The 55500-nt window shown below is 68.7% G+C and carries 51 protein-coding genes, 2 tRNA genes and 1 pseudogene (2 of these 54 running past the window's edge); 31 read left to right on the top strand and 23 right to left on the bottom strand.

Going from position 1 to position 55500, the window contains the following annotated elements; genetic code table 11:
- A protein-coding gene (locus tag PY257_RS08880) for a GGDEF domain-containing protein (protein ID WP_275741010.1) crosses the window boundary here: on the top strand, positions 1-150 show its 3' portion. Its footprint begins 1002 nt before the window's first position; 150 of the gene's 1152 nt are visible here — the last part of the coding sequence; its start codon lies beyond the left edge, outside the window; its stop codon occupies positions 148-150.
- Between the two features lie 20 nt (positions 151-170).
- Here PY257_RS08880 and cobT read toward each other — a convergent pair whose 3' ends face one another.
- Together cobT and PY257_RS08870 are read right to left on the bottom strand one after the other, a co-directional pair.
- On the bottom strand, positions 171-1202 hold the full coding sequence (cobT, locus tag PY257_RS08875; protein ID WP_275741009.1) for a nicotinate-nucleotide--dimethylbenzimidazole phosphoribosyltransferase: 1032 nt from the start codon (positions 1200-1202) through the stop codon (positions 171-173).
- Between the two features lie 130 nt (positions 1203-1332).
- Positions 1333-2808, bottom strand: a complete 1476-nt coding sequence (locus PY257_RS08870; RefSeq protein ID WP_275741008.1) for a cobyric acid synthase — start codon at positions 2806-2808, stop codon at positions 1333-1335.
- 328 nt (positions 2809-3136) lie between these two features.
- Between PY257_RS08870 and gshA the strand changes: the two genes are divergently transcribed.
- A complete protein-coding gene (gshA, locus tag PY257_RS08865; RefSeq protein ID WP_275741007.1) occupies positions 3137-4684 on the top strand; it encodes a glutamate--cysteine ligase in 1548 nt (515 codons plus the stop codon).
- A 110-nt stretch (positions 4685-4794) separates the two neighbouring features.
- On the opposite strand, the gene PY257_RS08860 is transcribed toward gshA, so the two are convergent.
- Positions 4795-5043, bottom strand: a complete 249-nt coding sequence (locus PY257_RS08860; RefSeq protein WP_275741006.1) for a hypothetical protein — start codon at positions 5041-5043, stop codon at positions 4795-4797.
- Positions 5044-5393: 350 nt separating this feature from the next.
- On the opposite strand from PY257_RS08860, the gene ylqF reads away from it, so the two are divergent.
- From ylqF to PY257_RS08840, 4 genes are read left to right on the top strand one after another with little or no spacing between them, the layout of a single operon-like run.
- Positions 5394-6359: a ribosome biogenesis GTPase YlqF gene (gene ylqF / locus PY257_RS08855; protein WP_275741005.1), complete on the top strand. Its 966-nt coding sequence runs from the start codon at positions 5394-5396 to the stop codon at positions 6357-6359.
- On the top strand, positions 6356-6730 hold the full coding sequence (locus PY257_RS08850) for a hypothetical protein (protein WP_275741004.1): 375 nt from the start codon (positions 6356-6358) through the stop codon (positions 6728-6730). Before ylqF ends, PY257_RS08850 begins: the two co-directional genes overlap by 4 nt.
- Positions 6731-6772: 42 nt before the next feature.
- On the top strand, positions 6773-6967 hold the full coding sequence (locus tag PY257_RS08845; RefSeq protein WP_275741003.1) for a hypothetical protein: 195 nt from the start codon (positions 6773-6775) through the stop codon (positions 6965-6967).
- Between the two features lie 32 nt (positions 6968-6999).
- Positions 7000-7401 carry a carboxymuconolactone decarboxylase family protein gene (locus PY257_RS08840; protein WP_275741002.1) on the top strand — a complete coding sequence of 134 codons (402 nt, stop codon included), beginning with the start codon at positions 7000-7002 and terminating at the stop codon, positions 7399-7401.
- Positions 7402-7662: 261 nt separating this feature from the next.
- Here PY257_RS08840 and PY257_RS08835 read toward each other — a convergent pair whose 3' ends face one another.
- Positions 7663-9480, bottom strand: a complete 1818-nt coding sequence (locus tag PY257_RS08835) for a glutamine--tRNA ligase/YqeY domain fusion protein (protein ID WP_275741001.1) — start codon at positions 9478-9480, stop codon at positions 7663-7665.
- Between the two features lie 137 nt (positions 9481-9617).
- Here PY257_RS08835 and PY257_RS08830 point away from each other — a divergent pair, with 137 nt between their 5' ends.
- Both PY257_RS08830 and aroQ read left to right on the top strand, forming a co-directional pair.
- Positions 9618-9965 (top strand): hypothetical protein, encoded by a 348-nt coding sequence (locus PY257_RS08830; protein ID WP_275741000.1) that lies wholly within the window; start codon positions 9618-9620, stop codon positions 9963-9965.
- Between the two features lie 138 nt (positions 9966-10103).
- Positions 10104-10547 carry a type II 3-dehydroquinate dehydratase gene (gene aroQ, locus PY257_RS08825; protein ID WP_419095678.1) on the top strand — a complete coding sequence of 148 codons (444 nt, stop codon included), beginning with the start codon at positions 10104-10106 and terminating at the stop codon, positions 10545-10547.
- Between the two features lie 265 nt (positions 10548-10812).
- Here the strand turns inward: aroQ and PY257_RS08820 are convergent, their stop codons facing one another.
- The 6 genes from PY257_RS08820 to PY257_RS08795 all read right to left on the bottom strand — a co-directional run bounded on the left by PY257_RS08820 (position 10813) and on the right by PY257_RS08795 (position 15990).
- Entirely contained in the window at positions 10813-11625 is an 813-nt protein-coding gene (locus PY257_RS08820; RefSeq protein ID WP_275740998.1) for a M90 family metallopeptidase, read from the bottom strand.
- Between the two features lie 5 nt (positions 11626-11630).
- Positions 11631-12410, bottom strand: a complete 780-nt coding sequence (locus PY257_RS08815; protein ID WP_275740997.1) for a UDP-2,3-diacylglucosamine diphosphatase — start codon at positions 12408-12410, stop codon at positions 11631-11633.
- An 11-nt stretch (positions 12411-12421) separates the two neighbouring features.
- Entirely contained in the window at positions 12422-12931 is a 510-nt protein-coding gene (locus PY257_RS08810; protein ID WP_275740996.1) for a peptidylprolyl isomerase, read from the bottom strand.
- A gap of 20 nt (positions 12932-12951) precedes the next feature.
- A complete protein-coding gene (locus tag PY257_RS08805) occupies positions 12952-13536 on the bottom strand; it encodes a peptidylprolyl isomerase (RefSeq protein ID WP_275740995.1) in 585 nt (194 codons plus the stop codon).
- A complete protein-coding gene (locus tag PY257_RS08800; RefSeq protein ID WP_275740994.1) occupies positions 13533-14843 on the bottom strand; it encodes a L,D-transpeptidase family protein in 1311 nt (436 codons plus the stop codon). The genes PY257_RS08805 and PY257_RS08800 overlap by 4 nt, the downstream gene beginning before the upstream one ends.
- A gap of 67 nt (positions 14844-14910) precedes the next feature.
- On the bottom strand, positions 14911-15990 hold the full coding sequence (locus PY257_RS08795; protein WP_275740993.1) for a L,D-transpeptidase Cds6 family protein: 1080 nt from the start codon (positions 15988-15990) through the stop codon (positions 14911-14913).
- 192 nt (positions 15991-16182) lie between these two features.
- Between PY257_RS08795 and cysS the strand changes: the two genes are divergently transcribed.
- The 7 genes from cysS to PY257_RS08760 all read left to right on the top strand — a co-directional run bounded on the left by cysS (position 16183) and on the right by PY257_RS08760 (position 22468).
- Complete coding sequence (gene cysS, locus PY257_RS08790) at positions 16183-17556, top strand: cysteine--tRNA ligase (protein ID WP_275740992.1); 1374 nt, start codon at positions 16183-16185, stop codon at positions 17554-17556.
- The gene (locus PY257_RS08785; protein WP_419095683.1) at positions 17541-18203 is read left to right on the top strand and encodes a DNA-3-methyladenine glycosylase family protein; all 663 of its coding nucleotides are present in this window, start codon (positions 17541-17543) and stop codon (positions 18201-18203) included. The genes cysS and PY257_RS08785 overlap by 16 nt, the downstream gene beginning before the upstream one ends.
- 64 nt (positions 18204-18267) lie before the next feature.
- Positions 18268-19248 carry an acetyl-CoA carboxylase carboxyltransferase subunit alpha gene (locus tag PY257_RS08780; RefSeq protein WP_275740990.1) on the top strand — a complete coding sequence of 327 codons (981 nt, stop codon included), beginning with the start codon at positions 18268-18270 and terminating at the stop codon, positions 19246-19248.
- Between the two features lie 4 nt (positions 19249-19252).
- Entirely contained in the window at positions 19253-19444 is a 192-nt protein-coding gene (locus PY257_RS08775; RefSeq protein ID WP_275740989.1) for a hypothetical protein, read from the top strand.
- Positions 19445-19742: 298 nt separating this feature from the next.
- Entirely contained in the window at positions 19743-20693 is a 951-nt protein-coding gene (gene tilS, locus PY257_RS08770; protein WP_275740988.1) for a tRNA lysidine(34) synthetase TilS, read from the top strand.
- Between the two features lie 376 nt (positions 20694-21069).
- Complete coding sequence (locus PY257_RS08765; RefSeq protein ID WP_275740987.1) at positions 21070-22338, top strand: aspartate kinase; 1269 nt, start codon at positions 21070-21072, stop codon at positions 22336-22338.
- 37 nt (positions 22339-22375) lie between these two features.
- A tRNA-Ser gene (locus tag PY257_RS08760) sits at positions 22376-22468 on the top strand.
- 482 nt (positions 22469-22950) lie between these two features.
- Here PY257_RS08760 and PY257_RS08755 read toward each other — a convergent pair.
- On the bottom strand, positions 22951-24261 hold the full coding sequence (locus PY257_RS08755) for a lytic murein transglycosylase (protein ID WP_275740986.1): 1311 nt from the start codon (positions 24259-24261) through the stop codon (positions 22951-22953).
- Positions 24262-24330: 69 nt separating this feature from the next.
- Here PY257_RS08755 and sbcB point away from each other — a divergent pair, with 69 nt between their 5' ends.
- The 3 genes from sbcB (at position 24331) to PY257_RS08740 (ending at position 28697) form a co-directional block, all read left to right on the top strand.
- Positions 24331-25767, top strand: a complete 1437-nt coding sequence (gene sbcB / locus PY257_RS08750) for an exodeoxyribonuclease I (protein WP_275740985.1) — start codon at positions 24331-24333, stop codon at positions 25765-25767.
- A 118-nt stretch (positions 25768-25885) separates the two neighbouring features.
- Positions 25886-27811: a sigma-54-dependent Fis family transcriptional regulator gene (locus PY257_RS08745; RefSeq protein ID WP_275740984.1), complete on the top strand. Its 1926-nt coding sequence runs from the start codon at positions 25886-25888 to the stop codon at positions 27809-27811.
- A gap of 31 nt (positions 27812-27842) precedes the next feature.
- Positions 27843-28697 (top strand): NAD-dependent protein deacetylase, encoded by an 855-nt coding sequence (locus tag PY257_RS08740; protein WP_275740983.1) that lies wholly within the window; start codon positions 27843-27845, stop codon positions 28695-28697.
- 344 nt (positions 28698-29041) lie between these two features.
- Here the strand turns inward: PY257_RS08740 and PY257_RS08735 are convergent.
- Both PY257_RS08735 and adh read right to left on the bottom strand, forming a co-directional pair.
- Positions 29042-29407, bottom strand: a pseudogene (locus PY257_RS08735) (DUF779 domain-containing protein); the annotation flags it as partial.
- Positions 29407-30927, bottom strand: coding sequence for an aldehyde dehydrogenase (gene adh, locus PY257_RS08730; RefSeq protein WP_275740982.1), 1521 nt, complete (start codon positions 30925-30927; stop codon positions 29407-29409). The pseudogene PY257_RS08735 and the gene adh, both read right to left, overlap by 1 nt.
- A 302-nt stretch (positions 30928-31229) precedes the next feature.
- Between adh and cls the strand changes: the two genes are divergently transcribed.
- From cls to PY257_RS08710, 4 genes are all read left to right on the top strand, one after another.
- The gene (cls, locus tag PY257_RS08725; protein ID WP_275740981.1) at positions 31230-32693 is read left to right on the top strand and encodes a cardiolipin synthase; all 1464 of its coding nucleotides are present in this window, start codon (positions 31230-31232) and stop codon (positions 32691-32693) included.
- A gap of 259 nt (positions 32694-32952) precedes the next feature.
- A complete protein-coding gene (locus PY257_RS08720; RefSeq protein WP_275740979.1) occupies positions 32953-34881 on the top strand; it encodes a SurA N-terminal domain-containing protein in 1929 nt (642 codons plus the stop codon).
- Between the two features lie 51 nt (positions 34882-34932).
- Positions 34933-35008: transfer RNA gene (locus PY257_RS08715), tRNA-His, on the top strand.
- A 317-nt stretch (positions 35009-35325) separates the two neighbouring features.
- Positions 35326-35520 carry a hypothetical protein gene (locus PY257_RS08710; RefSeq protein ID WP_275740978.1) on the top strand — a complete coding sequence of 65 codons (195 nt, stop codon included), beginning with the start codon at positions 35326-35328 and terminating at the stop codon, positions 35518-35520.
- A 15-nt stretch (positions 35521-35535) separates the two neighbouring features.
- Here PY257_RS08710 and PY257_RS08705 read toward each other — a convergent pair whose 3' ends face one another.
- The 4 genes from PY257_RS08705 to prfB form a co-directional block, all read right to left on the bottom strand.
- Positions 35536-37362, bottom strand: a complete 1827-nt coding sequence (locus PY257_RS08705; protein ID WP_275740977.1) for a monovalent cation:proton antiporter-2 (CPA2) family protein — start codon at positions 37360-37362, stop codon at positions 35536-35538.
- A 42-nt stretch (positions 37363-37404) separates the two neighbouring features.
- A complete protein-coding gene (locus PY257_RS08700; RefSeq protein ID WP_275740976.1) occupies positions 37405-38418 on the bottom strand; it encodes a class 1 fructose-bisphosphatase in 1014 nt (337 codons plus the stop codon).
- 28 nt (positions 38419-38446) lie between these two features.
- Complete coding sequence (pepN, locus tag PY257_RS08695) at positions 38447-41158, bottom strand: aminopeptidase N (protein WP_275740974.1); 2712 nt, start codon at positions 41156-41158, stop codon at positions 38447-38449.
- Positions 41159-41197: 39 nt separating this feature from the next.
- Positions 41198-42302 (bottom strand): peptide chain release factor 2 gene (gene prfB / locus PY257_RS08690; protein ID WP_275740972.1). Its coding sequence is split into 2 segments (ribosomal slippage): positions 41198-42220 and positions 42222-42302, totalling 1104 coding nucleotides; the frame shifts between segments, so codons are not numbered across the junction.
- 189 nt (positions 42303-42491) lie between these two features.
- On the opposite strand from prfB, the gene PY257_RS08685 reads away from it, so the two are divergent.
- The 3 genes from PY257_RS08685 to plsY all read left to right on the top strand — a co-directional run bounded on the left by PY257_RS08685 (position 42492) and on the right by plsY (position 44786).
- On the top strand, positions 42492-43571 hold the full coding sequence (locus PY257_RS08685) for an aldo/keto reductase (protein ID WP_275740970.1): 1080 nt from the start codon (positions 42492-42494) through the stop codon (positions 43569-43571).
- A 4-nt stretch (positions 43572-43575) separates the two neighbouring features.
- Complete coding sequence (gene ybaK / locus PY257_RS08680) at positions 43576-44070, top strand: Cys-tRNA(Pro) deacylase (RefSeq protein ID WP_275740968.1); 495 nt, start codon at positions 43576-43578, stop codon at positions 44068-44070.
- Positions 44071-44159: 89 nt separating this feature from the next.
- Positions 44160-44786, top strand: a complete 627-nt coding sequence (plsY, locus tag PY257_RS08675; protein WP_275740965.1) for a glycerol-3-phosphate 1-O-acyltransferase PlsY — start codon at positions 44160-44162, stop codon at positions 44784-44786.
- A gap of 78 nt (positions 44787-44864) precedes the next feature.
- Here the strand turns inward: plsY and PY257_RS08670 are convergent, their stop codons facing one another.
- Genes PY257_RS08670 through PY257_RS08660 form a run of 3 tightly spaced genes read right to left on the bottom strand, consistent with a single transcriptional unit; the run spans position 44865 to position 47043 of the window.
- Positions 44865-45854 (bottom strand): HD-GYP domain-containing protein, encoded by a 990-nt coding sequence (locus tag PY257_RS08670; RefSeq protein WP_275740963.1) that lies wholly within the window; start codon positions 45852-45854, stop codon positions 44865-44867.
- Positions 45855-45860: 6 nt separating this feature from the next.
- Positions 45861-46514 carry a retropepsin-like aspartic protease family protein gene (locus PY257_RS08665; protein WP_275740961.1) on the bottom strand — a complete coding sequence of 218 codons (654 nt, stop codon included), beginning with the start codon at positions 46512-46514 and terminating at the stop codon, positions 45861-45863.
- 43 nt (positions 46515-46557) lie between these two features.
- Positions 46558-47043, bottom strand: a complete 486-nt coding sequence (locus tag PY257_RS08660; RefSeq protein WP_275740959.1) for a YajQ family cyclic di-GMP-binding protein — start codon at positions 47041-47043, stop codon at positions 46558-46560.
- Between the two features lie 43 nt (positions 47044-47086).
- Between PY257_RS08660 and PY257_RS08655 the strand changes: the two genes are divergently transcribed.
- Positions 47087-48223: a UDP-N-acetylmuramate dehydrogenase gene (locus PY257_RS08655; RefSeq protein WP_275740957.1), complete on the top strand. Its 1137-nt coding sequence runs from the start codon at positions 47087-47089 to the stop codon at positions 48221-48223.
- A gap of 143 nt (positions 48224-48366) precedes the next feature.
- Here the strand turns inward: PY257_RS08655 and ppnP are convergent, their stop codons facing one another.
- The 3 genes from ppnP to PY257_RS08640 all read right to left on the bottom strand — a co-directional run bounded on the left by ppnP (position 48367) and on the right by PY257_RS08640 (position 50152).
- Positions 48367-48687, bottom strand: coding sequence for a pyrimidine/purine nucleoside phosphorylase (gene ppnP / locus PY257_RS08650; protein WP_275740955.1), 321 nt, complete (start codon positions 48685-48687; stop codon positions 48367-48369).
- Positions 48688-48967: 280 nt separating this feature from the next.
- Positions 48968-49651, bottom strand: coding sequence for a glycine zipper 2TM domain-containing protein (locus PY257_RS08645; RefSeq protein WP_275740953.1), 684 nt, complete (start codon positions 49649-49651; stop codon positions 48968-48970).
- 90 nt (positions 49652-49741) lie between these two features.
- The gene (locus tag PY257_RS08640; RefSeq protein ID WP_275740951.1) at positions 49742-50152 is read right to left on the bottom strand and encodes an arsenate reductase; all 411 of its coding nucleotides are present in this window, start codon (positions 50150-50152) and stop codon (positions 49742-49744) included.
- 48 nt (positions 50153-50200) lie between these two features.
- Here PY257_RS08640 and folC point away from each other — a divergent pair, with 48 nt between their 5' ends.
- The 5 genes from folC to PY257_RS08615 all read left to right on the top strand — a co-directional run.
- Positions 50201-51535: a bifunctional tetrahydrofolate synthase/dihydrofolate synthase gene (folC, locus tag PY257_RS08635; protein ID WP_275741072.1), complete on the top strand. Its 1335-nt coding sequence runs from the start codon at positions 50201-50203 to the stop codon at positions 51533-51535.
- Positions 51536-51545: 10 nt separating this feature from the next.
- A complete protein-coding gene (locus tag PY257_RS08630) occupies positions 51546-52391 on the top strand; it encodes an SPOR domain-containing protein (RefSeq protein WP_275740949.1) in 846 nt (281 codons plus the stop codon).
- A 14-nt stretch (positions 52392-52405) separates the two neighbouring features.
- Positions 52406-52894: a CvpA family protein gene (locus PY257_RS08625; RefSeq protein ID WP_275741071.1), complete on the top strand. Its 489-nt coding sequence runs from the start codon at positions 52406-52408 to the stop codon at positions 52892-52894.
- 64 nt (positions 52895-52958) lie between these two features.
- Positions 52959-54467: an amidophosphoribosyltransferase gene (gene purF / locus PY257_RS08620; protein ID WP_275740947.1), complete on the top strand. Its 1509-nt coding sequence runs from the start codon at positions 52959-52961 to the stop codon at positions 54465-54467.
- A gap of 27 nt (positions 54468-54494) precedes the next feature.
- Positions 54495-55500, top strand: partial view of an O-succinylhomoserine sulfhydrylase gene (locus PY257_RS08615; RefSeq protein WP_275740945.1) — the 5' portion only. 215 nt of this gene lie beyond the right edge of the window; 1006 of the gene's 1221 nt are visible here — the first part of the coding sequence; the start codon lies at positions 54495-54497; its stop codon lies off the right edge, out of view.

Genomic DNA, 55500 nt, shown 5'->3' with positions numbered 1-55500 from the left:
CCCAGCCCCAGCCTGCCGCGCTGCACGGTGAGCATCGGCCTCGCCACTCTGCAGGGCCCCGGGGACGGCATCGACGCCATGCTGGCGCGCGCCGACCACGCGCTCTACCGGGCCAAGCACAGCGGGCGCAACCGGGTCGGTAGCCTGTAGGAAAGAGAACGCGCGCGCCACTACGCGCCGCGCTGCGACACGCCCGCGGACTCGAAGCTCGCCATCTCGCGCAGTACGGCGCAGGCCGACACCAGCAGCGGCCACGCGAGCGCCGCGCCCGAGCCCTCGCCGAGCCGCAGGTCCAGATCCAGCAGCGGCTGCGCGTCCAGCCGCTCCAGCATCAGCGCATGGCCGCGCTCGCCCGAGCGGTGGGCAAACACGCAGCGCTGCAGCACGGCGGGCGCAATACGCGCGGCCACCAGCACCGCAGCGCCGGTGATGAAGCCATCGACCACGATGACGCGCCGCTCGGCGGCGGCCTGCAGCACCGCGCCCACGAGGGTGGCGATCTCCAGCCCGCCAAGGGCGGCCAGCGCATCGAGCGGCGCTGCGGCTTGCGCGTGCAGGGCCAGCACCTCGCGCAGCACGGCGGTCTTGCGCGCCAGGCCGGCGGCATCCAGCCCCGTGCCCGCGCCGGTGCAATCGGCGATGTCCAGCCCTTCCAGCCGCGCCAGCAGCAGCGACGCGGCGGAGGTGTTGCCGATGCCCATCTCGCCCAGCAGCAGCGCGTTGCCGGGCAGCGCGCGCACCACCTCGCGCCCGTTGGCGATGGCGGCGTCGCGCTCGGCGGGCGTCATCGCCGGACCGGCGGATGCGTCCCGCGTGCCTGGCGCCACCTTGCGCACCACCAGGGCCGGGCGTGGCTGGAAGTCGTGCCGCACACCGCAATCGACCACCGTCAGCGCCAGCCCGTGCTGGCGCGCCAGCACGCTGACCGCCGCGCCGCCGGCGAGGAAGTTCTCCACCATCTGCCAGGTCACGTCGCTCGGGTAGGCCGACACGCCGCGCGCGGCCAGGCCGTGGTCGGCGGCGCACACCAGCATCTGAGGCGCCTGCAGCGCGGGCGCCTCGGTGCCCAGCACCAGGCCGATGCGCAGCGCCAGCGCCTCCAGCCGGCCCAGCGCGCCCACGGGCTTGGTCTTGTGGTCCAGCAGGTGCTGCAGGCGCGCGGCCAGCGCGGGGTCTTGGATGTCGTCGATCGTCGTCGTCATGGCAATGAAGGGGGGGAAAGGGTTGCCGAAACGCCGAGTACACCACGGCAGGATACAAAGCGGTCAACTGCCGTTTCTGGATTTTGATAGCTGCCAGCGCCCGTGGATCAAGCGCTGGAGCCCTTTTTTGCTATGAAAGCGCCAGCGCCCGTGGCGCGAACCAGCGGCCCACGCCGTCGGCCATGCGGTCGAACACGGCGTCGAGCGTGGGCGCGCTCGCGCCGAACAGCGCGCGTAGCACGGCGTCGCTCTCGAACATGCCGTGCAGGTACAGGCCCAGCACGTTGCCCACCGCGTTCTGCCAGCCCAGCCCACCGGGCAGCACCGCGCGCGCCGCGCCGCCGCCCGCCGCCATGCCGGGGTGCGGCAGGGTCTGGCCATGGTGGATCTCGTAGCCCTGCACCGCCACGCCCGCGAGCGCCGCCCACGGCCTCGCAACGGTGCCGAACACAGGCGCGGCGCGGCGCACCGTCTTGGCCGGCGCGAACATGGTCACGAGCGGCAGCAGGCCCAGGCCAGGCACGTGGCCCAGGGGGCCGCCTGCGGCGTCCGTGCCGTCGATGCCGTGCGGGTCGACCAGCGCCTCGCCCAGCATCTGCAGCCCGCCGCAGATGCCCAGCACGCGCCCGCCGCGCGCCGCATGGGCGGCTATTGATCCGCCCAGCCCCTGCGCGCGCAGCCAGGCCAGGTCCGCCGCCGTGGCCTTGGAGCCCGGCAGCACGATCCAGTCCGCCCCGTCCACGTCCGCCGGGCCGCGCGCCCATGACAGGCGCACGCCCGGCACGTTCTTGAGCGGCTGGAACTCGTCGAGGTTGCTGATGCGCGGGTAGGCCACCACGGCGATGCGCGTGTGCACTGCCGCGCCCGCCGCGCCCGCGCTGCGGTCATCGAACACACCGTCTTCTTCGGGCAGGCCGTGGTTCCACTGCATGGGGATCGTGGCCACCGTGGGCACGCCGGTCAGCTCCTGCAGCATCTGCGGCCCCGGGGCGAGCAGCGCGGCGTCGCCGCGGAATTTGTTGAGCACGAAGCCATGGATCAGCGCGCGCTCATCGGGAGGCAGCAGCGCCCAGGTGCCGTAGAGATGCGCGAACGCGCCGCCCCTGTCGATGTCGGTCACCAGCAGGCAGCGCGCCTGCGCATGGCGCGCCACGCGCATGTTCACGATGTCGCTCGCATGCAGGTTGATCTCGGCGGGCGAGCCCGCGCCCTCGATGACCACCACGTCGTTCTCGGCGCGGAGCCGGTCCAGCGCATCCGCCACGGCGGGCCATACGCGTTCGCTGCGCCCGCGCCAGGGCATGCGCGTGAGTTCGTCATCCACCTGGCCCAGCAGCACGACCTGGCTGCGCGTATCGGCCTCGGGCTTGAGCAGCACGGGGTTCATGCGCACGTCGGGCTGCGCGCGCGCGGCCAGCGACTGGAAGTACTGCGCGCTGCCGATCTCGCCACCATCCACCACGCGCGCGTTGTTGCTCATGTTCTGCGCCTTGAACGGCGCCACCTTCAGGCCCTGGTTGCTGTAGAAGCGGCACAGCGCCGTGGCGAGCCAACTCTTGCCGGCACCGCTGGTGGTGCCGAGGACCATGATGCAGGGGGCGGGCATGCGCTGGCGCGGTTCTTCATGCAAAACAGGTGGCGGGGCCGGTATCGTAGCGTGCGGGCGGCCCCGCCGACGCCAGACTCAGCCCGTCAGGTCAAGCGATCGCCGGCCCATGCGGCAGAATTCGAGGCCGATTCGTTTTGCCAACTGAGCGTTTCCTGAGCGTTTCCTGAGCGCTTCCATATTGGAGCTCAGGGAAGATGCGTGCGATGGGATGGGGCTGGCGGGACCAGAGCGGCCTGCTTGCCCAGGCGCAAAACCCCGCAACCCACCCCGCGCGCCCTCCCGTGCTACCGTTGCGCCCCCATGCAGACATTCCGCTTCTAACCATATGACGAACCTGACGCAAGGGCTGGAGGGACTCGGTACCGCGCGCCTGCAAGGCATGCGCCGCGGCGTCGAGAAGGAGAGCCTGCGCGCGCTGCCCGGCGGCAGCCTGGCGCTCACGCCGCACCCGGCGGCGCTGGGCTCGGCGCTCACGCACCCGCACATCACCACCGATTTCAGCGAGTCGCAGCTCGAATTCGTCACCGGCGTGCACGCCAGCGTGGACGACTGCCTGCAGGAGCTGCGCGAGATCCACCAGTTCACCTACCGCGTGCTGCGCGACGCGGGCGACGAGATGCTGTGGGTGTCGAGCATGCCCTGCGGCCTGCCCACCGACGAGACGATCCCCCTGGGCCGCTACGGCGGCTCCAACGTGGGCCGCGCCAAGAGCGTCTACCGCATGGGCCTGGGCCACCGCTACGGGCGGCGCATGCAGACGATTTCGGGCATCCACTACAACTGGTCGCTGCCGGGCCTCTCCAGCGAGGAATATTTTGCGCTGATACGCAACTTCCGCCGCCACGCCTTTTTGCTGCTGTACCTGTTCGGCGCATCGCCCGCCGTGTGCTCCAGCTTCGTGGCCGGGCGTCCGCACGATTTGCAGGCGATGGGCGCCAGCACGATGGGCATGCCGCACGGCACCTCGCTGCGCATGGGCCGGCTGGGCTACCAGAGCGACGCGCAGGCGTCGCTGGCGGTGAGCTACAACAGCCTGGAGGGCTACGCCGCCTCGCTGCACGACGCCATCACGCGGCCCTGGCCCGACTACGAGGCCATCGGCATCCGCAACCTGGGCGGCGAGTACAACCAGTTGAGCCCCTCGCTGCTGCAGATCGAGAACGAGTTCTACGGCACCATCCGCCCCAAGCGTGTCATCTTCCCCGGCGAGCGCCCGCTGCACGCGCTGCGCGAGCGCGGCGTGGAATACGTGGAGGTGCGTTGCATGGACCTGGACCCGTTCGAGCCGCTGGGCATCGGCGCGCAGACCATGCACTTCCTCGACGTGTTCCTGCTGCACTGCCTGCTGGCCGACAGCCCGCCCGACACGCCGCAGGAGATCGACGAGTTGAAGCGCAACCAGCACCACACGGCGGCGCGCGGGCGCGAGCCCGGCCTGCTGCTGGAGCGCGGCGGCCAGCAGGTGCCGCTCGACGCCTGGGGCGCCGAGGTGCTGCGCGGCTGCGAGCCCGTGGCCGAGGCGCTGGACGCCGCCTTTGGCGGCAGCCGCCACCGCGACGCCGTGCAGGCGGCCCGGGCCGTGCTGCGCGACCCGCATGCGGCGCCCTCGGCGCGCGTGCTGGCGGCCATGCGGCAGGACCATGGCGATGCGTTCATCCCCTTCACCCGCGTGCGTTCGCTGCAGGCCCAGCGCGAGCTGCTGGCGCTGCCGTTCGCACCCGCGCTGGAAGAGCGCTTCGCGCGCGAAGCGCGGGAATCGGTGGCCGCCCAGCAGGCCATCGAGGCCGCCGACACCATGCCCTTCGAGGTCTACCGCGCGCAGTACGTTTCACCCATGCGGCTGCACATTCCGAGCAGCGCCCCAGCCCTGTGAGGGGAGGGTGGTTTATGCCATACTCCCTGGGAGTATGATGTTAAAGTTGGCTTTATAATTGCGGTAGATGGAAGGTGGTAGGGGGAGTATATGCTCCGTGCCCGCCGCCTTCAGCGCTTCCTGCGCCACCGCAGCAGCGCGTAGCGCACCAGGAAGGCGCCGCCCAGCACCAGCGCGAACCAGCCGACCAGGTACGCCTGCTGCATGAGGCCGCGCACGCTGTCGGCGCGGGCAAGATAGGGCGCCAGCAGCACGACCGCGCCGATCAGGGCGCAGGCCAGGCCCTTGAACAGCAGTTCGTTGTCAGCCTTGCGGCTGGTGCTCTGCGGGCGTTGGCCGCGGAAGGGGGGCAGGGGCATGGGGGTGTGGCACAGGGCCGGCGCGGGGCCGGTACAGCCAGAGGGTGAGTGAAGCGCGATTATCCTGGAAACGGCAGTTGGATGCGCTCCGCCGGTGCCGTGATCGGGGTGCCAGGCACGACGTGACGAGACGCGACGGGCTGCTGCCCGCAAGGAGGAGCAACGCCGCATGGCACCCCGAGCGCGGTGCTGGCAGGCGCATGGCGCGCTCACCCACGAGGTGAACCCCATCGAAGCCGTCAACGCCTGATTGCATGCGGCCTGGCAAGGGATGCAAAGCGGTCAACTGCCGTTTCCAGGATTATCCTTGGAGCCCGCTTCCCCTTGCGGAAAAAACGAAAGAGCCCCCCATGGCCATCCAATGGTTTCCCGGCCACATGCACCTCACGCGCAAGGCGATCGCCGAGCGCATGGAGAACACCGACGTGGTGGTCGAGGTGCTCGACGCCCGCCTGCCGGGCTCCAGCGCCAACCCCTTGCTCGCCACGCTGACGGCGGGCCGCCCCAAGCTCAAGATACTGAACAAGGAAGACCTGGCCGACGCCGGGCGTACCGCGCTGTGGCTGGCGTACTTCAACGCCCAGGCCGACACCCGCGCCCTGGCGCTGGAGGCCGCGCGCGCCCCCGCCGCGCAGATCGTGCAGGCCTGCCAGGCGCTGGCGCCGCAGCGCGGCGGCCTGGTGCGGCCCATGCGCGTGCTGGTGTGCGGCATCCCCAACGTGGGCAAGTCCACGCTCATCAACCGGCTGGTGGGCCGCCGCCAGGCCAAGACCGGCGACGAGGCCGGCGTCACCCGCCAGGAGCAGCGCCTGCTGCTGGCCGACGACTTCTACCTCTACGACACGCCCGGCGTGCTGTGGCCACGCATCATCGTGGCGCAGAGCGGTTTCAACCTGGCCGCCAGCGGCGCCGTGGGCCGCAACGCGTTCGACGATGAAGAAGTGGCGCTGGAGCTGCTGGCCTACCTGCGCGGACCCTACGCGCCGCTGCTCGCGGCGCGCTACGCAATAGATGCGCCGCTGCTGGAGGAGATGCCCGAGCACGAACTGCTCGAAGCCATCGGCCGGCGCCGCGGCGCGCTGCAGGGCGGCGGGCGCGTCAACCTGCAGAAGACGGCGGAGATCGTGCTGCACGACTTCCGCAGCGCCGCGCTGGGCCGCATCACGCTGGAGACGCCGCAGGAATTCGCGCGCTGGCTGGCCGAAGGCAAGAAGATCGACGCCGAGCGCCAGGCCGCGCGGCTGGCCGCGCGCGAGGAATCCGCGGCGCGCAAACCGGGCCGCCGCGCGCCGTCCGCGCCGCGGCGCGTGCGATGACCGCCGGCATCGAGCGCCACCTGCGCGCCGCGCTGCGCGTGGCGCTGAGCTACTACGTGCTCAACGGCCTGTCGGTCGCGCTGGGCTTCCTGCTGGTCTTTCTGGCCGTGCACGGGCTGATCGACGCTGCGGCGGGCGCCGCCGCGGGCGTGGGCGTGCTGGTGGCCGCGCCGCCCGACCTGGCCGCGCCCAAGCGCGGCAAGTTCTGGCAGATGCTGCCCGCGCCGCTCATCGGCCTGCCGCTGTTCTTCGCCGTGCAGATGCTGGAGCACGACCCGCTGCGCCTGGGTCTGGTGCTGGTGCCGGGCACCTTTCTGGCCTTCCTGGCCATGGCCTGGGGCAGCTTGGCGCCAGCGGCGTCGAGCTTGTAGAGGGCGGCGTGCAAGCTGCGCGAGCTGCTCTACGCGGTGGAGATGGAGCAGACGCTGGGCAAAGCACGCATCCTCGCGCTCTGCCTCGACAACCCGTCCTGGGGCGAAGGCGTCTGCGGCCGCGCGGCCGCGGTGCGGCACTGCTTCCACCGGGCCCGCGCGCCGCCTGAGCCCGGCACAGGCCGTGCGGCTGGCGGCGCTGCTGGCACCTGTCGCGGCAGCGCCGTAGAGCAGTAGCCGCCCGGGTCGGCGCGCAGCACAATGCGCGCATGTCTACCCAATCTCCACCTGCCAGCCCCGAGGCCGACCCGCGCGTGCGGGCCGTGTTCGACGACATCCGCGCCACGCGCAAGACGGACTCCATCAACAACATGTGGCGCTACCTGGCGTTCGACCCCGCGCTGCTCGAATCCACCTGGGCCGAGGTCAAGCGCGTGATGGCAACGCCTTCCGCGCTGGACCCGTTGACCAAGGAGATGCTCTACATCGCCGTATCGGTCGCCAACGGCTGCGGCTATTGCGTGCACTCGCACACCGCCGCGGCCAAGGCCCGGGGCATGACTGCGGCGCAACACGCCGAGCTGCTGGCCATCGTCGGGCTGGCGGGCAAGACCAACCACCTGGCCACGGCGCTGCAGGTGCCGGTGGACATAGCGTTCGACCAGGGGTAGGGCGCATTGCCTCTTTGGCAGGCACCGTGGCGAAAGCCAGCCTGGGCGCGGTTCCGTGGCGCATGCCCCGGGGTTGTCCACAGGGGTATGCACCGGCGCGGGGGACAACGCACTCCGGGTATGGGCATGAAAATGCCCCTCACGCTCGGCCACGGCGCGGGCTGCTGCCCCCGAGGGGGCGCTTTTCATCTTGGGGCGGCCCCCGGCGCTGAAAAAAGCGGACGAAAGGCGCCTTTTCCCGAGCCGTCGGGCGTACAAGGGCTACTTGCCCCAACTGTCCTTCAGGCTGGTGATGCGGTTGAACACCGGCTGGCCCGGGCGGTGGTCCTTGCGGTCGGCGACGAAGTAGCCCACGCGCTCGAACTGGAACTTCTGGTCGGGCTGCGCCGCGGCCAGCGAGGGCTCCACGTAGGCGCGCACGGTTCGCAGGCTGCCAGGGTTGAGCAGCGCGATGAAGTCCTTGCCGCCCGCGTCGGGCTGCGGGTCGGTGAACAGGCGGTCGTACAGCCGCACCTGCGCCGCCACGCCGTCGGCCACGCCGACCCAGGTGATGGCGGCCTTGACCTTCACGCTGTCGGCGCCGGGCGTGCCGCTTTTGGTGTCGGGCACCACGGTGGCATGCACCTCGGTGATGTCGCCCGCCGCATCCTTCAGGCAGCCGGTGCACTCGATGACGTAGCCGCCCTTCAGGCGCACGCGGTTGCCGGGGAACAGGCGCTTGTAGCCCTTGGGCGGCACTTCGGCGAAATCGTCGCGCTCTATCCATACCTCGCGGCCTATGGTGAAGCGGCGCGCGGCGGGCTCCGGTTGGCCTTCTGGCGGGTGCGGCAGGGCGGGCAGGGTGCAGGGCTCGAGGTGGCCCGCGCCCATGAGTTCGTCCCAGTTGGTCAGCACGAGCTTGACCGGGTACAGCACCACCATGCCGCGGTGGGCCTTGTGCTCCAGGTCGTCGCGCAGCGCGCCTTCCAGGGCGCTGTAGTCGATCCAGGAATAGTCCTTGGTCACGCCGATGCGCTCGCAGAAGAGTTGGATGCTCTCGGGCGTATAGCCGCGTCGGCGCAGGCCGACGATGGTGGGCATGCGCGGGTCGTCCCAGCCCGCGACGTGGCCATCGTCCACGAGTTGCTTGAGCCGGCGCTTGCTGGTGACGACGTAGGTGAGGTTGAGCCGTGCAAACTCGTACTGGCGCGGCTGCGGCGCGTTGATGAGGCCGCCTTCGCGCAGGCGGTCGAGCAGCCAGTCGTAGAACGGGCGCTGGTCCTCGAATTCGAGCGTGCAGATGCTGTGGGTGATGTTTTCCAGCGCGTCCTCGATGGGGTGGGCGAAGGTGTACATCGGGTAGATGCACCACTTGTCGCCCGTGTTGTGGTGCGTGGCGTGCTTGATGCGGTAGATGGCCGGGTCGCGCAGGTTGATGTTGGGGTGCCCCATGTCGATCCTGGCGCGCAGCACGGCAGCGCCGTCGGGCAGCAGGCCCTGGCGCATGTCGCGGAAGCGCGCCAGGTTTTCCTGCGCGCTGCGGCTGCGGAACGGGCTGTCGGTGCCGGGGGTGTTGAAGTCGCCGCGGCGCGCGCGCATCTCCTCGGGCGTCTGCTCGTCGACGTAGGCGTGGCCCGCGCCGATCAGGTACTCGGCGGCCCGGAACATGAAGTCGAAATAGTTGCTTGCGTAGTACAGGTGGCAGGTGCCGTTGGCTTGCCAGTCGAAGCCCAGCCACTGCACCGCGTCGACGATGGAATCGACATACTCCTGCTCTTCCCGCTCGGGGTTGGTGTCGTCGAACCGCAGGTGGCATACGCCCGCGTAGTCGCGCGCCAGGCCGAAGTTCAGGCAGATGCTCTTGGCGTGGCCCACGTGCAGGTAGCCGTTGGGCTCGGGCGGAAAGCGGGTGCGGATGCGCGCGGGGTCGCTGGCGCCAGCCTGTTGATGTGCGGCATCGCCGGGGCTGCCGGCCCAGTGCCGCGTGGCGTAGGTGCCCTGCTGCAGGTCGTTTTCGATGACGTGGCGCAAAAAGTTGTTCGGCTTGGTGCCTTCGGGGTCGGCACCGTGCGGGGGCAATACGGGAAGAGGGAAACTCATCCACGCATTTTAGGCGGCGCCACAAGGGCGTTACGTACCGATACACCGCAGTGGTGCGCGCCATGCCATCCTTTTGACAACGTGATGCGTTGTTGCATCAGCAGGGCCGTGCAGGCCCTCAACCAGGAGATGCCGACATGTTGACTCTCAACCATTCTTTCAAAGGGGCTCTCGCCACCGCTGCGCTGGCCGCAGGGCTGCTGGGCATTGCGGGTGCGGCCCATGCGCGCAGCGACGTGGCATGGTCCATCGGACTGAGCGTGCCGGGCGTGAGCCTCGGCGCGGCGGCGCCGGTGTACGCGCCGCCGGCCTACTACGCCGCGCCGGTGTATGCGCCGCCCGTCTACGTGGCGCCGCCGCGGCCCATGTACTACGCGCCCGCCCCGGTCTACTACCGGCCGCCGGTGTATTACGCGCCGCCGCGGCATTACTACCCTGGGGCTTACTACCGCCAACACGGCCATGGCTGGGGCCACCACCGGTAACCAGCGAGCACCATCCGGTTGCGGCGCGCATGCTGCCCCTTATGGGGTGGCGCGGTGGGCTCTTTCTTGTGGCTGCGGCTGTGGCGCGGGCAGAATCGGGGCCTGACCCACTTCCGGCAAATCCACCGCATGTCCACCATGAAAACGGCCCTCGTCCTCAACGGCCCCAACCTGAACCTGCTGGGTATGCGCGAGCCGCAGGTGTATGGCACCAAGACGCTGGCCGACGTGGAGCAGATCTGTGCCCAGGCATGCGCCGCGCACGGTCTCGTGCTCGATTTCCGGCAGAGCAACCACGAGGGTGTGCTGGTCGACTGGATACACGAGGCGGGCCGCATGCAGGCGGCGGGCACGCTCGCGGGCGTGGTGCTCAACGCCGGGGCCTACACCCACACCAGCGTGGCGCTGCACGACGCGATCAAGGGCACCGGCGTGCCCGCGGTGGAACTGCACATCAGTAACGTGCATGTGCGCGAGGCGTTTCGCCACCACTCGTACATCGCACCCGCGGCACGCGCCGTGCTGTGCGGGTTCGGCGTGCAGGGCTACGCGCTGGCGATCGCGGGGCTGCTGGACTGGTAGCGTGATGCTACTTATTTGGTAGCTGGTTGCACCGATGGAATGGGCGCTGGAGGCTGATTTGTATCGTGATCCCGCGCCAGCGCGGGCGCTCGTGCAGTGTTCAACGCTAAGCAGCACATAAAACCGCGCCTTTTGCCGCATGGCGGCGTTGCAAATCCTCGCGATAGCGACGGCTATCGCTGCGGTTTGCGCCTTGCCCTGCGCCCAAACGCATCGCTTTTATTGGTGCCGCCAAGCATCGAACACTGCACTAGGCAGGGCGAGCTTACGCTTCGCGGCGGAAGAAGGCGTCGAACAGCGGCGCCAGCGTGGGGAACTCTTCCGTGAAGCGTGCCCGGGCCACGAAGTACGCCTCACAGGCCACGGCGAAGAACTCCGCCGGCGATTCGGCGCCATACGGGTCCAGCCAGGTAGCGGGGCCGCTGAAGCGCTCGGCGATGATGGCCTGTTCGCGGAACCGCGCATAGGCAGGCTCCAGCACTGCCATCCACGCCTGCCGTGCTGCGCGTGCGTGGGCTGTGCCCAGGAAGCCGGTGGGCAGGGGCGGGCAGCCATCGGCCACGCCGCCGCGCATGTCGATCTTGTGGGTGAATTCGTGGATCACCACGTTGTACGCGCCGGCCTGGGCGGCGGCCACGTCCTGCCACGACAGCATGACCGGGCCGCGCTCCATGGCTTCGCCCGACAGCACCTCGTCGTAGCGGTGAACCACGCCCGCATCGTCCACCACCTCGCGCTGCGCCACCACCTCGCCGGGGTGCACCACGATACCCACGAAGTCGCCGTACCACGCCAGCGCCTGCTCCGGCGGACCGATGTGCAGCAGCGGCAGGCAGGCCTGCGCGGCGATGTCGAGCGCCATGGCATCGCTGACCGCCAGCCCGCCCGCGCCGGTGAACTCCTTGCGGGCCAGGAACAGGCCGCACAGTACCTGCAGCCGGGCTCGCTCGTACGGCGTCAGCGCCTGCAGGAAGGGATAGCGGGCGAGGGTGGCGTCCCAGGCAGCGGCGGGAATGGCGCGCTGCGCACCGGGCAGCGCCACGCGCTTGCGCGCCAGCCAGTTCCAGAAACCCGCCATGGGGCTCAGGCGGGCAGCGTGATGCGCCGCAGACTGCCTTGCGCGTCGAGCCGCAGGGCCTGCAGCCGCGGCGGATGGGCGGCGGCGTCCCAGTCGCTCAGCACCATGCGCCGCAGGCCGTCGCCGAGCGCATGGTCGGCGGGCTTGTGTGTGTGGCCGTGAATCAGCGTGGCGCAGTGCGCGGCCTGCAGCCATGCGCGTGCGGCAACTGCATCCACGTCGGCATGGGCCATGCCTGCGTGCTTGCGCGCCTCGCTGCGGTCGCGCAGGCCGCGCGCAATGGCGCGGCGCTCGGCCAGGGGCCGGGCCAGGAACGCCGCCTGCCAGGCGGGCGCGCGCACCTCGGCGCGAAAGCGCAGGTAGTCGGTATCGCCTAGGCACAGCGCGTCGCCGTGGCTCAGCAGGTAGCGCTGCGGGCCAAAGGTGAATGCGGTGGGGTCGGCCAGCAGCGCCATGCCCGCGCGGGCCGCGTACCGCGGGCCGAGCAGGAAGTCGCGGTTGCCTTGCATGAAATACAGCGGCATGCGCGCGGCTGCGGCATGCAGCGCGGCGGCGCACCGGGCCTCGAAGCCGGCGGCATCGTCGGCGGCGTCGTCGCCGACCCACACCTCGAACAGGTCGCCCAGGATGAACAGCGCATCGGCGGGCGTCTCGCGCAGGTAGCGCTCCCAGGCCGCCACGGTGGCGGACTCGCCGTCCTGCAGGTGCAGGTCCGAAATGAAATCGACCGCGCGCCAGTGTGCGGGAGCGGCAAGCTCCGCCCACCCGAGCGCGGTCGCGTCCATGGCGTTGCCGGTCAGAGGGCGACGGCTTTTTCGATCACCACGTCGTCCTTGGGCACGTCGTCGTGGAAGCCCTTGCGCCCGGTCTGCACGCCCTTGAGCTTGTCGATGATCTCGGTGCCGTCCACCACCTTGCCGAACACGGCATAGCCCCAGCCCTGCGCGGTGGGCGCGGTGTGGTTCAGGAAGCCGTTGTCGGCCACGTTGATGAAGAACTGCGCCGTGGCCGAATGCGGGGCGCTGGTGCGCGCCATGGCGACGGTGTACTTGTCGTTCTTCAGTCCGTTGTGGGCCTCGTTCTCGATCTCGGCGTCGGTGGGCTTTTGCTGCATGTCGGGCGTGAAGCCGCCGCCCTGGATCATGAAGCCGTCGATCACGCGGTGGAAGACGGTGCCGTCGTAGTGGCCCTTCTTCACGTAGTTCAGGAAGTTGGCCGCCGACTTGGGGGCCTTCCCGGCGTCGAGTTCGAGGGTGACGACGCCGTGGCCGGCGATGTGCAGTTCTACCTGGGGGTTCTGGCTCATGGGGTCTCTCCTGGAAAGGGTTACTTCAGCACGGTGGCCGTTTCGATGACGACGGGCGTGAGCGGCACGTTCTGGTGCGGGCCCTTGTTGCCGGTGACGACGGCGCGGATCTTGTCCACCACGTCCATGCCGGCGACCACCTTGCCAAACACCGCGTAGCCGTAGCCGTCGGGCTGGGGCGCGTTGAGGCTGGCGTTGTCCTTCACGTTGATGAAGAACTGCGAGGTGGCCGAGTTGGGGTTGCCGGTGCGCGCCATGGCGATGGTGTACTTGTCGTTCTTCAGGCCGTTGGCCGCCTCCAGCGGGATGGGCGCACGCGTGGGCTTTTGCTGCATGTCGGGCGTGAAGCCGCCGCCCTGGATCATGAAGCCGTCGATCACGCGGTGGAAGACCGTGCCGTCGTAGTGCTTGTCGTTCACGTACTGCACGAAGTTCTCCACCGTCTTGGGCGCGCGGGCGGGGTCGAGCTGCACCACGATGTCGCCCAGCGTGGTGGCGAGCCTGACCTTGGGGCCTTCCTGCGCATGCGCCGTGGTTGCTACTGAAAATATAGCTGCCGCCGCAATGCCTGCGAGCGCCAGCACGGTTTTTCTTTTGGAAATCATCCAATCACTCCTTCGAAGAAAATTTGCCATTGGTTGCCGCGGCGCGTCCAGTACTGGCGCTTCACGGGGCCGGTGCGGGCGCCGGCTGGAACCTCGCCGAACGTTACCACCATGGTGTCTGCGCTGTCCGTCCAGCGCAGGTAGGACATGTCCTTGAGCTGTATTTCGCGGCCCTTGAGCGCCTGGGTCTGCGCCTGCAGCGCAGGCAGCCATGCGTCCAGCGTCTTGTAGCGGTAGTTGCTGAAATCGGGCGCATAGAAGCTGGCGACCTGCCGCATGTCGCCGCGCGAGCGGGCGCTGCGCCAGGCGTCGAGCACCGCCTCGAATGCATGGCGCTCGTCCTGGATGCTGGCCGGCGCCACCCAGCGCAGCTCGCGCGCGATGACCACGGGCGTGCTGCGCGGCTCCACGGTGCGCACGATGCGCTCCAGGTCGGGGTTGGACAGCGCCACGCAGCCATCGGTGGACAGCGGCGCGCGCACGAACTGGTCCGGCGGCGAGCCGTGCAGCCAGATGCCGCTGCCGGTCTTGCCGCGGCGCTGGTCGAGCGGGTTCGGGTAGTTGATGGGCAGGGCGCCCGCGCCGTAGAAGTCCTTCAGCGTCGCCGGGTCGAGCCGGCTGGTGATGAAGTACACCCCGAGCGGCGTGCGCAGGTCGCCTTCCGTGGATTTGCCGATGCCCAGCTTGCCGACCGAGGCGTAGTAATCGGCCACCAGGGCCAGACCCGCGCCGGTGTTCTCGAACAGGTAGAGGCGCGAGCGCGAGGTGTCCACCGCGATGGCGTGGCGGTTGCGCGGGGACAGGGCGAGAAACTGCTCCGGCAGGCTGCCCGCTGGTGGCCGCCTGTGCCTGGCTGCCACGCGCATCTGCCATTCCTCGCGCAGCGCCTGCAGCCCGGCCTGGGCCTGCGACGGGAGCGCGGGGACATCGTCGCCGGGCACCTTGCCCGCCGGCGGCGCGGGCCGGGTGCGGGCCGTCAGCAGGTCGCCCAGCACCAGTTGCGCCAACTGGAAGTTGGGGTGGTCGCGCACCAGTGCATCGGCCAGCGCCAGGGCCTCGCGGCTGCGGCCCTGGGAAGCCAGTTGCTGGATGTCCAGCAGGCGGGCTTCGGCCTTGCCGTCGCGCAGCAGCGGCGTGGTGGCAGGCGCTGCTGCCGGCGCGCTGGCCCTGGCCGGGGCGCCGCCGCGGTGGCGCCGCTCCTCCTTGGCATGGGTGAGCGGCGCCTGGGCGGCGAGAGTGGGCAGCAGAACGGCCAGCCGGGCCCAGCGACCCAGAAGATGCGGCTGCAGAAAGTGGCGGAGGTTCAAGCGGATGCGGCGGGAAAAGCGTCGTGCACAAGCATGCCCTAGGGCGCGCTCCCGTGACATGCGCCGGTCAGGCGCCAGTCGATTCCTTGACGATGGCCCATTGGCCATCGCTTTTGACCAGCTCCAGTGTCTTGCGGCTGGTCACGCGCAGCGTATCGGCGCTGTAGTCCTGTCGGAAGCGCGCGACGGCCTTGGCGCCGGTGACGGCCACGCGCAACTCGCTGAGCTTCACGGCGATGCGCGACTTGCCCTCGATGCGCAGGCGGCGCTCGCTTTCCCAGGCGCTGCGTGACTGCTTTCCCGGCGGGTCGAAATCCTTGGCATAGGCCGACAGATAGGTCTTGACGTCGCGGGCGGACCAGGCAGCGGCCCACGCCTGCACGGCGGCGACCACGTCTTTTTCGTCGGCGGATTCGCTGGCGGCGGGGGCTGGCGGAGCGGCGGGTGCTTGCGCAGCCGCTGCGGGAGCAGGGACGGGCGGCTGCGCGGGCGCCGGAGCCGGTGCCGGGGGAACCGCTGCGGCGACGGGCGCGGCAGGGCTCGGGGCAGCGGGCGTTGCCGCCGCGGGCGGCAGCGGCGCGGGGGTGGCGGGCTTGCCGCTGCCGTTCTTGCCGGCGGCGGGGCCGCGCATGAACAGTTCATGGATCAGCGCGAGCTTGGGCTTGACCGTGGCCGCGCTGGCGTCGTCGAGCTGCAGCGCCTTGTTGTACGCCTGGCTCGCGAGCTTGGCGTACACGTCGCCCAGGTTCTCGTGCGCGGTGGCGTAGCTGGGGTTGGTGCGGATGGCCATTTCGAGCGCGGAGCGGGCCTTGTCGAGCTGGTTCTGGTTGGCATACAGCACGGCCAGGTTGTTGTAGGGCTCGGGCAACTCGGGATATTCTTCGGTGAGGCGGGTGAAGGTGGCGATGGCGTCGCCCGGCTTGCCGGTTTCGGCCTGGGCCACGCCGCGCAGGAAGCGCAGTTGCGGGTCGCGCGGCTTGGTGGCCAGGGCCTGGTCGGCCTTGGCCAGGGCGTCGGCGGATTTGCCTGCGCGCAGCAACTGGGTGATCTCGCCGTACTCGTCCGCGTGGGCTGCGGGGCCGGCAAGCAGCGCGGCCAGGACGAGCAGACGCAGAACATGGGGGAGGGGCGGGCGGGCGGGTTTCATGGACAGTAAACGGACGCTGTGTCAAGCGCTGGCGGCAGGCTATACTGCGGCGGATTGTAGCCGAGGGGGTATTCATGCAACGCTCGTCCAGCCGTCCGCAAAGGGCCATGGGCACGGTCTCGCAGCCCTCCGCTTCCAATGCCGGCGCCTGGGGTTCCTGCTGCCGCGCCGCATCCCCTTCCACTTGATTTCATGAGCTTGCGCATCTACAACACGCTGTCGCGTGCATTGGAGGAGTTTTCCCCGCTCGAACCCGGCCATGTCCGCATGTACGTCTGCGGCATGACGGTCTACGACCTCTGCCACCTGGGCCATGCGCGCTCGATGGTGGCATTCGACGTGGTGCAGCGCTGGCTGCGCGCCTCGGGCCTGGGCGTGACCTATGTGCGCAACATCACCGACATCGACGACAAGATCATCCGCCGCGCGGTGGAGAACGGCGAGACCCTGCGCGCGCTGACCACCCGCATGACAGAGGCGCTGCATCAGGATGCCGACGCCCTGGGCATCGAGCGGCCCACGCACGAGCCGCGCGCCACCGACTACGTGCCGCAGATGCTGTCGCTGATCGGCACGCTCGAAGGCAAGGGCCTGGCCTACCGCGTCCCCCAGGGCGACGTGAACTACGCGGTGCGCAAGTGCCCGGGCTACGGCAGGCTGTCGGGCAAGTCGCTCGACGAACTGCACGCGGGCGAGCGCGTGGCCGTGCTGGATGGCAAGGAAGACCCGCTCGACTTCGTGCTGTGGAAGAGCGCCAAGCCCGAGGAGCCCGCAGAAGCCCGCTGGGACAGCGCGTTCGGCCCGGGCCGCCCGGGCTGGCACATCGAATGCTCGGCCATGTCGTGCGCGCTGCTCGGCGAGAGCTTTGACATCCACGGCGGCGGCGCCGATCTGCAGTTCCCGCACCATGAGAACGAGATCGCCCAGAGCGAAGGCGCCACGGGCAAGCCGCTGGCGCGCTTCTGGATGCACAACGGCTTCATCAACATCGACAACGAGAAGATGTCCAAGAGCCTGGGCAACTTCTTCACCATCCGCGACGTGCTGCGGAAGTACGACGCCGAGACCATCCGCTTCTTCATCGTGCGGGCCCACTACCGCAGCCCGCTGAACTACAGCGACGTGCACCTAGACGATGCCCGCGCGTCGCTCAAGCGCCTGTACACAGCGCTTGACCTGGTGCCGCCCGCGTCCGTGGAGATCGACTGGGCCCAGCCCCACGCCGCGCGCTTCAAGGCCGCGATGGACGAGGACTTCGGCACGCCCGATGCCGTGGCCGTGCTGTTCGACCTGGCGGGCGAGGTGAACCGCGGCAAATCGGCGCAGGCCGCCGGCCTGCTGCGCGCGCTGGGCGGTACCATCGGCTTGCTGCAGGGCGATCCCCGGGCCTTCCTGCGTGCCGGGGTTGCGCTAGACGAGGCTGCGATCGGGGCATTGATCGCCGAGCGTGCCGCCGCCAAGGCCGCCAGGAACTTCGCCGAGGCCGATCGCATCCGCGACGCCCTGCTGGCACAGGGCGTCGTGCTCAAGGATTCGCCCGCCGGCACAACCTGGGAGCGCAGCTAGTGGCCGCCGCCGGCGCCAGCCCCAAACTGGCCACCCCGCACTACTGGCAGGACGCCTGCCTGCATCTGTCCAAGAAGGACCGGGTGCTCAAGCGGCTGATCCCGCAGTTCGGCGACGCCTGCCTGGAAACGCGCGGCGACGCCTTCACCACGCTGGCGCGCAGCATCGTGGGTCAGCAGATATCGGTCAAGGCCGCGCAGGCCGTCTGGGACCGCTTCGCTGCGCTACCGCGCCGCATGACGCCGGGCCACGTGCTCAAGCTCAAGGTGGACGACATGCGCGCCGCCGGCCTGTCGGCGCGCAAGGTGGAATACTTGGTGGACCTGGCCCTGCACTTCGATGCCGGCACGGTGCATGTCAAGGCCTGGGAAGACATGGACGACGAGGCCATCGTGGCCGAACTGGTGGCGATCCGCGGCATCGGCCGCTGGACGGCGGAGATGTTCCTGATCTTCCATCTCATGCGGCCCAACGTGCTGCCGCTCGACGACCTGGGGCTGCTCAACGGCATCAGCCGCAACTATTTCTCGGGCGACCCGGTGAGCCGCAGCGACGCGCGCGAAGTGGCCGCCGCCTGGACGCCTTATTGCAGCGTGGCGACTTGGTATATTTGGCGCTCGCTCGATCCTCTGCCGGTCGCTTATTGACACACCGGTTCCCGCAACCGCCGCGCACACCATGCAACAGCGGCTGCAGCATCAGGAGACTACGTTGGCGAAAAAGACCTTTCTGGATTTCGAACAGCCCATCGCCGAGCTGGAAACCAAAATCGAAGAACTGCGCTACGTGCAGACCGAGTCGGCGGTCGATATTTCGGAAGAAATCGACCAGCTCAGCAAGAAGAGCCAGCAGCTCACCAAGGACATCTACAGCGATCTGACCCCCTGGCAGATCACCAAGATCGCGCGCCACCCCGAGCGGCCCTACACGCTCGACTACGTGCGCGACATCTTCACGGATTTCGTCGAATTGCACGGCGACCGGCACTTTGCCGACGACCTGTCCATCGTCGGCGGGCTGGCGCGCTTCAACGGCCACGCCTGCATGGTGCTGGGCCACCAGAAGGGCCGCGACACCAAGGAGCGCGCGCTGCGCAACTTCGGCATGAGCAAGCCCGAGGGCTACCGCAAGGCCCTGCGCCTGATGAAGACGGCGGAAAAGTTCCACCTGCCCGTCTTCACGTTCGTGGACACGCCCGGCGCCTACCCCGGCATCGATGCCGAGGAGCGCAGCCAGTCCGAGGCCATCGGCCGCAACATCTTCGAGATGGCGCAGCTCGAAGTGCCCATCGTGACCACCATCATCGGCGAGGGCGGCTCCGGCGGCGCGCTGGCGATCAGCGTGGGTGACCAGGTGCTGATGCTGCAGTATTCGGTGTATTCGGTCATCAGCCCCGAAGGCTGTGCCTCCATCCTCTGGAAGACCAGCGAGAAGGCCCAGGAAGCCGCCGACGCGCTGGGCATCACCGCACACCGCCTGAAAGCGCTGGGCCTGGTCGACAAGATCGTCAGCGAGCCCGTGGGCGGCGCGCATCGCGACTGCAAGCAGATGTCGGCCTTCCTCAAGCGCGCGCTGAACGACGCTTTCCGCCAGGTGTCCGACCTCAAGCCCAAGGAGTTGCTCGACCGCCGCTATGAGCGCTTGCAAAGCTATGGCCGCTTCAACGACACCAAGGCCGAGGCGACCCGCTAGTGCAGTGTTCAACGCCAAGCAGCACATAAAACCGCGCCTTTTGACGCATGGCGGCGTTGCAAATCCTCGCGATAGCTACGGCTATCGCTGTGGTTTGCGCCTTGCCCTGCGCCAAAACGCATCGCTTTCATTTAACCTGGAAACGGCAGTTGACCGCTTTGTATCCCTTGACAAGCCGCATGAAATCAAGCGTTGACGGCTTCGATGGCGTTCGCCTCGTGGGTGAGAGCGCTATGCACCCGCCAGCACCGCGCTCGGCGCGCCATGCGGCGTTGCTCCTCCTTGCGGGCAGTAGCCCGCCGCGTCGTCGCGCCTTGCCTGGCACCCCGATCACGGCACCGGCAGGCGCATTCAACTGCCGTTTCCAGGTTTATGCCGCCAAGCATCGAACACTGCACTAGCGCGCTGCCGGGCCGCGCCATCTCCCCGCCACAGGGGCAGTGCGCTGCCATGCGCCTGCCCCTTGTGATTGGCAGCTAGCGCGGGGTGGCGGCATGACCCAGCCCTTCGGCGAGGCCATCGCATCCTTCGCGCCCGCGCTGCCGCTGGCCGTGGGGTTCAGCGGCGGGGCTGATTCCACCGCGCTGCTGCTGGCCTGCGCGCGGCGCTGGCCCGGGCAGGTGCGGGCCCTGCACGTCCACCACGGCCTGCAGGCAGCAGCCGATGGCTTTGCCCGGCATTGCGCGGACCTGTGCGCGCAGCTCGGCGTTCCCCTTGCCGTGCAGCATGTGGATGCGCGGCATCGCCCAGGCGCCAGCCCGGAGGACGCCGCGCGCACTGCGCGTTATGAGGCTTTCAGGGCTCTGGCGCTTGATACACGAGCGCATGCAGCTATTAAAAGCATAGCGCTTGCGCAGCATGCGGACGACCAGGTCGAAACCCTGCTGCTGGCCCTGTCGCGCGGTGCGGGCGTGCCGGGCCTGGCGGCCATGCCCGCGCACTGGGAGCGCGACGGCATTGCATACCACCGCCCGCTGCTGCGCGTGCGCGGCGCGGACGTGCGCGCGTGGCTGTGCGCCCAGAACGTGGCCTGGGTCGAAGACTCGACCAATGCCGACCCGCAGTTCACGCGCAACCGCATCCGCGCGCGCCTGCTGCCCGCGTTGGACGACGTGCTGCCACAGTTCCGCGACACCTTCGCGCGCAGCGCCCGCCATGCGGCGCAGGCCGCCGAACTGCTGCGCGACCTGGCGTTGCAGGACCTGGGGGCCACGGGCCGCCCGCCCGCCATCGACGCGCTGCGGCACCTGGGCCGTGCACGCCAGGCCAATGCGCTGCGCCAGTGGCTGAGGGACGATTGCGGCACCACACCCAGCACCGCGCAGCTCGACGAGCTGCTCGACCAGTTGGCGGCTTGCGCCACGCGGGGCCACCGCATCTGCATCAAGGTCGGGAGCGGTTGGGTGGAGCGGCAGGGGGCCGTGCTCGGTTGGTACAATCAATAGAGGGACTTGCAGAATTCGGATGAATTTTTTAAACGCGCCAACGTGCGCTCAAAATAGACTGCGACCCCTCCCCCTACGCTGAACATGAAAAACGCCTCAAAACGCACGAGATCGCCTCCAAATCAATTTGCCCAAAATGGCCTCTAAAAATTCTCGTCAAAATTCATCAAATCTTAGAAATTTTGCTTAAATTTTAAGCAAATTTAGACGAATTTCGGCAAAAATAATTCTGCAAGTCCCTCAATAGGTTTTGGCCCGGGTTTCCCGACCCCTTCCCCAGTACGAGCGCGCGGCGCGCCAAAGCAAACGCATGTGTCCAACCTGCGCCGCGGCCCGGCATGAATGTGCAAGGGCGCCTCGTACGCATGAAACTCCAATGGCATTGATCGTTCACAAATACGGCGGCACGTCGATGGGCTCGACCGAGCGCATCCGCAGCGTCGCCAGGCGTGTGGCCAAGTGGGCGCGCGCCGGCCACCAGATGGTGGTGGTGCCCAGCGCCATGAGCGGCGAGACCAACCGCCTGCTCGGTCTGGCCAAGGAACTCACGCCCGCCAAGCCCGGCGGCGACTATTACCGCGAACTCGACATGCTGGCCGCCACTGGCGAGCAGGCATCGTCGGCACTGCTGGCCATCGCCTTGCAGGCCGAGGGCCTGGACGCGGTGAGCTATGCGGGCTGGCAGGTGCCGGTCAAGACCAACAGCGCCTACACCAAGGCCCGCATCGAAAGCATCGACGACCAGCGCGTGCGCGCCGACCTCGCGACGGGCCGGGTGGTCATCATCACCGGCTTCCAGGGGGTGGACGACGAGGGCTACATCACCACGCTGGGCCGCGGCGGCAGCGACACGTCCGCCGTGGCGGTTGCGGCGGCGCTCAAGGCCGACGAATGCCTGATCTTCACCGACGTGGACGGCGTCTACACCACCGACCCGCGCGTGGTGCCCGAGGCCCGGCGCCTGGGTACGGTGAGCTTCGAGGAGATGCTGGAGATGGCATCCATGGGCTCCAAGGTGCTGCAGATCCGTTCGGTGGAGTTTGCCGGCAAGTACAGGGTGCCGCTGCGCGTGCTGTCGAGCTTCACGCCCTGGGACATCGATATCGCCGAGGAGGCCCAGTCGGGCACGCTGATCACTTTTGAGGAAGACGAACACATGGAACACGCAGTCGTATCCGGCATTGCGTTCAACCGCGACGAAGCCAAGATTTCCGTGCTGGGCGTGCCCGACAAGCCCGGCATCGCCTACCAGATCCTGGGCGCGGTGGCCGACGCCAACGTCGAGGTGGACGTCATCATCCAGAACATCAGCAAGGACGGCAAGACAGACTTCAGCTTCACCGTCAACCGTGGCGACTACGCCCGGACCATGGAGCTGCTGAAGGACAAGGTGCTGCCCGGCCTGGGCGCGCAGGAAGTGGTGGGCGACACCAAGATCTGCAAGGTGAGCATCGTGGGCATCGGCATGCGCAGCCACGTGGGCATCGCCAGCAAGATGTTCCGCGCGCTGTCGGAAGAGGGCATCAACATCCAGATGATCTCCACCTCCGAGATCAAGACCTCGGTAGTCATCGACGAGAAGTACATGGAACTGGCCGTGCGCACCCTGCACAAGGCCTTCGAACTCGACCAGCCCGCAGCCTGAAATGCCCCGGGTTTGAGGCATAATTGCCCGATTGACTGGAAACGTGACCGAGTGGCCGAAGGTGCTCCCCTGCTAAGGGAGTATGGGGTGTAGAGCCTCATCGAGGGTTCGAATCCCTCCGTTTCCGCCAATAACTTTCATAAGTTATTGATATTCAAAGAAAATTTCTGCAAAACCACCCGCCGTTATACGGTGGGTCATGCGGCTCGAAGCAGTCATTTTTCATCGCAAAACCGGTTTGACCTCCCCGTCCGGGGGCTCAAGGTTCTACCCGGTGCATTGCAGGCCATCCCGGGTCAGTCTGGCGCCAGAGGCAAGACCTGCTTATGGTCCGTTTCCTTGGCTCGAATCTTGATCCAGCCCACCCGGCTGGTGGCGGCTCGTGACGCTGCCGGCGGCGGGTAGCCGGGCCAGGCTGTCCGAGAGCGCGGTGAGGCGCGGGCCTGTACGGCGGCGAAGTCTAACGGGGGCGGCCTCTGCACCAGGGTGTCGCCGGGTTCGAGGTTGGCGCTGCTCTGGGTGGCGCCGTGGCTGGCTATGCGGCATGTTGGTGGATGCTCCTGTTTTAATAGCTGCTTGCGCCCGTGGAATATGCGCTGACGGCCATTTTTACTATTGCAACAAACGCGCCAGCAACTCCAGCGTGGGGTACCCGTCCGCCACCGCGCCAATGCTCTGCTGATACCGCCGCAGCCCCGCGCGGGTGGCCGGGCCCATCACGCCGTCGGGCGTTCCGGCGTCGAAGCCGCGTTCGTTGAGCGCGACTTGCAGCGCGCGCAACTGCTCGCGCGCCAGCGGCTGCAGGTCGCGCGGCCAGGGCGCCACGACGCCTGCTGTGCCGGCGCCACCCTCGATCTGCTGCGCCAGCAGGCCGACGGCCAGCGCGTAGTTCACCGAATTGTTGTAGCGCAGGATGGCGCGGAAGTTGGCGCCCGCCAGGAAGGCCGGTCCGCGCGCGCCGGCCGGGGTGATGACGGATGCATCGGGCAGGTCCGGCAACGGCTGGCCGTCGATGCTGCGCACGCCCTCGGCGGCCCACTGCGCGGCGGGCTGCCGCTGCGTCAGTTCGGCGCGGGCATAGTCGAAGCCCGGCGGCAGTTGCACTTCCGCGCCCCAGGGCTGGCCGGGCTGCCAGCCCACGTGTGCGAGGAAGTTGGCGGTGGACGCGGCCACGTCGGCCATGCTGCCCCAGATGTCGCGCCGACCATCGCCGTCGGCGTCCACCGCGTAGGCCAGGAACACCGAGGGCAGGAACTGCGTGTTGCCCATGGCGCCAGCCCAAGAGCCGACCATGTGCGCGGCATCGATGTCGCCGCTGTCGATGATGCGCAGCGCCGTCAGCAGCTCGCCGCGCGCCCAGTCGCGGCGCCGGCCTTCAAAGCCCAGCGTGGCCAGCGCGTCGATGGCCGAGAAGCTGCCGAAGTTGGCGCCGTAGTTGCTCTCCATGCCCCACACCGCCGTGACGATGGCCGCCGGCACGCCATAGCGCGCGGCGGCGGCGTCGAGCGGCGCGCGGTATTCCTCGCGCTTGGCGCGGCCCTGCGCGATGCGCTGAGGCGATACGGCGCTGTCCAGGTAGGCCCAGGGCGGGCGCGTGAATTCGGGCTGCGCGCGGTCCAGTTCGATCACGCGCGGCTGCAGCCGCGCCGCCGCCAGCGCCGTTTGCACCGTGGCGGGGCGGATGCCCGCCGTCACCGCGTCGCGCGCGAACGCCTGCACCCATGCGGCAAAGCCGGCTTCCTCCGCTGTCTCGCCAGGTTGCGGCGGGCTCACGCCGGGCGCTGTGGGTACGCTGGCCGTGGCGGGCGGCTGCACAGCCGGCGGCGTGGTGGCGCAGCCCGCAAGCAGCAGGGCAGCGGCGCATGCGGCAAACGGCAGGAAGGAGTGGAGCAGGGTGAGGTAGGGAATGAAGGGGCGGGCCATGCGCGCCATTGTCCCGCGCCCGTGCCCGGCATACTTGCATCCTTCGCGTCCACCCCGCAGATTGTCTCCATGCACACCTTCCTCTGGCACGACTACGAAACCTTCGGCGCCAACGTGCGGCGCGACCGGCCCGCGCAGTTCGCCGCCATCCGCACCGATGCCGACCTCCACGAAGTGGGCGAGCCGCTGATGCTGTACTGCCGCCCTGCCAACGACTTCCTGCCCGAACCCGCGTCCTGCCTCATCACCGGCATCACGCCGCAGCTCTGCCTGGAGAAGGGCCTGCCCGAATACCAGTTCGCCGCGCAGATCGAGCAGGCGTTCTCGCAGCCTGGCACCATCGGCGTGGGCTACAACACCATCCGCTTCGACGACGAGATCACGCGCTTCATGTTCTGGCGCAACCTGATCGACCCCTACGCGCGCGAATGGCAGAACGACTGCGGGCGCTGGGATCTGCTCGACGTGGTGCGCCTGACCTATGCGCTGCGCCCCGAGGGTATCGAATGGCCGAAGAAGGCCGACGGCTCGCCGAGCTTCAAGCTCGAAGACCTGGCGCGCGCCAACGGCCTGCTGCACGAGGCGGCGCACGACGCGCTGTCGGACGTGCGCGCCACCATTGCGCTGGCGCGGCTGGTGCGCGCGCGCCAGCCGCGCTTGTTCGACTTTGCGCTGCGCCTGCACAAGAAGGACCAGGTGGCTGCCGAACTCGGCCTGCCGGCCACCAGCGCCACGGCCAAGCCCTTTCTGCACGTGTCGGGCATGTTCCCCGCGGAGCGCGGCTGCCTGGCCGTGATGTGGCCGCTGGCCACGCACCCCACCAACCGCAACGAACTGCTGGCCTGGGACTTGGCGCACGACCCGCGCGAGCTGCCGCTGCTCGACGCCGTCACGCTGCGCACACGCCTGTTCACCAAGACCGCAGATCTGCCCGAGGGCGTGGCGCGCCTTCCCGTCAAGTCGGTGCATCTGAACAAGTCGCCCATGGTGGTGGGCAACCTGCGCACGCTGGTGCCGGCCATGGCCGAGCGCTGGGGCATCGACATGGAGGCCGCGCTGCGCAACGCGCAGGCCGCCGCCGCGCTGCCCGACATGAGCGCCGTCTGGCCCGAGGTCTTCAAGCGCCCGCCCGAGGCCGCGCCCGACGTGGACGAAGACCTGTATGGCGGCTTCATCGGCAACGCCGACCGGCGCCGGCTCAATCAATTGCGCGGCCTGCCGGGGGCGGAACTGGCCCACGCACGCACCGGCTTCGACGACGCGCGGCTGGAAGAGCTGCTGTTTCGCTACCGCGCGCGCAACTTCCCCGACACGCTGGCGCCCGAGGAAGCGGGGCGCTGGGAGGCGCACCGCGCGGCCCGGCTGCTCGAAGGCGAGGGCGGCGCGCTGGGCGTGGACCGCTTCTTCGCCGAGATCGACACCCTGCAGGAAACCGCCGACGAACGCGCCGAGGCCGTGCTGGGCGCGCTCTACGAATACGCCGAGGCGATCATGCCGCAGGCGTGAGCCACACCGGCCTTGTCGCCCCAGCGCCGGCAGGGTTTGCGGCAGCGCGGCGGCGTGTGCCGCGTGCTAACGTGTCGCCTCGCATGCGCCGTGGCGGCGCGCAGTGCTGGAGGAGACTATGCAGACGGATATTCCCACAGCCGCAGCCCCTGCGGTGCCCGAGATGATTCGGCTCGCGCACGCGCGTTCTGCCGCGTTCGGCCTGCGCGCCAGCGAATCCGCCGACCTGCACCCGGTGCAGGCCGGCGTGTTCAGCGAGGTGCTGGAGCGCAACCGCACGCTCTGTACTCACGCGCTGCCGGTCATGGAAACGCTCTACGGCCAGATCATGGGCACGCAGAGCATGGTGCTGCTGACCGACGCAGCGGGCACCATCCTGCACGCGCTGGGCGACGACGATTTCCTGCCCCGCGCCGACCGCGTGGCGCTGCGCCCCGGCGTCGGCTGGTCCGAGCAGAGCAAGGGCACCAACGCTATCGGCACCGCGCTGGCCTGCGGCGCGCCCCTGCAGGTGCACGCGGGCCAGCATTACCTGCGCGCCAACCATTTCCTGACCTGCTCGTGCGCGCCCATCCTGGATCCGCAGGGCCGCATCATCGGCGCGCTGGACGTCAGTGGCGACCACCGCAGCCAGAGCAAGCACACCGTGGCGCTGGTGCGCATGTCGGTGCAGATGGTGGAAAACCACCTGTTAGGCAAGCTGTTCGAGGGCGCGGTGCGTCTGCGCTTCCACGCGCGCGCCGAGTTCCTGGGCACGCTGATGGAAGGCATGGCCGCCTTTACGCCCGACGGGCGCTTTCTGTCGGCCAACCGCAGCGGGCAGTTCCAGCTCGGCATGGGGCTGCCGGCGCTGCAGGCGCACACCTTCTCATCGCTGTTCGGCCTGGACATGGGCGCGCTGCTGGCCCACTGCCGCCAGGCCGCAGTCGGCGCTCTGGTGCTGCAGTTGCCCGGCGGCGTGAAAGTGGTGGCGCAGGCGGAGTTCCGTCCACGCGCCGGCATGGCGCTGCCGCTGGCGGAACCCATGGGCACGCCGATGGACGTGCCCGCTGCGCGCCCCGCCGTGGCGCCGCCGCGGCCCGCGGGCCTGTCGGGCCTGCGCTACCTGCAGACCGGCGACGCGCAACTGGCCCAGGCGCTCGACCGCGTGGCCAAGGTGCTGGGCCGCGACGTGGCCACGCTGATCCTCGGCGAAACCGGCACCGGCAAGGAACTGCTGGCGCGCGCCATCCACCACGATTCGCCGCGCCGTGCGGGGCCGTTCGTGGCGGTGAATTGCGCCTCCATTCCCGAGACGCTGATCGAATCGGAGTTGTTCGGCTACGAGGACGGCGCCTTCACCGGCGCGCGGCGGCGCGGCAGCGTGGGCAGGATCGCCCAGGCGCATGGCGGCACGCTGTTCCTCGACGAGATCGGCGACATGCCCCTGGCCATGCAGGCGCGGCTGCTGCGCGTGCTGCAGGAGCGCAGCGTGGCGCCGCTGGGCGGCGCGCGCCAGATCGACGTGGACGTAGCCGTGGTCTGCGCCACCCACCGCAACCTGCGCGAGATGATGGCCGCCGGCAGCTTCCGCGAAGACCTTTACTACCGCCTCAATGGCCTGGTGGTGCGGCTGCCGCCGCTGCGCGAGCGCACCGACCTGCCGGTGATCGTGGAGCGCCTGCTGCGCGCGCAGGACGGGCAGGGCGCCCAACCCGCAGCGCGCGTCGCGCCCGAGGTGATGGCGCTGTTCCAGGCCCACCCCTGGCCCGGCAACCTGCGCCAACTGGCCAACGTGCTGCGCATCGCCGCGCTGCTGGCCGAGGGCGCTCCGGCCATCGGCCGCGAACACCTGCCGGAAGACTTCTGGGACAGTCAGGCGCCCGCGCCGTCCATGCCCGCGCCGGTGGCTGCCGCCCCCGCGCGCCTGCGCCAGGTGCGCGGGGACGCGTTCGACGAGGCGCTGGCGCGGCATGGCGGCAACGTGTCGCAAGCAGCCCGCGCGCTGGGCGTGTCGCGCAACACGGTGTACCGGCATTTGCGCGCAAAGCCCCCTGTGGGCTGACAACTGGTTCTGTGCCCTATGCTGGCGGCGCATGGATACCGCCACCACCCACGCCGCTGCCGCACTGGCTGACTTCGCCCGCCACCACCCGCGCCTGTTCGTGCTGACCGGCGCGGGCTGCAGCACCGAGTCGGGCATCCCTGACTACCGCGACGCCAACGGCGACTGGAAGCGCCCCGCGCCGGTCACCTTGCAGGCATTCATGGGCGACGAGGCCGTGCGCCGCCGCTACTGGGCGCGCAGCTTGCTGGGGTGGACGCGCATGGCGCACGCGCGGCCCGGGCCGGCGCACCGGGCGCTGGCGCGGCTGGAGGCTGCCGGGCGCGTGGAACTGCTGCTCACGCAGAACGTGGACGGTCTGCACGGCGCTGCGGGCAGCCGGCGCGTGAGCGACCTGCATGGCCGCATCGACACCGTGCGCTGCATGGCCTGCGAGGCGCGCCTGCCGCGCAAGGAACTGCAGGCCGACCTGCTGCGCCGCAACCCCGGCTGGGCTGCGCTGGAGGCCCGCGCCGCGCCCGACGGCGACGCCGATCTGGAGGGCCGGGACTTCTCCACCTTCGACGTGCCCGCCTGCCGGCACTGCGGCGGCGGCCTGCTCAAGCCCGACGTGGTGTTCTTCGGCGAGAACGTGCCGCACGCGCGCGTGCAGGAGGCGCGGGCGGCGCTGGCCCGGTCCGACGCCATGCTCGTGGCCGGGTCTTCGTTGATGGTGTATTCGGGCCTGCGCTTCGTGCAGGCGGCGGTGGACCGGTGCTTGCCAGTGGCGGCCCTGAACCTGGGCCGCACGCGCGCCGACGCGCTGCTGGCGCTCAAGCTGCAGGCGCCCTGCGGCCCCGTGCTCGCAGGCGCGGCCGATCTGCTGCTGGCGGCGCAATGCTATTGAAACAGTAGCTGCCAGCGCAGGTGGAACAAGCGCTGGGGGCCAATTTTATGCAAACTCCGCAGTACCGGCCAGCGGCTTGATATGTGTTTGTCCTCACCGTTGGCCGGGCTTCGCCGGCGGGCTCTTTTGAACATGTTCTAGTGCAGTGTTCGATGCTTGGCGGCACCAATAAAAGCGATGCGTTTTGGCGCAGGGCAAGGCGCAACCCACAGCGATAGCCGTAGCTATCGCGAGGATTTGCAACGCCGCCATGCGTCAAAAGGCGCGGTTTCATGTGCTGCTTGGCGTTGAACACTGCACTGGATGCCTCCTGCTCCCTCGCCGCCCTGCGGCGGCCCCATCGCCTCGATGGCCGTCCATTCCGCGTCCGAATACAGCCGCGAGCGCGTGAGGAAGCGCAGCCCCGTGGGCCGCTCCAGCGAGAACATGCCGCCGTTGCCGGGCACGGCGTCGATGACGAGGTGCGTGTGCTCCCAGTAGGCGAACTGTGCGCGGCCCATGTAGAACGGCGCGCCGCCAATCTCGCCGAGCCGCACGTCGGCGTCGCCCACCATGAACTCGCCCGCCGGGTAGCACATGGGCGCGCTGCCGTCGCAGCAGCCGCCCGACTGGTGGAACATCACCGGCCCGTGCTGCGCCACCAGCCGCGCGATCAGCGCCAGCGCGGCGGGCGTGGCCGACACGCGGCTGGTGGCGGCCATGGCTTGCATCAGAAGAAGCCCAGCGGCTGCTGGCTGTAGCTCACCAGCACGTTCTTGGTCTGCTGGTAGTGGTCGAGCATCATCTTGTGCGTCTCGCGGCCGATGCCCGACTGCTTGTAGCCGCCGAAGGCCGCGTGCGCGGGGTAGGCGTGGTAGCAGTTGGTCCACACGCGCCCGGCCTGTATGCCGCGGCCCATGCGAAAGGCGCGCGCGCCGTCGCGCGTCCACACACCCGCGCCCAGGCCGTAGAGCGTGTCGTTGGAGATTTCCAGCGCCTCTTCCTCGGTCTTGAAGGTGGTGACGGACAGCACCGGGCCGAAGATCTCTTCCTGGAAGATGCGCATTTTGTTGTGGCCCTTGAACACCGTGGGCTTGACGTAGTAGCCGCCCGCGAGGTTGCCGTCCAGCAGGTTGCGCCCGCCGCCGATCAGGCACTGCGCGCCTTCCTGCTTGCCCAGGTCGATGTAGGAGAGGATCTTCTCCAATTGCTCCTGCGACGCCTGTGCGCCGATCATGGTGCTCTTGTCGAGCGGGTTGCCTTGGCGGACGGCGGCCACGCGCTTGAGCGCGCGTTCCATGAAGCGCTCGTAGATCGACTCCTGCACCAGCGCACGGCTCGGGCAGGTGCATACCTCGCCCTGGTTGAGCGCGAACATCGTGAAACCTTCGAGCGCCTTGTCGAGGTAGCCGTCGTCTGCGGCCAGTACATCCTCGAAGAACACGTTGGGGCTCTTGCCGCCCAACTCCAGCGTCACCGGGATGATGTTCTGGCTTGCGTATTGCATGATCAGCCGGCCGGTAGTGGTCTCGCCCGTGAAAGCAATCTTCGCGATGCGCGGGCTGCTTGCCAGCGGCTTGCCCGCCTCCAGTCCAAAGCCGTTGACCACGTTCAGCACGCCGGGCGGCAGCAGGTCGCCGACCAGTTCCATCAGCACGAGGATGGAGGCGGGTGTCTGCTCGGCGGGTTTGAGCACCACGCAGTTGCCCGCGGCCAGCGCGGGTGCGAGCTTCCACACCGCCATCAGCAGCGGGAAGTTCCACGGGATGATCTGCCCCACCACCCCTAGCGGCTCGTGGAAGTGGTAGGCCATGGTGTCGTGGTCGATCTCGCCGATCGAGCCTTCCTGCGCTCGAATGCAGCCGGCGAAGTAGCGGAAGTGGTCGATCGCCAGCGGCAGGTCTGCGGCCACGGTCTCGCGCAGCGGCTTGCCGTTGTCGATGGTCTCGGCCACGGCCAGCGTGAGCAGGCTGGCCTCCATGCGGTCGGCTATTTTGTTGAGGATGTTGGCGCGCTCGGTGGCCGATGTCTTGCCCCAGGCGGCCTTGGCCTTGTGCGCGGCGTCCAGCGCGGCGTCGATGTCCTTGGCGTTCGAGCGCGGGATGGCGGTGAAGGGTTGACCGTCCACGGGCGAAACGTTGTCGAAGTACTGCCCGTCGATGGGCGCGCTCCACTGGCCACCGATGTAGTTGCCGTATTGCTTCTTGAACGGGTTCGCCACGCCGAGGTGGGCGATTTCTGCCATGTCCATGGTGCTTGTCTCCTGGTGAGGTTGCGTATGCCTGTGCCGCGGGCGCGGCCAGCGTCAGGCAAGGGCGCAAGCGCCATGCCATGCGCGGGCGCTGTGCTGCGCATGGGTGCAGCGCATGCCCGCAGCCCAATGCCGGCGCGGGTTCGCGGCAGGCCTGCGGCGCTGCAGCATGCGCGGCCCGCGCCCGCCGGGGTGTGCCGTGCGCTGTACCGCGCAACAGTGCGGTGTTCCGTTGCGGAACAGCCGTGCGGGTCATGCGCGCCGGTAAGATGGCCGGCGTCGTCCCCACCTCCAGCCCCACGTTGCCGAACGTTCTCGCCTACCTGCCCCGCGACGAAGTTTTCACCGCACTTTCCGTGCTCTGGGGCGCGTATGTCGTCGTTCTGGCGGGCTGGATCGTGCTGCAGAAGCGCTCGCCCGAGGCCACGATGGGCTGGCTGCTCGCGTTGGCGGCGCTGCCCTACGTGGGCTTCTTCATCTACTACTTCTTCGGCCCGCAGCGGCTCAGGAAGCAGCGCCTGCGGCGCCTGCGCAGCCAGGCATCGCTGCAGGGCCAGCGCGACGTGCGGGCCCTGCGGCAGGCAGGCGCCGCGCAGGCGCTCGATGCGCGCCACCAGTTGTGGCAATTGGTCCAGTTGGGCTTCGTCACGGGGGAGTACCCGGTGGCCACCGCCGAGCGCGTGGACCTGCTGGTGGGCGGCGCGGCCACGTTCGATGCCATCTTCGACGCCATTCGCGCCGCGCGCCACCACGTGCATGCCGAGTACTACATCTTCGAGCCCGACCGCATCGGCACTGCGCTGCGCGATCTGCTGATCGCCAAGGCGCGCGCCGGCGTCACCGTGCGCCTGCTGGTGGACGCGCTGGGCTCGCAGCGCCTGGGCTGGCGCTTCCTGCAGCCGCTGCGCGACGCGGGCGCGCAGGTGGCGCTGTTCCACAGCGTGCGCATCGGCCGCCGCCTGCGGCCCGTGACCAACTACCGCACCCACCGCAAGATCGTGGTGTGCGACGGCTGCGTGGGCTTCACCGGCGGCGTCAACATCACCGACGAGGAGGACCGCCGCACCCGCGCCGACGCCTACCACGACGTGCACCTGCGCATCGTGGGCGGTGCCACGCGCAACCTGCAGATGGTGTTCCTGGAGGACTGGGTGTACGCCACCGGCATGCAGGCGGGGCGCCTGCAGGACATGCCCCGGCTGCTGCCCGAGGTGCCGCCCGGCCCGCACGCGCTGCAGATCGTGGCCAGCGGGCCGGACAACCCGTCCGAGCCCATCCACCGCATGCAGGTGGAAGCCATCCACGCCGCGCGCGAGCGCGTGTGGCTCACCACGCCGTACTTCGTGCCCACCGAGCCCGCGCTGATGGCGCTGACCAGCGCCGCGCTGCGCGGGGTGGACGTACGCATCCTCGTGCCCCGGCGCAGCGACTCGGCCCTGGTGAGCGCGGCCGCGCGCTCCTACTACGACGAACTGCTGGCCGCCGGCGTGCGCATCTGGGAATACCGCGCGCGCATGCTGCATTCCAAGACGCTGGTGGTGGACGGCCTGTGTGCCTTCATCGGCACGGCCAACTTCGATACCCGCAGCTTCCGCCTGAACTACGAGGTCTGCGCCGTGGCCTACGGCGACGCGCTCTCGTCCGCACTGGCCGCGCAGTTCGAGGCCGACCTGCGCAGCGCTGCGCCCGTGCGGCGGGACAAATCCCAGCCGCTGCCACACCGTTTGGCCGAGGCTCTGGCGCGGCTGTGCTCACCTGTGCTGTAGGCCCGGTTACTATTAAAAATGTAGCTGTAGTCGCAGGAAATACAGGCGCTGCGGGCCGATTTTGCTTGAAGCCAAACAAGCGCATAAGCTATGCGCCCATGGACAGCTTCGCCCAGCACGTGCTCGACGTTTGCGCCCCTTGGGCGCCGGTGCGCCTGCGCCGCGCCCCCGGTGTGGACCCGCATGCCGGGTGGTGTGGCAGGGCGCAACCGATAATGGCTGCCCCTATTGCTAATTGCCTCTCTGAAAGTCTGACAACATGTTCCAATCCATCCGCAAGCACTCCAGGATCGTCATGGTCTTGCTGTTCTTGCTGATCATTCCTTCCTTTATCTTCTTCGGCATCGATGGCTACAACCGCGCGTCGCAGAAGAGCGCCGTGGTGGCCCGCGTCGATGGCCAGGACATCCATCAGGATGAGTGGGACGCGGCGCACAAGGCCGAGAGCGACCGCGTCCGCGCGCAGATGCCGCAGATCGACCCCAAACTGCTCGATTCGCCCGCGGCCCGCTACGCCACGCTGGAGCGCCTGGTGCGCGAGCGCGTGCTGCTGGCTGCGGCGCATTCCGAGCGCCTGGTCACCAGCGACGCCCAATTGGCACGCAGCCTGCAGGAGATTCCGGCCATTGCCGCACTGCGCAAGCCCGACGGTTCGCTCGATGCCGATGGCTACCGTGCGCTGGTCGGCAGCCAGGGGCTGACGCCCGAAGGGTTCGAGGCGCGCATGCGGCAGGACCTGTCCGTGCGCCAGGTCATGGGTGGCATTGCCGATTCCGCCTTCGTCGCGCCCGCCCAAGCCAAGGCGGCGCTCGATGCGCTGCACGGGCGACGCGCAATCCAGGTCGCGCACTTCAGCCCCGCCGCATTCGCCGCGCAGGTGAATCCAGGCGATGCCGACATCGAGGCTTACTACACCAGCCACGCCGCGAACTTCCAGGTGCCCGAGCAGGCGTCGGTGGAATACCTCGTGCTCGATCTGGCCGCCGTGAAAAGTGGCCTGAGCGTGAGCGAGGATGAACTGCGCACCTACTACAAGGAAAACCTCGAACGCTTCGCCGGCAAGGAAGAGCGCCGCGTCAGCCACATCCTGGTCGCCGCGACCAAGGACGCGCCCGCCGCCGAGCGCGAGAAGGCCAAGGCGCGCGCCGAGGAACTGCTGGCCCAGGTGCGCAAGGCGCCGCAGACCTTCGCCGACGTGGCGCGCAAGAACTCGCAGGACCCAGGCTCTGCGCCCCAGGGCGGCGACCTCAACTTCTTTGCCCGCGGGGCCATGGTCAAGTCTTTCGAGGACACGGCCTTCGCGCTCAAGAAGGGCGAGATCAGCGACGTGGTGGCGACCGATTTCGGCTACCACATCATCGAGGTCACCGACATCAAGACGCCGCATCAGCCCAGCTTCGAGGAGCTGCGCGCGAAGCTGGAGGACGAATGGCGCACCCAGCATGCGAGCGCCAAGTTCGCCGAGGTGGCCGAAACCTTCTCCAACGCCGTCTATGAACAGGCCGACAGCCTCCAGCCCGCCGCGGACAAGCTCAAGCTGCAGATCCGCACGGCCCAGGGTGTGACGCGCGAGCCGTCTGCAGGCGCCACCGGACCACTGGCGTCCCCGCGCTTCCTCGAGGCGCTGTTCTCCGCCGACTCCCTCCAGCAGAAACGCAACACCGAGGCCATCGAGATCGGCCCCAGCCAGCTAGCGGCGGGCCGCATCGTGCAGTACGCGGCGGCGCATGCGCGTCCGCTGGCCGAAGTGCGCGACCAGGTGCGTCAGGCCCTGGTGGCCACCCGGGCCACAGAACTCGCACGCAAGGATGGCGAGGCCAAGCTGGCCGCATGGAAGGCCGCACCTGCGTCGGCGGCCATGCCGGTTGCGGTGAAGACCGTTTCGCGCGACGACCTGCAGCAGGAACCCCGAGCCGTGGTGGACGCCGCGCTGCGTGCGCCCGCATCCGCGTTGCCAGCCTTCGTGGGGGTGGATCTGGGCTCGCAAGGATATGCCGTGGTCAAGGTCGTGCGCCTGGAGCCTCCGGCGGCGCTGGCTGCAGACGCTGCGCAGCAGCAGTCGCAGCAATTGGCCCGGGCCGCCACCTCGGCGGAGGCGCTGGCGTACTATGAATGGCTCAAGACACGCGCCAAGACGCAGCTACGGGTGGACAAGCCTGCTGCGGCAACCCCCGCGCCGCGCGAGTAACGTATCTGCGGAGCATGCCAAGAAGCCCGTTATAATCACATGTTCCATGTGGTGGCTGTAGCTCAGTTGGTAGAGTCCCAGATTGTGATTCTGGTCGTCGTGGGTTCGAGTCCCATCAGCCACCCCACTTGTTAAAAGTTTAACGCCGACAAGCACTTACGTGTTGTCGGCGTTTTGCCATCATCCACTTGGGCCAGCCAGCTCCTTTTCACGGAGTTCGCTGTGAGCATCAAAACAAGTTGTGATATGGCTGCGGGCCTTGGCCACACCCGCCTGTGCCACATCGAAAGCCTCGACCTGCAGGCCCAGGCGAGCGAGCCAGACACTGTTGCGCCCTTCGCCGACGGCCACGCATAGGACGCGGCTGCCAGGCGCATCCAACTGCCGTTTCCAGGTTGAACCTAGAAACGGCAGTTGACCGCTTTGTATCCCTTGACAAGCTGCATGAAATCAAGCGTTGACGGCTTCGATGGCGTTCACCTCATAGGTGAGAGCGCTATGCACCTGCCAGCACCGCGCTCGGCGCGCCATGCGGCGTTGCTCCTCCTTGCGGGCAGCAAGCCCGCCGCGTCGTCGCGCCTTGCCTGGCACCCCGATCACGGCACCGGCAGGCGCATCCAACTGCCGTTTCCAGGTTGAATCGGCGCCAACAAATCAGGCGTCCTTGTCTGTGCGTAGCGCAGCGTCCTTTTCCTTTTTTCGCGTCGCTTGCTTGTCCTGTTCGGCCTGCAGCAGTTGCAGGAACGCCTGGCGCCCGCGGTCGAAGATGGCGCGCATCTGCGCGTCATCGTGGCTTGCCTTCATCATCTCGCGCAGCAGCCGGTCGTCATGCTCGCGAAAGCGCTGCACGATGTGCGCTGCTTCCACTGCCTCGGTGCCCAGCAGCACCAGCGCGCGCTCGGTGGCCTCCAGCGCGGAGCCGAACACCTCGCGCACCGCCGGTATGCCCACGCGCTCCAGCTCCATGGCATCGGCTCGCCCGCGCGCGCGCGCGATCATCTTCACCTTGGGGTAGCGCAGACGGATGTAGTTGGCCGTGCTGATGACCTTTTGCGCATCATTCATCGCCAGCACGATCAGCGTGGCGTCCTCCAGGCCCGCGGCCTCCAGCACGTCGGGACGGCTGGCGTCGCCATAGTAGGTGCGCCAGCCGAAGCGGCTCGCCGCCTCGATCTGGTGCGGGTCGTTGTCGATCACGGTGATGGGGATTCGGGTGGCGCGCAGTATGCGCACCATGATCTGCCCGAAACGCCCCATGCCGGCCACGATGACCTTGTTGCGCTCGTCGATGCGGTCGGGCTGGCGCTCGGCGGTGCGGCGGTAGGCGGGCGCGATCCAGCGGTCGAAGGCCAGGAACAGCAGCGGCGTGGTCAGCATCGACAACGCCACCACGGTCTTGGCCAGCGATGCCTGGGCGGCGGAGATCAGGTGGTAATCCTGGCTCTGCGTCAGCAGCACGAAGGCGAATTCGCCGACCTGCGAGAGCGAGAGCGCGAACATCCATCCGTTCTCGCGCTTGAGCCCGAAGATGCGGCCCAGCGCACGCATCACGCCGATCTTGATCAGCACGATGATCAGCGCCATGCCCCCGACCAGCAGCGGCTGGCGCATGAGCTGGGCCAGATCGAGCGACAGGCCCACGGCCATGAAGAACAGGCCGAGGAACAAGCCCTTGAATGGGTCGATGTCCACTTCCAGCTCCAGTCGGTACTCCGAATCGGCCAGCAGCACGCCGGCCATGAAGCTGCCCATGGCCATGGACAGGCCGATGCTTTCGGTCAGCAGCGCGCTGCCGATCACCAGCAGCAGCACGAACGCGATGAAGATCTCGCGCATGCCGATGGTGGCCACCCAGCGCATCAGCGGGCGCAGCAGCAGCCGCCCGGCGATCACCATGCCCGTCAGCAGCGCCGCGCCGGTGGCGATGGGGCGCCATGCGAGCAGCCGGTGGCCGCTCTCCGCAAGATCTGGTGAGAGCATGGCCAGGCCCAGCAGCAGCGGGATCACGGTCATGTCCTGGAACAGCGCGACCGAGAACGACGCCTGCCCCGGCGGCGCCACGGTGAGCTTGCGCTCGGCCAGCAGCTGCAGTGCGATGGCGGTGGATGACATCGATGCCGCCATGCCCAGCGCGACGGCGGCGGGCCAGTCGATCTTGAATGAGTGCAGCGTGACGGCGGTGGCGGTGATGGTGATGAACACCTGCAGGGAGCCCAGGCCGAAGATGGTCTTGCGCATGGACCACAGGCGCGTGGGGTTCAGCTCCAGTCCGACCAGGAACATCAGCAGCACCACGCCGAGTTCCGAGATCGACTGCACCAGGTCGGTTTCGGATATCAGCCGCAGGCCCGAGGGGCCGATGGCCACGCCGGCCACCAGGTAGCCGAGCACCGAGCCCAGCCCGATTCGCTTGAAGATGGGAACGAACAGCGCCGCCGCGCCGAGGTAGATCAGTGCCTGCAGAAGGCCATGTTCAATCATCGCTCCGAGTCTACGATGTCAAAGCTGAAGCCGGCCTGAAACTCAGGCATCGCCGGCCTGGTGGTACTGCGTCACGCGGTCGACCTCGTGTCTGGAGCCCAGCACCACGGCCACGCGCTCGTGCAACTGCGCGGGTTGGATGCCGAGGATGCGCTCGCGCCCGTTGGTGGCCGCTCCGCCGGCCTGTTCCACCAGCCAGCTCATGGGGTTGGCCTCGTACAGCAGGCGCAGCTTGCCGGGCTTGGCCGGTTCCCGCCGGTCCCACGGGTACATGAAGATGCCCCCGCGCATCAGGATGCGGTGCACGTCGGCCACCATGCTGGCCACCCAGCGCATGTTGAAGTCCTTGCCGCGCGGGCCTTCCTTGCCGGCCAGGCACTCGTCCACGTAGCGCTTCACCGGCGCGTCCCAGTGGCGCATGTTGCTCATGTTGATGGCGAACTCCCTGGTGTCCGGCGGTATCTGTATGCCTTCTTGCGTGAGCACGAAGCTGCCGTCGCGGTGGTCCAGCGTGAACATCGCCACGCCGCGGCCCAGCGTAAGCACCAGCGTGGTCTGCGGGCCGTACAGGCAGTAGCCCGCGGCCACCTGCCGCGCACCGGGCTGCAGGAAGTCGGCGGCCTGCAGCGGCGTGCCGTGCGCGGGCTTCTTCAGCACGCTGAAGATGGTGCCGATGCTCACGTTCACGTCGATGTTGCTCGATCCGTCGAGCGGGTCGAACAGCAGCAGGTAGTCGCCGCTCGGGTAGGTGGCGGGCACGGGCAGTACATCGTCCATCTCCTCGCTGGCCATGCCGGCCAGGTGGCCGCCCCAGTCGTTGGCGTCGATCAGCACCTCGTTGGCGATGATGTCGAGCTTCTTTTGCACCTCGCCCTGCACGTTCTCGCTGCCGGCGCTGCCCAGCACGCCGGCCAGCGCGCCCTGGCGGACCTCCGCGCCGATGCGCCGGCAGGCCGAGGCGACGGTTTCCAGCAGCCGCAGCAGTTGCGCGTCGAGCGTCACGCCGGCGCGCTGCTGTTCGACGAGGTAGCGGGTGAGGGGGGGGTGCTGTGCCATGGCGGGGGACTTTCTGGAAACGATGAGGTTAGTCGGCCAGCGCGCGGGAAACCACCTCGCGCACGTCATTGCTCAGGTCCGGCTTGGCCGCGATGCGGGCGATGGCTTCGCGTGCGGCATGGCGGTAGGGCTCGGCCAGCTTGCTCCAGCGGTCAAGTGCGCGCGCCAGGCGGGCGGCCACCTGCGGGTTGATGGCGTCGAGCGCCAGCACCTGTTCGCTCCAGAACACATACCCTGCCGCGTCGGCGCGGTGGAAGGCGCCGGGGTTGGCGCTGCAGTAGCTGAAGACCACGCTGCGCGCGCGGTTCGGGTTCTTCAGGCTGAAGTCCGGGTGCGCCATGAGCTGCTTGACCAGCGGCAGGATGTCGCCGCCGCGGTCGGTGGCGCCGGCCTGCAGTGCGAACCACTTGTCGAGCACCAGGGCATCGTCCTTGAACAGCGCGTGGAAGCGCTGCAGCGCCTGTGCCGCCAGCGCATGGCCGCTGCCCACCAGCGCTGCCAGGGCGTTGAAGCGGTCGGTCATGTTGCCCGCGTCCTTGAAGCGCTGCAGCGTCTTGCCGGGCCAGACCGCGTCGCCCGTGCGGCGCGCGTCCAGGCACAGGTACGCCAGGGCCATGCCGGCCAGCGCGCGGCGGCCCGAGGACACCGGGTCGGGCTGGTAGGCGCCGTTGTCATGGTGCGCTTCATAGGCCCACTGCCAGTCGGCGGCCAGCGCCTGCGCGAGCTGGGTGCGCATGGCTTCGCGCACGGCATGCACGCGCTGCGGGTCCACCACGTCGAGCTGCTCGGCGATGTAGCTCTCGGAGGGCAGCGTCAGCACCAGCTCCTTGAACGCCGCGTCGAGCGCGGGGTGGCGCAGCACGCTGCGCATGGCGTCGATGTAGGCGGCATCCAGAGGTTGCACATCAAAAGTGCCCGCAGCGCTTTCTGCACCTGCGGTGGCAGCTATCGCATTGATAGCGCTGCGCAGTGCCAGGCGCTGGCCCGCTTCCCAGCGGTTGAAAGGGTCGGCGTCGTGCGCGAGCAGGGCCAGCAGTTGCGCGTCGCTGTAGTCCACGTCGAGCACCACGGGGGCGCTGAAGCCGCGCAGGATGGAGGGCACGGGCTCGGCTTGCACGCCGGTGAAGGTGAAGCTCTCGCGCTCTTGCGTCAGCACCAGGGTGTGGGTGTCGCCCGGCGCGGCACCGCTGCCCTGCAGGTGCAGCGGCAGGGCGCGGCCATCCGGCGCCACCAGGCCCACGCGCACGGGGATCACGAACGGCTCCTTGGCGGGCTGGCCTGGCGTGGGCGGGCAGGTCTGCGACAGCGTGAGCACGTAGGTCTGTGCGGCGGCGTCGAAGGCGCCCTCGGCCTTCACGCGCGGCGTGCCGGCCTGCGAATACCAGCGCTTGAACTGCGGCAGGAGGCGCGCCAGGTCGCTTTGCGGGTTGGCGTCGGCGATCGCCTGGGCGAAGTCGTCGCAGGTCACGGCCTGGCCGTCGTGGCGCTCGAAGTAGAGCGCCATGCCCTTCGCAAAGCCGTCCTTGCCGACCAGCGTCTGCATCATGCGCACCACCTCGGCACCCTTCTCGTAGATGGTGACGGTGTAGAAGTTGTTGATCTCGATGTAGCTGTCGGGCCGCACCGGGTGCGCCATGGGGCCGGCGTCCTCGGGGAACTGCGCGGTGCGCAGCACGCGCACGTCCTCGATGCGCTTGACGGCGCGGGCGCTCTCGACGCCGGCCATGTCCATGCTGAATTCCTGGTCGCGGAAGACGGTCAGGCCTTCCTTGAGGCTCAGTTGGAACCAGTCGCGGCAGGTCACGCGGTCGCCGGTCCAGTTGTGGAAGTACTCGTGGCCCACCACCGACTCGATGTTGCCGAAGTCGGCGTCGGTGGCCGTGGCGGGGTTGGCCAGCACGTACTTGGTGTTGAAGATGTTCAGGCCCTTGTTCTCCATCGCGCCCATGTTGAAGTCGCTGGTGGCGACGATCATGAAGCGATCCAGGTCGAGGTGCAGGCCGAAGCGGCTCTCGTCCCAGGCGATGGCGTGGACCAGCGACTGCATGGCGTGCTCGGTCTTGTCGAGATCGCCCGGGCGCACGTAGACCTGCAGCAGGTGCTCGCGGCCCGAGCGCGCGGTGATGCGCTGCTCGCGCGCCACCAGCTTGCCGGCCACCAGGGCGAACAGGTAGCTGGGCTTTCTGAACGGATCGACCCATCGGGCGAAGTGGCGGCCTTCGTCGAGGTCGCCGCTGTCCACCAGATTGCCGTTGGACAGCAGCACCGGGTACGCTGTCTTGTCGGCGCGGATGGTGACGGTGTAGCTGGCCATCACGTCCGGGCGGTCGAGGAAGTAGGTGATGCGGCGGAAGCCTTCGGCCTCGCACTGGGTGAAGAAGGTGTCCTGACTCACGAACAGGCCCATGAGCTTGGTGTTCTTGGCCGGGCAGCAGGTGGTGAAGATCTCCAGCGCGAAGGGCCCGGGGCCTTCGGGCAGGTTCTCCAGCACCAGTTGCGCGCCTTCGAGCTTGAACGAGGTGCCCGCGCCGTCCACCAGCACGCGCGCGAGGTTCAGGTCCTCGCCGTCGAGCCGCAGCGCCTGCGCGGGCACTGCGGGATTGCGCCGCAGCGTCATCCGGTTGAGCACGCGGGTCTTGGCGGGATCGAGGTCGAAGCACAGCTCGACGGTGTCGATCCAGTAGGCCGGCGCCTGGTAGTCGGCGCGGTAGATGGCCTGGGCTTGTCCTTCACGCAGCATGGGGTGGTTCTCCGATGGGAAGAAAGGGTTGCTTGATTCTCATACGCCCTGCTTGAGAGAGGCTTCGATGAAGGCGTCGAGGTCGCCGTCGAGCACCTTCTGCGTGGCCGATATCTCGACGCCCGTGCGCAGGTCCTTGATGCGGCTGTTGTCGAGCACGTAGCTGCGGATCTGGTGGCCCCAGCCCACGTCGGTCTTGGTGTCTTCCAGCTTCTGCTGCTCTTCCATGCGCTTGCGCATCTCGTAGTCGTACAGGCGCGAGCGCAGGCGCTGCCAGGCCACGTCGCGGTTGCTGTGCTGGCTGCGCCCGTCCTGGCACTGCACCACGATGCCGGTGGGGATGTGCGTGAGCCGCACCGCCGAATCGGTCTTGTTGATGTGCTGGCCGCCCGCGCCGCTGGCGCGGAAGGTGTCGGTGCGCACGTCGGCGGGGTTGATGTTGATCTCGATGGAGTCGTCGATCTCGGGGTACACGAAGACGCTGGCGAAGCTGGTGTGGCGCCCGCCTGCCGAATCGAACGGCGACTTGCGCACCAGCCGGTGCACGCCGGTTTCGGTGCGCAGCAGGCCGAAGGCGTACTCGCCCTCGATCTTGATGGTGGCGCTCTTGATGCCGGCCACGTCGCCGGGGGTCTCGTCTTCCACCGTGGCCTTGAAGCCCTTGCGCTCGGCGTACTTCAGGTACTGGCGCAGCAGCATGCTGGCCCAGTCGCAGGCCTCGGTGCCGCCGGCGCCGGCCTGGATGTCCAGGAAGCAGTTGAGCGGGTCGGCCTCGTTGCTGAACATGCGGCGGAATTCGAGCGCCTCCACGTCCTGGGCCAGGGCGGCGGCATCGGCCTCGATGGCCTCCAGCGCGCCATCGTCGCCTTCCTCCTTGGACATTTCATACAGCTCGGCGCTGTCGGCCAGCCCCTGGGTGAGCTTTTCGAGCGTGAGCACCACGCCGTCGAGCATCTTCTTTTCCTTGCCGAGCTCCTGGGCGCGCTTGGGGTCGTTCCAGACCGCGGGGTCTTCCAGCGATGCGTTTACCGTGCGCAGGCGGTCGGCCTTGGCATCGTAGTCAAAGATACCTCCGGAGATCCACCGTGCGTGCGCTCAGGCTCGCAAGGGTGGTGCCGATGAGGTTGGTGCGTTCTGCGTCCATGGGGGTGTCCTGGGGGTAATGGGCAAAGCCGGGGCGACGTGCGTCCCGGAAGTCAACCGCGCATTTTCTCATGCGCCGCCGCGCGGGCGGCCCCCTGTGCGGGTTTGCCGGCGCGCGCAGCGCCTGCGCGGCGTGCGGGGCCGCCGTACACTCGCACGCATCGTTGGTTCGAGGAAAGCGGCACACGCCATGGAAAACGCACAAAAAGTCCGGCTTGGCCGCAGCGACCTGCACGTCACCCCCATCTGCCTGGGCACCATGACCTTCGGCGAGCAGGTGGGCGAGGGCGACGCCCACGCCATCCTGGAGCGCGCGCTGGCGCGCGGCGTCAACTTTCTGGACACGGCCGAGATGTATGCCGTGCCTGCGCGCAAGGAAACCTTCGGCGCCACCGAAACCATCATCGGCAACTGGTTCACCCGGCATCCCGGCGTGCGCAACAAGGTGGTGCTCGCCACCAAGGTGGCCGGCCCGTCGCGCGGCATGCCGTGGGTCCGCGAGGGCGCGGGCATGACGGCGAACGACATCGTCGCCTCGTGCGACGCGAGCCTGAAGCGCCTGCGCACCGACGTGATCGACCTCTACCAGATCCACTGGCCCGAGCGCAACGCGCCGGCCTTCGGCAGCATCTACTTCAACCCTTCCAAGGACAGGCCCGCCGAGCAGCAGACGCCGATCCTGGAGCAGCTCCAGGCCATGGACCGGCTCGTGAAGGCCGGCAAGGTGCGCTACATCGGCCTTTCCAACGAGACGCCCTACGGCGTGCACGAGTTCGTGCGGCTGGCCGAAGCCCACGGCCTGCCGCGCGTGGCCACGGTGCAGAACGTGTACTGCCTGATCAGCCGCGCGCTGGAAAACGGCCTCGACGAAACCATGTACCGCCTGGGCGTGTCCCTGCTGCCGTATTCCCCGCTGGGCTTCGGGCTGCTGACGGGCAAATACGACCAATCGGGCATCACCGGGCCGGATGCTCCCAAGGGCGCGCGCATCGCCAGCTACGAATCGGTGCGCAAGCAGCGCTGGGGCCGGCCCGAGGCGCTGGCGGCCGCGCGTCGCTACAACGCGCTGGCGCGCCGGCATGGGCTTACCCCCACACGTCTGGCGCTGGCCTTCTGCTACACCAAGTGGCAGGTGGCCAGCACCATCATCGGCGTGACCTCGCTGGCGCAGCTCGACGAAGACCTGGACGCCTGGGGCACCACCCTGTCGCCCGACTTGCTGGCCGAGATCGACGCCATCCGCTGGGAGCTGCGCGACCCCGCCCAGTGAGCACATGGCGAAGAAGGACCTGCACGTCAGCGAAACCCCCGCGACGGCTTTCCTGAAGGCGCACGGCGTGCCCTTCACGGGCCACGCCTACGACTACGTGGAGCATGGCGGCACGGCGGAATCGGCCCGGCAACTCGGCGTGGACGAGCACCGCGTGGTCAAGACCCTGGTCATGCAGGACCAGGACGCCCGCCCGCTGATCGTGCTGATGCACGGCGACCGCAAGGTGTCCACCAAGAACCTCGCGCGGCAGATCGGCGCCAAGTCGGTCGAGCCCTGCACGCCCGAGACGGCCAGCCGCCACAGCGGCTACCTGGTGGGCGGCACCTCGCCGTTCGGCACGCGCCGGGCCATGCCGGTCTATGTCGAGGAAAGCATCCTGGCGCTGCCCGCCATCCACATCAACGGCGGGCGGCGCGGCTACCTGGTGGAGATCGACCCGCGGGCCTGCGCACGGCTGCTCGGCGCCAAACCCGTGCAGTGCGCGCTGCAGCAATAGCGGCGCCGCCTGGCCGGGGCATGCGGCACGGGGGCTGGCAGAATGGCCCCCGCTTTCCATGCCAGCCGCATACACAAGAAGGAGAAGCCGTGCAGGCTCTGTACCCCGTTCTCGCCGCCGTGGCCGCCTATCTGGTGGGCTCGCTGTCGTTCGCCGTCATGGTGAGCCGCGCCATGGGCCTGGGCGACCCGCGCAGCTACGGCAGCGGCAACCCCGGGGCCACCAACGTGCTGCGTTCGGGCAGCAAGGCGGCGGCCATCGTCACCCTGCTGCTCGACGCGGCCAAGGGCTGGCTGCCGGTGGCGCTGGTGCGCTGGTTCGGCGGGCCCTGGGGCCTGGGCGAGGGCACGGTGGCGCTCGTGGGGCTGGCAGCGTTCCTCGGGCATCTGTACCCGGTGTTCTTCCGCTTCCAGGGCGGCAAGGGCGTGGCCACGGCGCTGGGCGTGCTGCTCGGCGTGGACTGGCTGCTGGGCCTGGCGGTGGTGCTGGTCTGGCTGGCGGTGGTGGCGGCCATGCGCTATTCGTCGCTGGCCTCGCTGGTGGCGGCGGCGTTCGCGCCGTTCATCTACCTGCTGGGCGCGGGCGCGGCCTGGGATGCCGACACGCCGGTGGCGGCGGCCATCGCCGCGATGGCCGTGCTGCTGGCCTGGCGCCACCGCGGCAACATCCGGCGGCTGGTCGAAGGGCAAGAGCCACGGCTGGGCAAGAAGCGCTGAAACGCTATCCAATCGATAGCTGCAGGCGCTTTATGCACCTGCGCTGGAGGCCGAAAAGGCTTGAACTTTCTTGACGCATCAGCCCTCCAGGCTGGCCCGGCCCTGCGACACGTAAAGCCCCAGCCGCACCATGGTGCGGTGGTTCAGTTCCACACGCAGGGCCACCTGCGACAGGGCGGACTGGATGTGCGGCTTGCCGTCGCTGGTATGGTGCAGGCGGGGCTGCTCGTAGGGCTCGGCATGGCTGTCGAGCAGGCTGGCGACCAGCGGCTGGTTGGCCTGGCTGCTGCGCCGCAGCACCACGGCGGTGTCGCCGTTGTCCAGCCGCACGAAGGTGCCGGGCGGGCACAGGCCCACGCTGCGCACCAGGGCGATGCCCACGGGGTCGCGCGGCTGCAGCTCGTCGCCGACGATCATGCGCACCGTGTCGGTCGCGCTGCGGCCCGGGCGTGACTTGCGCGGGCTGATCATGGCGGCGTAGCGGTCGATGAGCCCGAGCACGTAGGCCGGGCGCTGGGCCTGCGGCAGCGCGTCGTACACCGGCTTGCCGGACTGCGCGGCATGGTGCTGGGCCACGGTGTCGAGCCACAGCCCGTCGGCGATGCCGAACTGCTCCAGCATCAGCCGGCCGCGCTGCGGGTGGCTGCGGATGGCCTCCTGCTGCGCGGAGGAGGGCCGCTCGCGCTGTTCGGCCAGCACGTCCTGCAGCTCGGTCATGCCGATGTTCATGGTGATGGCCGCGCGCACCAGGCTGTCGCGCACGGCGCCGGTCATGCCGAGCTGCGGCGCCACGATGTGGCAGAGCGCCGCGCACACCAGCGCGTGCGAGGCGCTGTAGCCCACCGAGGAGGTCAGCGCGAGCTGGAACAGCAGGTAGAGCGCCGCGTCGGTGTCGTGGGTGACGAGGTCCTGCATCCAGCGGTCGAACTGGCGCACCTTGCGCGGGAATTCCTGCGCCTGCCGCGGGTGGGCCAGCAGCATAGACAGGCCCAGCTCCAGGTCGGTCCACTGGCTTTGCAGGTCTTCGTAGCTGCTGTCGTAGGTGTTGATGGGCGGGGCCGGCAGCATGCAGGATCAGTAGCGCTTCTCGAGCACCATCTGGTCGCTCTGACGGGTCAACTGGAATTGCGCGAGGAAGTTGTTGCCCAGCAGCACGTAGGGCATGGGCATGGGGGTGACGACCGCGTCCACGCCGAACAGCTCCACGTCGTCGATGCGCAGGGAGCCGAGCTTGACGGCCCAGCCCTGCGCCGTGCCGTTGGCGGTGGCCAGGCGCACCGGCGTGCCGGCGCGGAAGTCCAGGCCCATGCGCTCGGCCTCGGCCATGCCGATGGCGACGGTGGTGGCGCCGGTATCGACCATGAACTGCATCGTCTGCCCGTTGATGCGCCCCTGGTGGATGAAGTGGCCGCGGCTGTCGGCCATGAGGACGATGCGGTTGCCGCCGCCGCGGTTGCCCACGCTCACGGGCGCGTCGCCCATGCGCAGCGTGGCGCGGCTGCCGGCGATGTCCACCACCACCGCGTCGCGCCCGATCTCCAGCACCTTCACGCCCTGCAGCGACTGGCCCGCGGCCACGCTGCGCGGCGCGCCGCCGTCAACCACCAGCAGCGCCCGCTCGCGCCCCAGGATGCCCGCCAGCCCGACGCTCTGGCCCCAGGCGCTGCCGCAGGCCAGCAGCAGCAACGGCGAAGCAAGGGCCAGGAGGTGGTGCGGCGCATGGGGCATGGTAGGACGCGGGCCGCGCGGCCGGCGGGGCGGGGGAGAATGTTCAGTCCCGGAAATTGTTGAAGGATAGCGGCACGTCGGTGATTTCCTTGCGCAGCAGTGCCATGGCGCTCTGCAGGTCGTCACGCTTGGCGCCGCTGACGCGCACCGCGTCGCCCTGGATGGCGGCCTGCACCTTGAGCTTGCTGTCCTTCACCAGGCGCTGGATTTTCTTGGCCAGTTCGGCCTCGATGCCGTTGCGCACCTTGATGGTCTGCTTGACCTTGTCGCCGCCGATCTTCTGCACCGCACCCGCGTCGAGGAAGCGCACGTCCACGCTGCGCTTGGCGAGCTTGGCGCGCAGCACGTCCTCGATCTGGGTGAGCTGGAAGTCGGCGTCGCCCAAGAGGGTGATCTCGCGCTCCTTGATCTCGATGGCGGCAGAGGTGCCCTTGAAGTCGAAGCGCGTGCCGATTTCCTTGGCCGTGTTGTCCACGGCGTTCTTGACCTCGACCAGGTTGGCTTCGCAGACGGTATCGAAAGAAGGCATGGAGGGTGTTCGCCAGGGGGGGGCCGATGAGACAATGGGGTGGATGTTAGTCGAGAAAAATGTTCCGCTCCAGCCCTACAACACCTTCGGCATCGTGGCGCGCGCGCAGTCCCTGGCGCACATCGCCGCCGAGGATGATGTGCGCGCGATCGTGGACGACCCGCGCTGGCGTGGCGAGCCCCGCTTCGTGCTGGGCGGGGGCAGCAACATCGTCCTCACGGGCGACCTGCGGGCGCTGGTGCTGAAGGTGGAGATCCGCGGCCTGCGCGTGGTGGACGAGACGCCGCACGCGGTCATCGTGGAGGCTGGCGCGGGCGAGGCCTGGCACGAGGTGGTGCGCTGGACCGTCGCGCACGGTTTGCCGGGCCTGGAGAACCTGGCGCTGATCCCCGGCACGGCGGGTGCCGCGCCGGTGCAGAACATCGGTGCCTACGGCGTGGAGCTGCAGGACCGCTTCGAGTCGCTGGACGCGGTGGACCTGCTGACCGGGCGCTCCTTCACGCTCGACGCGGCGCAATGCGCCTTTGGCTACCGCGATTCGGTATTCAAGCACGCGCCCGAGGCGCAGGCCGGCGGCGCCCTGCCGCGCAACATGGGGGATGGAGCGCCCATGCTGCCGCGCAACATGGGGGATGGAGCGCCCATGCTGCCGCGCAACATGGGGTTGGCAGGGCGCGCGCTCATCACGCGCGTGCGCCTGCGCCTGCCCAGGCCCTGGCGGCCCGAGCTGGGCTACCTGGACCTGGCGCGCCGCTGCGCGCAGACGGGCATCGCCCACCCCGGTGCGCAGCAGATATTCGACTGGGTCTGCGCCATTCGCCGCGCCAAGCTGCCCGACCCGGCGGTCGTGGGCAACGCGGGCAGCTTCTTCAAGAACCCCAGCGTCACGCCCGAGCAGTGCGCCGACATCATCGAGCGCGAGCCGAAGATCGTGCACTACCCCATGCCCGACGGCAGCGTCAAGCTGGCCGCCGGCTGGCTCATCGACGCCTGCGGCTGGAAGGGCAAATCCGTAGGCAAGGCGGGCGTGCATGAGCGGCAGGCGCTGGTGCTGGTCAACCGCGGCAGCGGCGCCGACAGCGTGAGCGGTGGCGAGGTGATGACGCTGGCGCGCGCCATCCAGACCAGCGTGTACGAGCGCTTCGGCATCCTGCTCGAACCCGAGCCGGTGGTGGTGTAGCCGGCCTGCTGGTGCTGGAATTCCATATACTCCCTGGGAGTATATAATATAAGTCGGCTAATTTACTGCGCTGGAGATGAGGTGGAGGGGGGAGTATATGTTTGGGCGGTGTTCTTGCTCGCTGCCGCACGCGGGCCGGGGAATCAGCCGAAGCGGCAGATGTAGCAGTAGGGCTCGCCGCTCACGCGGATGTCGAAGCTCGGCTGCCCCGGCACGCTGAAGCGCTCGCCCACGCCCGACTTCACCCACGCATCGGCGCCCGCCAGGCGGTATTCGCAGGCACCGGCCACGCCCTCCATGACTTCCGGCGCGCCGGTGGTGAAGGTCAGCGTGGACGGCAGGATCACGCCCACGCTCTGCTGCGAGCCGTCGGCCAGCGTGAAGCCGTGGCTCACGCATTTGCCGTCGAAATACACGTTGGCCCGGGTGGTGATGGAAACGTTGTCGATGCGCTCGGTGGTCATGCGCAAACTTTGGCAGGACTTACGCAAACAAGGATGCACCAGCCGTTGCGTCCAAAGAACGCGCGTCTTGCCTGAACCCGTTCTGCATAAGTCGTTTGGGGTTGTTTGCTTCTATTTTGATAGCTGTCACCGCAGGTAGAATAAGCGCTGGAGGCCGATTTCATTGAGAAAATTCTTTCTTGCGCGGCCGCTATGCGCCTGCGATTGCAGGCCGACCCGCCAAAGGAAAAGGGGCTGAAAAAGAGGCCGCCGGGGCCCCTCGTGCTGGCCAGGCGCGCGGTCAGCGCCAGTGGCGGTGATGGTCGCCACGCGAATAGGAATAGCCCAGATCCAGCGATATGTTGGGGGGCGCATAGCCGGGTGCATAGCCGGGGGCGTAGACCACTGGCGGCGTCGCATAGGTCGGCACCACCATGCCCGGCTGCACATACATGGGCTGCTGCGACTGGTATATCGTGGGCGGTCGGCTGGAGTAGCTGTTGCCGCCATGGTCGTTGCCCGCCGCCGGCACCACCTGTACCGCAATGGTGGGGCCCGGGTCGGTCGCGGTCTGGGTGGTGTACTGGCGGCCCGCGTATTCGTACACCACGGTGTAGCCGGTGGTGCGGTTTTCATACGAGGTCTGCGTGCCGCAGCGCTGCACGTTCTGGTACTGCGGCTGGCCGTTGCCCTCGATGCGGTCGCCCGTGATGGCACCGCCGAAGATGCCCAGCGCCGTGGCCGCCGCGCGCCCGCTGCCGCCGCCGATGGCATTGCCGATAGCGCCGCCCGCGATGGCGCCCATCACCGCGCCAGCCCCCGTGTGCGGCGCTTGCGTGACCACGGTTTCCGTGTTGCAGACCTGTTGCGGAATCGCCACCTGCTGCACGATGGGCGTGGCCGACAGCACGCGGCCCTGCTCCTGCTGCGCCGCGCACAGGCCAGCAGTGGCTGCCAGCGCCGAGAAGAGAACCAGCTTCTTCATGATTGAAAACTCCTTCATGGGTGTTTAACGCGCCATGTGGGTAAAAAGTTTATCGACCTCCCATATCCGGGCCTTCAATGCGGCATAAAGTCATGTAAAGCTTTGTGCCGAGGGGGTGCGCCCTCGATTCTGCGCCCCGGTGGCCCGCTGCGCCCACTGCTGCGGCACGAAGCCCACGGTGGGTGCCTGTGCCGTGCCCGCCGGCCACTCCACGACCGGGCGCTTGATGACGCTGGGCTGGGCCTGCATGAGTGTGCTGGCGCTGGCCGCGTCGCGTACCTGGGCCTGGGTTTCGGGCGGCAGGCGGCGCCAGGCGGTGCCCTGGCGGTTCAGCAGCTTTTCCCAGCCCACGGCGGCGATCCAGGCCGCCAGCCGGTCGGCGGGAACGCCCTGTTTCTTGAAATCGTGGAATGCATGGGCCACGCCATGCTCGTCGAGCCAGGTGCGCGACTTCTTGACGGTGCTGCAGTTGGGGATGCCATAGACGATGGGGATGCTCATTTGCCGATGATCCGCCATTTCGGGCCTGCGCGACAATCACGCCCCGTGATGCATACCGAATATTCCACGCTCGACGCCTGGCTTGCGCACTGCGAGCGCCTGCACCCCCAGAACATCGCACTGGGCCTGGAGCGCGTGCGCGAGGTGGCGCGCCGGCTCGACCTGCGCTTCGACTGCCCCGTGGTCACCGTGGCCGGCACCAATGGCAAGGGCTCGAGCTGCGCCATGCTCGAAGCCATCGCGCTGCAGGCGGGCTACCGCACGGGGGTCTATGGCTCGCCGCACCTGGTGCGGTTCGAGGAGCGCTGCCGCATCCGCGGCGACGTCGTGGCCACCGCCGACCTGCTGCCGCATTTCGGCGCCGTGGAGGAAGCCCGCACGCGCGATGCATCCGTGTCGCTGAGCTATTTCGAGTTCACCACGCTGGCGATCCTGCGCCTGATGAGCCAGGCGGGGCTGGACGTCGCCATCCTCGAAGTGGGGCTGGGCGGGCGGCTCGACGCCACCAACATCGTCGATGCCGACTGCGCCATCGTCACCAGCATCGACCTCGACCACATGGAATACCTGGGCCCCGACCGCGAGAGCATTGGGCGCGAGAAGGCCGGCATCCTGCGCCCCGGGCGGCCCGCCATCGTGAGCGACCCGGTGCCGCCGCAGAGCGTGGTCGCGCATGCCGAGGCTATCGGCGCGGACCTGTGGCGCTTCGGGCGCGACTTCAACTATTCCGGCGACCAGCAGCAGTGGAGTTGGGCCGGGCGCGGGCGCCGCTACGCGGGGCTGGCATACCCGGCGCTGCGCGGCGCCAACCAGCTCGTCAACGCATCGGGCGTGCTGGCGGCGTTCGAGGCGCTGCGCGGCGTGCTGCCGGTCACGGCCCAGGCCGTGCGCACGGGGCTGGCGATGGTGGAGCTGCCGGGGCGCTTCCAGATCGTGCCGGGCCAGCCCACGCTGGTGCTGGACGTGGCCCACAACCCGCATTCGGTGGCCGCGCTGGCCGCCAATCTGGACGCGATGGGCTTCTACCCCACCACCCATGCCGTGTTCGGCGCCATGGCGGACAAGGACCTGGGCGCCATGCTGGCGAAGGTGCAGCCACTCATCGACCGCTGGTATTTCACCGACCTGCCGACGCCCCGGGCCGAATCAGCGGCGCAGCTGCTCGCCAAATGGCGGGCGGTGCAGATCGTGGCGGGCCAGCGGCGCGAGGTGCCGGCCAGCACCTATGCCGACCCCCTTGCGGCCCTGCGCGGAGCCATCGCCGCGGCGGACCCGGCTGATAGAATCGTGGTCTTTGGCTCGTTCTACACCGTGGGCGGCGTGCTGAAGGACGGGGTGCCCCGCCTCGACGCCCCGCACCTCAACGCGCAGAACAGCGCATAGACCTGCATCCATGGCATTTTTCAAGTTCCGCTGGCCTGGCGCGAAGGAGCAGGGCGACAAGCCTGCTCCCAAGGTCGCCAAAGCCCCCGCCAGGACGCACGCGGGGCCTTCGGACAGCGTGGAGCTGCTGCGTCGGCGCGCCCGCCATCGGCTGATCGGCGCCGCTGCGCTGGTGCTGATCGGCGTAGTCGGTTTTCCCCTGCTGTTCGACACCCAGCCGCGGCCCATCCCCGTGGACATTCCCATCGTGGTGCCCGACCGCAACCAGGCCATGCCGCTCGTGGCCCCGCCTGCGGTATCGGCGGCTGCGCCGGAAGTGGCGGCGCCTGCGGCCACGGTTGCCGCAGCGCCACCGGCCCCTGCGGTGGCGCCGGTGCCTCAGCCGCCTGTACCGCCGCGGGAAGAAATCGTGTCTGCGTCTGCCCGCACGGAAAGCGGCAAGGAGCCGCAGGCCGCCGTGCCGCCCGCACCGGCAACGGTGGCGCCACCCGTACTCCCCAAAGAGCCGCCTGCCGTTCCGAAGCCCGGGCCCAAGGTGCAAGACAAGCCGCCCGCCGCCACGCCTTCGCGCGACAGCAGTGCGCGCGCGCAGGCGCTGCTCGAAGGCAAGGTTCCGACGGCTGCCGACGGGCGTTTCGTCGTGCAGGTCGGTGCGTTCAGCGACCAGGGCAAGGCGCGCGAAGTGCGGCAGAGGGTTGAAAAAGCGGGTCTCAAAACCTATACGCAGACGGTCGAAACCAAGGACGGGCCGCGCACGCGGGTGCGCGTGGGGCCGTTCGCCACGCGCGCCGAGGCCGACCGCGCCGCGTCGCGGATCAAGGGCTTGGATTTGCCTGCCGCGATCCTCGCGTTGTAGCCTTGGCCCCCCGCATGTCGGCGCTGGATTGGGTGTTCGTGGCGGTTCTGCTGGCCTCCATGCTGGTGGGAGCGTGGCGGGGCTTGGTGTACGAGGTGCTGTCGGTGCTGGGCTGGGTCGTGGCCTTCGTGGCGGCCCAGTGGCTGGCGCCGCGGGTGGCGGAGTGGCTGCCGATGGCGGAGTTCGACGAGACACTGCGCCATGCCGCCGGCTTCGTGCTGGCGTTCGTGGCGGTGCTGTTTGCATGCGGCTTTCTCGCATGGGTCGGCAAGCGGTTGATGGAGGTGATCGGATTGCGGCCTGTGGACCGCACCCTGGGCGCCGCGTTCGGTATCCTGCGCGGCGTGGTGCTGCTGCTGGCAGCGACGGTTCTGGCGCAGATGACGCCGTTGCATGCCAGCGCGTGGTGGCGGGAGTCAAAAGGGGCGCCCGTGCTTGCGGCGGCGCTGAAGAGTCTGAAGCCGGCATTGCCGGAAGAGTTCGGAAGGCATCTTCCTTCGTGAAGCTTTGCCTTGGATGGTGTCCCCGCCCCGTCGCGGCGGGCCTTCCGGGGTGGGATGGAAACCTATGTGTGGAATCGTTGGCGTTGTCAGCAGCGCGCCTGTCAACCAATTGATCTACGACGCCTTGCTGCTGCTGCAGCATCGCGGGCAGGACGCCGCGGGCATCGTGACGCAGCTCGGCCACAAATTCTTCATGCACAAGGCCAAGGGCATGGTGCGCGACGTGTTCCGCACGCGCAACATGCGCGCGCTGCCGGGCAACGTGGGGCTCGGCCAGGTGCGCTATCCGACTGCGGGCAACGCCTACAGCGAGGAAGAGGCCCAGCCGTTCTACGTCAACGCACCGTTCGGCATCGTGCTGGTGCACAACGGCAACCTGACGAACGCCCAGGCGCTGCGCGCCGAGCTGTTCTCCACCGACCATCGCCACACCAATACCGAGAGCGACTCCGAGGTGCTGCTCAACGTGCTGGCGCACGAGCTGGAAAAAGCCACGCGCGGCGTGCCGCTGCAGGTGGACGATGTGTTCGCCGCCGTGCGTAGCGTGCATCGGCGCATCAAGGGCTCGTATGCGGTGGTCGCGCTGATCGCGGGCCATGGCCTGCTGGCGTTCCGCGACCCGCACGGCATCCGGCCCCTGGGCCTGGGGCGCTGCAACGACGGCACGGTGATGGTGGCCAGCGAGTCGGTGGCGCTGGAAGGCACGGGACATGTGTTCGAACGCAACATCGCGCCGGGCGAAGCCGTGTTCATCGGCCTCGACGGCACGGTACATGCGCAACAGTGCGCGGACAAGGCCAGCCTCACGCCGTGCATCTTTGAATTCGTCTATCTCGCAAGACCCGACTCCGAACTGGACGGCATCTCGGTCTACCAGGCACGGCTGAACCTGGGCGAAACCCTGGCCAAGCGCGTGATCTCCACGGTGCCGCCGCAGGAGATCGACGTGGTGATCCCCATTCCCGAATCGAGCCGGCCCAGCGCCACGCAGCTTGCCCACCTGCTGGGCATTCCGTACCGCGAAGGCTTCGTGAAGAACCGCTACGTGGGCCGCACCTTCATCATGCCGGGGCAGGGCGTGCGCAAGAAGTCGGTGCGCCAGAAGCTCAACGTGATCGGCAGCGAGTTCAAGGGCCGCAACGTGCTGCTGGTGGACGACTCCATCGTGCGCGGCACCACCAGCCGCGAGATCGTGCAGATGGCCCGCGATGCCGGCGCGCGCAAGGTCTACCTGGCCAGCGCGGCGCCGCCGGTGCGCTACCCCAACGTCTACGGCATCGACATGCCGACCGAGACCGAACTGGTGGCCCACGGGCGCACGGTGGAGGAGGTGCGCGCCATCATCGGCTGCGACGCGCTGATCTACCAGGATGTGGAGGGCATGAAGAAGGCCATCGGTTCGCTCAACCCGCAGCTCGACGGCTTCGACGCTTCCTGCTTCGATGGCGTGTACGTGACCGGCGACATCACCGCCGGCGACATCGCGCGGCTCAACCAGGGCCGCGTGGGCGCCACGGAGGAGGGCGACGAAGACACCTCCCGCCTGGCACTCCCGAACGCCGAGGCAGCCTGACGCCACCCATACCACAAGGCTTGTCCCGTGACCGACGACCATACCCTTCCCCCGGGCCTGCACCGCGAAACGCTGGCGGTGCGCGAGGCCATGCCGCGCAGCGTCTATGGCGAGAACTCCGAGGCGCTGTACCTCACGAGCAGCTTCGTGCAGCCCGATGCCGAAACCTCGGCCCGCCGCTTCGCCGGCACCGAGGACGGCTTCACCTACACGCGCACATCCAACCCCACGGTGGCGAGCTTCGAGCGCCGGCTGGCGGTGCTCGAAGGTACCGAGGCCGCCATCGCCGCGTCGAGCGGCATGGGCGCCATCCTCATGCTCTGCATGGGCTTGCTGAAGGCCGGCGACCACGTGGTGTGTTCGCGCTCGACCTTCGGCGCGACCATGAGCCTGATCGGCAAGGAGTTCGCCAAGTTCGGCGTGGAATCGACCTTCGTCTCGCAGACGGACGTGGACGCCTGGCGCGCCGCCGTGCGGCCCAACACCCGCCTGCTGTTCGCCGAAACGCCGACCAATCCGCTGACCGAAGTCTGCGACATCGCCGCGCTTGCGGACATTGCGCATGCGGCGGGCGCCTTGCTGGCGGTGGACAACTGCTTTTGCTCCCCGGCCCTGCAGCGGCCCGCGGAATACGGCGCGGACCTCGTCATCCATTCGGGCACCAAATACCTCGATGGCCAGGGGCGGGTGCTGGCCGGCGCCATCTGCGGCCCGCGCAAGTACATCGTGGACGTATTCGCCGCCACCGTGCGCACAGCGGGCATGGCACTCTCGCCGTTCAACGCCTGGGTGGTGCTCAAGGGGCTGGAAACACTGTCGATACGCATGCAGGCGCAATGCGCCAACGCATTGCAGCTCGCGCGCTGGCTGGAGGCGCACCCCGCCATCGCCCGCGTGTACTACCCGGGCCTGGAGTCCCACCCCCAGCACGCGCTGGCCATGCGGCAGCAGGGCGGCATGGGTAGCGCGGTGCTGTCTTTCGACGTGAAGGCCGATGGCGTGGATGCATTGCGCCGCGCAGCGTTCCATGTGA

The sequence above is a fragment of the Curvibacter soli genome, from assembly GCF_029211125.1.
In the GTDB taxonomy this organism is placed as follows: Bacteria; Pseudomonadota; Gammaproteobacteria; order Burkholderiales; family Burkholderiaceae_C; genus Curvibacter_A; species Curvibacter_A soli.
This window is presented reverse-complemented; position numbering and strand designations above follow the sequence as displayed.

What these genes read in the sequence shown, in the direction of transcription:
- cobT (WP_275741009.1), bottom strand. Translation starts at nt 1,202, where the DNA reads ATGACGACGACGATCGACGACATCCAAGACCCCGCGCTGGCCGCGCGC.
- PY257_RS08870 (WP_275741008.1), bottom strand. Translation starts at nt 2,808, where the DNA reads ATGCCCGCCCCCTGCATCATGGTCCTCGGCACCACCAGCGGTGCCGGC.
- gshA (WP_275741007.1), top strand. Translation starts at nt 3,137, where the DNA reads ATGACGAACCTGACGCAAGGGCTGGAGGGACTCGGTACCGCGCGCCTG.
- PY257_RS08860 (WP_275741006.1), bottom strand. Translation starts at nt 5,043, where the DNA reads ATGCCCCTGCCCCCCTTCCGCGGCCAACGCCCGCAGAGCACCAGCCGC.
- ylqF (WP_275741005.1), top strand. Translation starts at nt 5,394, where the DNA reads ATGGCCATCCAATGGTTTCCCGGCCACATGCACCTCACGCGCAAGGCG.
- PY257_RS08850 (WP_275741004.1), top strand. Translation starts at nt 6,356, where the DNA reads ATGACCGCCGGCATCGAGCGCCACCTGCGCGCCGCGCTGCGCGTGGCG.
- PY257_RS08845 (WP_275741003.1), top strand. Translation starts at nt 6,773, where the DNA reads ATGGAGCAGACGCTGGGCAAAGCACGCATCCTCGCGCTCTGCCTCGAC.
- PY257_RS08840 (WP_275741002.1), top strand. Translation starts at nt 7,000, where the DNA reads ATGTCTACCCAATCTCCACCTGCCAGCCCCGAGGCCGACCCGCGCGTG.
- PY257_RS08835 (WP_275741001.1), bottom strand. Translation starts at nt 9,480, where the DNA reads ATGAGTTTCCCTCTTCCCGTATTGCCCCCGCACGGTGCCGACCCCGAA.
- PY257_RS08830 (WP_275741000.1), top strand. Translation starts at nt 9,618, where the DNA reads ATGTTGACTCTCAACCATTCTTTCAAAGGGGCTCTCGCCACCGCTGCG.
- aroQ (WP_419095678.1), top strand. Translation starts at nt 10,104, where the DNA reads ATGAAAACGGCCCTCGTCCTCAACGGCCCCAACCTGAACCTGCTGGGT.
- PY257_RS08820 (WP_275740998.1), bottom strand. Translation starts at nt 11,625, where the DNA reads ATGGCGGGTTTCTGGAACTGGCTGGCGCGCAAGCGCGTGGCGCTGCCC.
- PY257_RS08815 (WP_275740997.1), bottom strand. Translation starts at nt 12,410, where the DNA reads ATGGACGCGACCGCGCTCGGGTGGGCGGAGCTTGCCGCTCCCGCACAC.
- PY257_RS08810 (WP_275740996.1), bottom strand. Translation starts at nt 12,931, where the DNA reads ATGAGCCAGAACCCCCAGGTAGAACTGCACATCGCCGGCCACGGCGTC.
- PY257_RS08805 (WP_275740995.1), bottom strand. Translation starts at nt 13,536, where the DNA reads ATGATTTCCAAAAGAAAAACCGTGCTGGCGCTCGCAGGCATTGCGGCG.
- PY257_RS08795 (WP_275740993.1), bottom strand. Translation starts at nt 15,990, where the DNA reads ATGAAACCCGCCCGCCCGCCCCTCCCCCATGTTCTGCGTCTGCTCGTC.
- cysS (WP_275740992.1), top strand. Translation starts at nt 16,183, where the DNA reads ATGAGCTTGCGCATCTACAACACGCTGTCGCGTGCATTGGAGGAGTTT.
- tilS (WP_275740988.1), top strand. Translation starts at nt 19,743, where the DNA reads ATGACCCAGCCCTTCGGCGAGGCCATCGCATCCTTCGCGCCCGCGCTG.
- PY257_RS08765 (WP_275740987.1), top strand. Translation starts at nt 21,070, where the DNA reads ATGGCATTGATCGTTCACAAATACGGCGGCACGTCGATGGGCTCGACC.
- PY257_RS08755 (WP_275740986.1), bottom strand. Translation starts at nt 24,261, where the DNA reads ATGGCCCGCCCCTTCATTCCCTACCTCACCCTGCTCCACTCCTTCCTG.
- sbcB (WP_275740985.1), top strand. Translation starts at nt 24,331, where the DNA reads ATGCACACCTTCCTCTGGCACGACTACGAAACCTTCGGCGCCAACGTG.
- PY257_RS08745 (WP_275740984.1), top strand. Translation starts at nt 25,886, where the DNA reads ATGCAGACGGATATTCCCACAGCCGCAGCCCCTGCGGTGCCCGAGATG.
- PY257_RS08740 (WP_275740983.1), top strand. Translation starts at nt 27,843, where the DNA reads ATGGATACCGCCACCACCCACGCCGCTGCCGCACTGGCTGACTTCGCC.
- adh (WP_275740982.1), bottom strand. Translation starts at nt 30,927, where the DNA reads ATGGACATGGCAGAAATCGCCCACCTCGGCGTGGCGAACCCGTTCAAG.
- PY257_RS08720 (WP_275740979.1), top strand. Translation starts at nt 32,953, where the DNA reads ATGTTCCAATCCATCCGCAAGCACTCCAGGATCGTCATGGTCTTGCTG.
- PY257_RS08710 (WP_275740978.1), top strand. Translation starts at nt 35,326, where the DNA reads ATGAAATCAAGCGTTGACGGCTTCGATGGCGTTCACCTCATAGGTGAG.
- PY257_RS08705 (WP_275740977.1), bottom strand. Translation starts at nt 37,362, where the DNA reads ATGATTGAACATGGCCTTCTGCAGGCACTGATCTACCTCGGCGCGGCG.
- PY257_RS08700 (WP_275740976.1), bottom strand. Translation starts at nt 38,418, where the DNA reads ATGGCACAGCACCCCCCCCTCACCCGCTACCTCGTCGAACAGCAGCGC.
- pepN (WP_275740974.1), bottom strand. Translation starts at nt 41,158, where the DNA reads ATGCTGCGTGAAGGACAAGCCCAGGCCATCTACCGCGCCGACTACCAG.
- PY257_RS08685 (WP_275740970.1), top strand. Translation starts at nt 42,492, where the DNA reads ATGGAAAACGCACAAAAAGTCCGGCTTGGCCGCAGCGACCTGCACGTC.
- ybaK (WP_275740968.1), top strand. Translation starts at nt 43,576, where the DNA reads ATGGCGAAGAAGGACCTGCACGTCAGCGAAACCCCCGCGACGGCTTTC.
- PY257_RS08670 (WP_275740963.1), bottom strand. Translation starts at nt 45,854, where the DNA reads ATGCTGCCGGCCCCGCCCATCAACACCTACGACAGCAGCTACGAAGAC.
- PY257_RS08665 (WP_275740961.1), bottom strand. Translation starts at nt 46,514, where the DNA reads ATGCCCCATGCGCCGCACCACCTCCTGGCCCTTGCTTCGCCGTTGCTG.
- PY257_RS08660 (WP_275740959.1), bottom strand. Translation starts at nt 47,043, where the DNA reads ATGCCTTCTTTCGATACCGTCTGCGAAGCCAACCTGGTCGAGGTCAAG.
- PY257_RS08655 (WP_275740957.1), top strand. Translation starts at nt 47,087, where the DNA reads ATGTTAGTCGAGAAAAATGTTCCGCTCCAGCCCTACAACACCTTCGGC.
- ppnP (WP_275740955.1), bottom strand. Translation starts at nt 48,687, where the DNA reads ATGACCACCGAGCGCATCGACAACGTTTCCATCACCACCCGGGCCAAC.
- PY257_RS08645 (WP_275740953.1), bottom strand. Translation starts at nt 49,651, where the DNA reads ATGAAGAAGCTGGTTCTCTTCTCGGCGCTGGCAGCCACTGCTGGCCTG.
- PY257_RS08640 (WP_275740951.1), bottom strand. Translation starts at nt 50,152, where the DNA reads ATGAGCATCCCCATCGTCTATGGCATCCCCAACTGCAGCACCGTCAAG.
- folC (WP_275741072.1), top strand. Translation starts at nt 50,201, where the DNA reads ATGCATACCGAATATTCCACGCTCGACGCCTGGCTTGCGCACTGCGAG.
- PY257_RS08630 (WP_275740949.1), top strand. Translation starts at nt 51,546, where the DNA reads ATGGCATTTTTCAAGTTCCGCTGGCCTGGCGCGAAGGAGCAGGGCGAC.
- PY257_RS08625 (WP_275741071.1), top strand. Translation starts at nt 52,406, where the DNA reads ATGTCGGCGCTGGATTGGGTGTTCGTGGCGGTTCTGCTGGCCTCCATG.
- purF (WP_275740947.1), top strand. Translation starts at nt 52,959, where the DNA reads ATGTGTGGAATCGTTGGCGTTGTCAGCAGCGCGCCTGTCAACCAATTG.